General features: G+C 71.4%; 50 protein-coding genes, 2 tRNA genes and 1 other RNA gene (1 of these 53 only partly in view). 17 read left to right on the top strand and 36 right to left on the bottom strand.

Translation table 11 applies throughout. The features are described from left to right. Positions 1–1,150: DNA polymerase III subunit gamma and tau (locus ABD086_RS15735; protein WP_343908524.1), on the bottom strand; the 1,150-nt coding region annotated here is incomplete at its 3' end. Positions 1,151–1,216: 66 nt separating this feature from the next. Continuing rightward, positions 1,217–1,307: signal recognition particle sRNA small type (gene ffs, locus ABD086_RS15740), an RNA gene on the bottom strand. A 90-nt stretch (positions 1,308–1,397) separates the two neighbouring features. On the opposite strand from ffs, the gene ABD086_RS15745 reads away from it, so the two are divergent. The 3 genes from ABD086_RS15745 (at position 1,398) to ABD086_RS15755 (ending at position 3,309) form a co-directional block, all read left to right on the top strand. Then, positions 1,398–1,485 (top strand) — tRNA-Ser (locus ABD086_RS15745). A 128-nt stretch (positions 1,486–1,613) separates the two neighbouring features. Beyond that, positions 1,614–2,117: a SigE family RNA polymerase sigma factor gene (locus ABD086_RS15750; RefSeq protein WP_343908525.1), complete on the top strand. Its 504-nt coding sequence runs from the start codon at positions 1,614–1,616 to the stop codon at positions 2,115–2,117. Beyond that, positions 2,107–3,309 carry a Kelch repeat-containing protein gene (locus ABD086_RS15755; RefSeq protein WP_343908526.1) on the top strand — a complete coding sequence of 401 codons (1,203 nt, stop codon included), beginning with the start codon at positions 2,107–2,109 and terminating at the stop codon, positions 3,307–3,309. Before ABD086_RS15750 ends, ABD086_RS15755 begins: the two co-directional genes overlap by 11 nt. On the opposite strand, the gene ABD086_RS15760 is transcribed toward ABD086_RS15755, so the two are convergent. The 6 genes from ABD086_RS15760 to ABD086_RS15785 all read right to left on the bottom strand — a co-directional run bounded on the left by ABD086_RS15760 (position 3,306) and on the right by ABD086_RS15785 (position 9,699). Beyond that, positions 3,306–4,526: a S8 family serine peptidase gene (locus ABD086_RS15760; protein WP_343908527.1), complete on the bottom strand. Its 1,221-nt coding sequence runs from the start codon at positions 4,524–4,526 to the stop codon at positions 3,306–3,308. The genes ABD086_RS15755 and ABD086_RS15760 overlap by 4 nt on opposite strands. Next, on the bottom strand, positions 4,517–5,947 hold the full coding sequence (eccB, locus tag ABD086_RS15765; protein ID WP_343908528.1) for a type VII secretion protein EccB: 1,431 nt from the start codon (positions 5,945–5,947) through the stop codon (positions 4,517–4,519). Before eccB ends, ABD086_RS15760 begins: the two co-directional genes overlap by 10 nt. Before the next feature lie 165 nt (positions 5,948–6,112). Continuing rightward, positions 6,113–7,462 carry a type VII secretion integral membrane protein EccD gene (gene eccD, locus ABD086_RS15770; protein WP_343908529.1) on the bottom strand — a complete coding sequence of 450 codons (1,350 nt, stop codon included), beginning with the start codon at positions 7,460–7,462 and terminating at the stop codon, positions 6,113–6,115. An 82-nt stretch (positions 7,463–7,544) separates the two neighbouring features. Continuing rightward, complete coding sequence (locus ABD086_RS15775) at positions 7,545–7,841, bottom strand: WXG100 family type VII secretion target (RefSeq protein WP_343908530.1); 297 nt, start codon at positions 7,839–7,841, stop codon at positions 7,545–7,547. A 34-nt stretch (positions 7,842–7,875) separates the two neighbouring features. Further along, on the bottom strand, positions 7,876–8,196 hold the full coding sequence (locus ABD086_RS15780; protein ID WP_343908531.1) for a WXG100 family type VII secretion target: 321 nt from the start codon (positions 8,194–8,196) through the stop codon (positions 7,876–7,878). 129 nt (positions 8,197–8,325) lie between these two features. Further along, positions 8,326–9,699 (bottom strand): hypothetical protein, encoded by a 1,374-nt coding sequence (locus tag ABD086_RS15785; RefSeq protein ID WP_343908532.1) that lies wholly within the window; start codon positions 9,697–9,699, stop codon positions 8,326–8,328. Positions 9,700–9,760: 61 nt separating this feature from the next. Between ABD086_RS15785 and eccCa the strand changes: the two genes are divergently transcribed. Beyond that, on the top strand, positions 9,761–13,741 hold the full coding sequence (gene eccCa, locus ABD086_RS15790; protein ID WP_343908533.1) for a type VII secretion protein EccCa: 3,981 nt from the start codon (positions 9,761–9,763) through the stop codon (positions 13,739–13,741). A gap of 122 nt (positions 13,742–13,863) precedes the next feature. On the opposite strand, the gene ABD086_RS15795 is transcribed toward eccCa, so the two are convergent. Continuing rightward, on the bottom strand, positions 13,864–14,313 hold the full coding sequence (locus ABD086_RS15795) for a nuclear transport factor 2 family protein (protein ID WP_343908534.1): 450 nt from the start codon (positions 14,311–14,313) through the stop codon (positions 13,864–13,866). A gap of 132 nt (positions 14,314–14,445) precedes the next feature. Between ABD086_RS15795 and ABD086_RS15800 the strand changes: the two genes are divergently transcribed. The 3 genes from ABD086_RS15800 to ABD086_RS15810 all read left to right on the top strand — a co-directional run bounded on the left by ABD086_RS15800 (position 14,446) and on the right by ABD086_RS15810 (position 15,482). Continuing rightward, a complete protein-coding gene (locus tag ABD086_RS15800) occupies positions 14,446–14,622 on the top strand; it encodes a hypothetical protein (RefSeq protein ID WP_343908535.1) in 177 nt (58 codons plus the stop codon). Between the two features lie 63 nt (positions 14,623–14,685). Next, positions 14,686–14,982, top strand: a complete 297-nt coding sequence (locus tag ABD086_RS15805) for a type II toxin-antitoxin system VapB family antitoxin (RefSeq protein ID WP_343908536.1) — start codon at positions 14,686–14,688, stop codon at positions 14,980–14,982. Beyond that, positions 14,982–15,482 (top strand): LytR C-terminal domain-containing protein, encoded by a 501-nt coding sequence (locus tag ABD086_RS15810; protein ID WP_343908537.1) that lies wholly within the window; start codon positions 14,982–14,984, stop codon positions 15,480–15,482. The genes ABD086_RS15805 and ABD086_RS15810 overlap by 1 nt, the downstream gene beginning before the upstream one ends. Here ABD086_RS15810 and ABD086_RS15815 read toward each other — a convergent pair. Together ABD086_RS15815 and ABD086_RS15820 are read right to left on the bottom strand one after the other, a co-directional pair. After that, the gene (locus tag ABD086_RS15815) at positions 15,479–16,984 is read right to left on the bottom strand and encodes a potassium/proton antiporter (protein ID WP_343908538.1); all 1,506 of its coding nucleotides are present in this window, start codon (positions 16,982–16,984) and stop codon (positions 15,479–15,481) included. The genes ABD086_RS15810 and ABD086_RS15815 overlap by 4 nt on opposite strands. A gap of 56 nt (positions 16,985–17,040) precedes the next feature. Continuing rightward, a complete protein-coding gene (locus tag ABD086_RS15820; protein ID WP_343908539.1) occupies positions 17,041–17,976 on the bottom strand; it encodes a redoxin domain-containing protein in 936 nt (311 codons plus the stop codon). Between the two features lie 45 nt (positions 17,977–18,021). Between ABD086_RS15820 and ABD086_RS15825 the strand changes: the two genes are divergently transcribed. From ABD086_RS15825 to ABD086_RS15855, 7 genes are all read left to right on the top strand, one after another. Further along, positions 18,022–19,482: an FAD-binding protein gene (locus ABD086_RS15825; RefSeq protein ID WP_343908540.1), complete on the top strand. Its 1,461-nt coding sequence runs from the start codon at positions 18,022–18,024 to the stop codon at positions 19,480–19,482. A gap of 95 nt (positions 19,483–19,577) precedes the next feature. After that, positions 19,578–20,759, top strand: a complete 1,182-nt coding sequence (locus ABD086_RS15830; protein WP_343908541.1) for a pyridoxal phosphate-dependent aminotransferase — start codon at positions 19,578–19,580, stop codon at positions 20,757–20,759. Positions 20,760–20,797: 38 nt separating this feature from the next. Continuing rightward, on the top strand, positions 20,798–21,121 hold the full coding sequence (locus ABD086_RS15835) for a putative T7SS-secreted protein (RefSeq protein WP_343908542.1): 324 nt from the start codon (positions 20,798–20,800) through the stop codon (positions 21,119–21,121). Continuing rightward, positions 21,118–22,320: a PGAP1-like alpha/beta domain-containing protein gene (locus ABD086_RS15840; RefSeq protein ID WP_343908543.1), complete on the top strand. Its 1,203-nt coding sequence runs from the start codon at positions 21,118–21,120 to the stop codon at positions 22,318–22,320. Before ABD086_RS15835 ends, ABD086_RS15840 begins: the two co-directional genes overlap by 4 nt. 73 nt (positions 22,321–22,393) lie before the next feature. Next, positions 22,394–22,756, top strand: a complete 363-nt coding sequence (locus ABD086_RS15845; protein WP_343908544.1) for a hypothetical protein — start codon at positions 22,394–22,396, stop codon at positions 22,754–22,756. A gap of 1 nt (position 22,757) precedes the next feature. Continuing rightward, positions 22,758–23,654 (top strand): hypothetical protein, encoded by an 897-nt coding sequence (locus tag ABD086_RS15850; protein WP_343908545.1) that lies wholly within the window; start codon positions 22,758–22,760, stop codon positions 23,652–23,654. Continuing rightward, entirely contained in the window at positions 23,651–24,868 is a 1,218-nt protein-coding gene (locus ABD086_RS15855; protein WP_343908546.1) for a hypothetical protein, read from the top strand. The genes ABD086_RS15850 and ABD086_RS15855 overlap by 4 nt, the downstream gene beginning before the upstream one ends. A gap of 123 nt (positions 24,869–24,991) precedes the next feature. Here the strand turns inward: ABD086_RS15855 and ABD086_RS15860 are convergent, their stop codons facing one another. Together ABD086_RS15860 and ABD086_RS15865 are read right to left on the bottom strand one after the other, a co-directional pair. After that, positions 24,992–26,350 (bottom strand): vWA domain-containing protein, encoded by a 1,359-nt coding sequence (locus tag ABD086_RS15860; RefSeq protein ID WP_343908547.1) that lies wholly within the window; start codon positions 26,348–26,350, stop codon positions 24,992–24,994. A gap of 7 nt (positions 26,351–26,357) precedes the next feature. Beyond that, a complete protein-coding gene (locus tag ABD086_RS15865; protein ID WP_343908548.1) occupies positions 26,358–27,230 on the bottom strand; it encodes an AAA family ATPase in 873 nt (290 codons plus the stop codon). Between the two features lie 119 nt (positions 27,231–27,349). Here ABD086_RS15865 and ABD086_RS15870 point away from each other — a divergent pair, with 119 nt between their 5' ends. Further along, entirely contained in the window at positions 27,350–27,706 is a 357-nt protein-coding gene (locus tag ABD086_RS15870) for a hypothetical protein (RefSeq protein ID WP_343908549.1), read from the top strand. A 12-nt stretch (positions 27,707–27,718) separates the two neighbouring features. On the opposite strand, the gene ABD086_RS15875 is transcribed toward ABD086_RS15870, so the two are convergent. The 14 genes from ABD086_RS15875 to ABD086_RS15940 form a co-directional block, all read right to left on the bottom strand. After that, a complete protein-coding gene (locus ABD086_RS15875; RefSeq protein WP_343908550.1) occupies positions 27,719–28,486 on the bottom strand; it encodes a crotonase/enoyl-CoA hydratase family protein in 768 nt (255 codons plus the stop codon). Then, positions 28,486–29,010: a gamma carbonic anhydrase family protein gene (locus ABD086_RS15880; RefSeq protein ID WP_343908551.1), complete on the bottom strand. Its 525-nt coding sequence runs from the start codon at positions 29,008–29,010 to the stop codon at positions 28,486–28,488. The genes ABD086_RS15875 and ABD086_RS15880 overlap by 1 nt, the downstream gene beginning before the upstream one ends. A gap of 34 nt (positions 29,011–29,044) precedes the next feature. Continuing rightward, complete coding sequence (locus ABD086_RS15885) at positions 29,045–29,218, bottom strand: hypothetical protein (protein ID WP_343908552.1); 174 nt, start codon at positions 29,216–29,218, stop codon at positions 29,045–29,047. A 47-nt stretch (positions 29,219–29,265) separates the two neighbouring features. Continuing rightward, positions 29,266–29,472 carry a hypothetical protein gene (locus ABD086_RS15890; RefSeq protein WP_343908553.1) on the bottom strand — a complete coding sequence of 69 codons (207 nt, stop codon included), beginning with the start codon at positions 29,470–29,472 and terminating at the stop codon, positions 29,266–29,268. 549 nt (positions 29,473–30,021) lie between these two features. Further along, positions 30,022–30,300 (bottom strand): hypothetical protein, encoded by a 279-nt coding sequence (locus ABD086_RS15895; protein ID WP_343908554.1) that lies wholly within the window; start codon positions 30,298–30,300, stop codon positions 30,022–30,024. Between the two features lie 572 nt (positions 30,301–30,872). Next, positions 30,873–31,358, bottom strand: a complete 486-nt coding sequence (locus tag ABD086_RS15900; RefSeq protein ID WP_343908555.1) for a Mov34/MPN/PAD-1 family protein — start codon at positions 31,356–31,358, stop codon at positions 30,873–30,875. Then, a complete protein-coding gene (locus ABD086_RS15905) occupies positions 31,334–33,199 on the bottom strand; it encodes a ThiF family adenylyltransferase (protein ID WP_343908556.1) in 1,866 nt (621 codons plus the stop codon). Before ABD086_RS15905 ends, ABD086_RS15900 begins: the two co-directional genes overlap by 25 nt. Next, positions 33,196–33,348: a hypothetical protein gene (locus ABD086_RS15910; protein ID WP_343908557.1), complete on the bottom strand. Its 153-nt coding sequence runs from the start codon at positions 33,346–33,348 to the stop codon at positions 33,196–33,198. The genes ABD086_RS15905 and ABD086_RS15910 overlap by 4 nt, the downstream gene beginning before the upstream one ends. Before the next feature lie 95 nt (positions 33,349–33,443). Then, the gene (locus tag ABD086_RS15915; protein ID WP_343908558.1) at positions 33,444–33,803 is read right to left on the bottom strand and encodes a hypothetical protein; all 360 of its coding nucleotides are present in this window, start codon (positions 33,801–33,803) and stop codon (positions 33,444–33,446) included. A gap of 56 nt (positions 33,804–33,859) precedes the next feature. Then, positions 33,860–35,293 carry an argonaute/piwi family protein gene (locus ABD086_RS15920; RefSeq protein WP_343908559.1) on the bottom strand — a complete coding sequence of 478 codons (1,434 nt, stop codon included), beginning with the start codon at positions 35,291–35,293 and terminating at the stop codon, positions 33,860–33,862. Further along, positions 35,290–36,609 carry a DUF4365 domain-containing protein gene (locus tag ABD086_RS15925; protein ID WP_343908560.1) on the bottom strand — a complete coding sequence of 440 codons (1,320 nt, stop codon included), beginning with the start codon at positions 36,607–36,609 and terminating at the stop codon, positions 35,290–35,292. Before ABD086_RS15925 ends, ABD086_RS15920 begins: the two co-directional genes overlap by 4 nt. A 165-nt stretch (positions 36,610–36,774) precedes the next feature. Further along, positions 36,775–40,206 (bottom strand): SNF2-related protein, encoded by a 3,432-nt coding sequence (locus tag ABD086_RS15930; protein ID WP_343908561.1) that lies wholly within the window; start codon positions 40,204–40,206, stop codon positions 36,775–36,777. Between the two features lie 3 nt (positions 40,207–40,209). Further along, on the bottom strand, positions 40,210–44,271 hold the full coding sequence (locus ABD086_RS15935) for an Eco57I restriction-modification methylase domain-containing protein (RefSeq protein WP_343908562.1): 4,062 nt from the start codon (positions 44,269–44,271) through the stop codon (positions 40,210–40,212). Positions 44,272–44,387: 116 nt separating this feature from the next. Further along, the gene (locus tag ABD086_RS15940) at positions 44,388–44,912 is read right to left on the bottom strand and encodes a hypothetical protein (protein ID WP_343908563.1); all 525 of its coding nucleotides are present in this window, start codon (positions 44,910–44,912) and stop codon (positions 44,388–44,390) included. Between the two features lie 1,023 nt (positions 44,913–45,935). Between ABD086_RS15940 and ABD086_RS15945 the strand changes: the two genes are divergently transcribed. Then, positions 45,936–46,910 carry a hypothetical protein gene (locus ABD086_RS15945; protein ID WP_343908564.1) on the top strand — a complete coding sequence of 325 codons (975 nt, stop codon included), beginning with the start codon at positions 45,936–45,938 and terminating at the stop codon, positions 46,908–46,910. Next, positions 46,907–48,928: a hypothetical protein gene (locus ABD086_RS15950; protein ID WP_343908565.1), complete on the top strand. Its 2,022-nt coding sequence runs from the start codon at positions 46,907–46,909 to the stop codon at positions 48,926–48,928. Before ABD086_RS15945 ends, ABD086_RS15950 begins: the two co-directional genes overlap by 4 nt. Before the next feature lie 225 nt (positions 48,929–49,153). On the opposite strand, the gene ABD086_RS15955 is transcribed toward ABD086_RS15950, so the two are convergent. The 9 genes from ABD086_RS15955 to ABD086_RS15995 all read right to left on the bottom strand — a co-directional run. After that, positions 49,154–49,243: transfer RNA gene (locus ABD086_RS15955), tRNA-Ser, on the bottom strand. Between the two features lie 130 nt (positions 49,244–49,373). Further along, positions 49,374–51,236 carry a CocE/NonD family hydrolase gene (locus tag ABD086_RS15960; protein ID WP_343908566.1) on the bottom strand — a complete coding sequence of 621 codons (1,863 nt, stop codon included), beginning with the start codon at positions 51,234–51,236 and terminating at the stop codon, positions 49,374–49,376. 30 nt (positions 51,237–51,266) lie between these two features. Beyond that, positions 51,267–51,827: an AAA family ATPase gene (locus ABD086_RS15965; protein WP_343908567.1), complete on the bottom strand. Its 561-nt coding sequence runs from the start codon at positions 51,825–51,827 to the stop codon at positions 51,267–51,269. Beyond that, positions 51,752–52,687, bottom strand: a complete 936-nt coding sequence (locus tag ABD086_RS15970; RefSeq protein ID WP_343908568.1) for an ATP-binding protein — start codon at positions 52,685–52,687, stop codon at positions 51,752–51,754. The genes ABD086_RS15965 and ABD086_RS15970 overlap by 76 nt, the downstream gene beginning before the upstream one ends. 50 nt (positions 52,688–52,737) lie before the next feature. Beyond that, positions 52,738–53,325 (bottom strand): LutC/YkgG family protein, encoded by a 588-nt coding sequence (locus ABD086_RS15975; RefSeq protein ID WP_343908569.1) that lies wholly within the window; start codon positions 53,323–53,325, stop codon positions 52,738–52,740. Beyond that, positions 53,322–54,776: a lactate utilization protein B gene (locus tag ABD086_RS15980; protein ID WP_343908570.1), complete on the bottom strand. Its 1,455-nt coding sequence runs from the start codon at positions 54,774–54,776 to the stop codon at positions 53,322–53,324. Before ABD086_RS15980 ends, ABD086_RS15975 begins: the two co-directional genes overlap by 4 nt. Next, positions 54,773–55,513, bottom strand: a complete 741-nt coding sequence (locus tag ABD086_RS15985; protein ID WP_343908571.1) for a (Fe-S)-binding protein — start codon at positions 55,511–55,513, stop codon at positions 54,773–54,775. Before ABD086_RS15985 ends, ABD086_RS15980 begins: the two co-directional genes overlap by 4 nt. A gap of 10 nt (positions 55,514–55,523) precedes the next feature. Further along, entirely contained in the window at positions 55,524–56,843 is a 1,320-nt protein-coding gene (locus ABD086_RS15990) for an FUSC family protein (protein WP_343908572.1), read from the bottom strand. Positions 56,844–56,847: 4 nt separating this feature from the next. Next, positions 56,848–57,236, bottom strand: partial view of an FUSC family protein gene (locus tag ABD086_RS15995; protein ID WP_343908573.1) — the 3' end only. 559 nt of this gene lie beyond the right edge of the window; the window shows 389 of its 948 coding nt (coding positions 560–948); its start codon lies off the right edge, out of view — the gene reads right to left on this strand; it ends in the stop codon at positions 56,848–56,850.

A 57,236-nucleotide genomic window follows, 5' to 3' on the forward strand; every position in this document is an offset into this window, starting at 1 on the left:
CGAGCCGGTCGAGCCGGGCCAGCACCCCGTCGGTGGCGTGGTCGGCGCCGGGCAGCAGGATGCGCGCGCAGAGCAGCTCGAGCAGCAGCCGGGGCGCGGTGGCGCCCCGCATCTCGGTCAGACCGGCCGCCGCGATGTCGGCCGCCCGGCTGAGCTCGGCGGCACCGAACCGGGCCGCCTGCGACACCAGCCGCTCGCCCTGGTCCTCCGACACGTCGATCAGCCCGGTGGCCGGCGCATCGGGGACCGCGGAGACGATGACCAGGTCGCGGAGCCGGCGCAGCAGGTCCTCGGTGAACCGGCGCGGGTCCTGCCCGGTCTCGATGACCTTGTCGACCACCCCGAAGACCGCGGCGCCGTCGCCGGCCGCGAACGCGTCGACGACCTCGTCGAGGAGGGTGTCGGGGGTGTAGCCGAGCAGGCCGGCCGCGAGGTCGTAGGTCACGCCCTCCGGGCCGGCGCCGCCGAGCAGCTGGTCGAGCACCGACAGCGTGTCGCGCGCCGAGCCGCCGCCGGCGCGCACGACGAGCGGCAGGGCGGCCTGCTCGATCGAGACCTGCTCCTTGTCGCAGAGCTCGGCGAGGTACTGCGAGAGCAGGCGCGGCGGGATCAGCCGGAACGGGTAGTGGTGCGTGCGCGACCGGATCGTCGGGAGCACCTTGTCGGGCTCGGTGGTCGCGAAGATGAACCGCAGGTGCGGCGGCGGCTCCTCGACGAGCTTGAGCAGGGCGTTGAAGCCCTGCGTCGTCACCATGTGGGCCTCGTCGATGATGTAGACCTTGTACTTGCTGCGCACCGGGGCGAAGAACGCCTTCTCGCGCAGGTCGCGGGCGTCGTCCACGCCGCCGTGCGACGCGGCGTCGATCTCGATCACGTCGATCGAGCCGGGCCCGCCCCGGGCCAGGTCGCGGCAGCTGTCGCACTCGCCGCACGGGTCGGCGACCGGCGCCTGCTCGCAGTTCAGCGCCCGGGCCAGGATCCGGGCGCTGGTGGTCTTGCCGCAGCCGCGCGGTCCGGAGAAGAGGTAGGCGTGGTTGACCCGGTTGTTCGCGAGCGCGGCGCGCAGCGGCGACGTGACGTGATCCTGACCGATGACCTCGGCGAACGTCTCGGGCCGGTAGCGGCGGTACAGCGCGAGGGGTGACTCCACGCATGAACCCTAACCACCCGCTCCGACAGCCGGTAGCGGGGCGGAGCGAGGGACCTCTGGACATGAAAAGGCCCCCCGCGTACCCGGCAGAGCTCACTTACCCTTGCTGCCTTCCGGCCCTGGGGGAGTTGGGCGAGATGCCGCCACACGGGGGGTTGCGGACGAGTGTAGGTGAGTGGCGTCCGGCCCTCCAAAGCGGACCCGGCCGATTTCGCCGCCCCCGCCGCGGACCGGTACCCTCCTCGGCGGAGGTATCGCCTAGTGGCCTATGGCGCTCGCTTGGAAAGCGGGTTGGGTTAACGCCCTCGGGGGTTCGAATCCCCCTACCTCCGCCACACGAGATCGGGTCGTCCGCTTCTCACGGGGTCATTCGCCGCCGTGAGGCGGACGACCCGATCTGCGTCTCAACCATTGCGCCCCCGCAGCCGCTCCGATACTGGTGAGGACGGCGAAAGGGCGGGACGTGCGGGACAGCGAGCAGTTCGCGGAGTTCGTCAGCCAGCGGTCGCCCGCGCTGCTGCGGGCCGCGTGGCTGCTGACCGGCGACTGGCACCTCGCGCAAGACCTGGTGCAGGTGTCGCTGGAGAAGTCGTGGCCGCGGTGGGGCCGGGAGGTCGAGCACCCGGAGGCGTACGTGCGCCGGGTGATGCTGACGACGTACCTGTCGTGGCGCCGGCGCCGCTGGACCGGCGAGGTGCCCACGGCGGACGTGCCCGAGCAGGCGAGCGCGGCCGGGGGCACCGACCTGCGGCTCTCCTTGCTGACCGCGCTGGCGACGCTGCCGCCACGGCAGCGGGCGGTGCTGGTGCTCCGGTACTTCGAGGACCTCACCGAGCAGCAGGCGGCCGACGCGCTCGGCTGCTCCGTCGGGACGGTCAAGGCCCACGCGTCCCGCGGCCTGCAGCACCTACGACTGACGCCGGGCCTCGCCGAGGCGCTGGGAGAGGGGGCCCGTGATGGCCGTTGAGGACCAGGTCCGCGACCTGCTGCACGAGCTGACGCCGTATCCGCCGCTCGGCCTGGACGGCGCGGCCGTCGCGCGCTCCGCCCGGCGCCGGCACCGCCGCCGCATCGCGCTGGTGACGCTGCCGGCGGTCGTCGTCGTGGTCGCGCTGGTGCTCGGGGGTACGGCGTTCCTCGGCCGCTCCGACCGGCCCCGGCCGGAGCCGCCCGCCGGCCTGGGTACGGGCTGGTACCGGATCGCCGACCTGCCCCTGTCGCCGCGCAAGCTCCCGCTGGTCGTGTGGACCGGCGAGGAGGCGCTGGTCGTCGGCGGCGTTTCCGAGAAGTCCGCGTCCCTCGAGGACGGGGCAGCGTACGACCCGGCCGGCGACTCGTGGCGCACGATCGCCCCGGCGCCCGAGCACCTGAGCGCCGCCGACTTCGCGACAGCGTTCGTCGGTCACACTCTGGTCGTCGGAACACACGACGGGCTGCTGGCCTACGACGTCGACCCGGACGCCTGGCGGCGGCTCCCCGATCCGCCGCACCGGGTCACCTGGCCGACGATCGCCGCCGCGGACGGCCACGTCTACCTGCTCGACGACCACGACGTGACCGACGAGCAGACCCCCGTCCAGGTGCTCGACCTGGCCAGCGGGACCTGGTCGACCCTCCCGCTCGGCCCGGACGTCGCCGCCCACGGCATTCGGACGCTGGTGTGGACCCCCGCAGGCCTCGTGGTCATGGGTGACGGGCTCGACTCCGCGAGCGGCGCGCTCTGGGACGGAACCCGCTGGGTGAGCTTCCCGGACACCGATCTGCGCGGCTCGTTGTGGCACTGGACCGGCGAGCGGGTCGTCTCCGGCTGGGTCGCCTCCCGTCGTTCCGCGACCCGATCTGCGGCCCTCGACCCCGCCGCCGGCGCCTGGAGCGCCCTGCCGTGGCTCCCCGTCGACAGCCCGAGCACGCTCTGGAGCGGCGGGAGAATGCCGGCCGACGGCCCGCTCGTGTTCTCCGACAGCACCGTCTACGACGACGCCGACGGCTCGTTCACCCCCGTCCACCCGCCCGAGCCGTTCCTGACCGCGCCCGGCCTCCTCCTCGCGGGCCGCACCCTGTTCACCTTCGGCGGCTACCTGCCCGATCCCGGACACCAGTACGACCGGGTCGACCAGGGCACGACGACCACCCACGCCTGGGCGTACGACGTCCCCTAGGAGCGCCGCCGCGCGACGACCGGCCGCACCAGCAGCGCCACCACCAGGAGCCCGCCGCCGACGAGGCCCCACCAGACGGCGTCGTCGCGGGTGTCGGCGAGCAGGTCCTCGCGAGGCTGGGGCGCGACCGCCGGCGCGGCGTCCCCCTCGGCCACGGTGGAGCGCTCGACCCGGCCGGAGCGGGACGGGTCCAGCGGCCGGGTCAGCGCCTCGTAGGGCTGCACGACACCCGCACCGGTCAGGGGGTTCCGGTCGTCGGACGTGCCGTTCGCGGTCTCCACCAGCCGCGCCTGGATCTGCGAGGCCGTGTCGTCGGGGTACATCTGCCACAGCAGGGCGAGCACCCCGCTCACCTCGGCCGCCGCCCACGACGTGGCGGCGGGCTCAATGACGCAGGGCCGGCCGTCGAGCCCGTAGGAGATCGCGTCCCAGGTCGGTACGGCGACCGTCGTGTTGCTGTTCTTCACGACGAACTCGGTGACGTCCGCCGACCCGCTGCCGTCGGCGGTCGTGGACGCGCTGATCACCTCGTCGTACGTGGTCGGGTAGAGGATCTCGACCGCGTCCTCGTCGGGCGCCGCGGTGCCGTCGGCGAACTCGTCGTCGAACGGGTCGCCCTGCTGCGGCCGGTTGCCGGCCGCGGCGACGACCAGCACGCCGCGGCCCCGCACCTGCTGCACCCAGTGCTTCAACCGCCGGGATTCCCCCACGGCCAGCGACACGTTCGCGACCTTGATGTCGTACCGGCGCGCGTTCTCGTAGACCCACTTCAGGCCGTCGGCGAGCCGGTCCGCCGTGAGCGTCCTCCCCTCCGTGGGGTCGACGCCGTCGTACACCCGGACGTCCACGATCTCCGCGTCCGGCGCGACCCCGAGCGGGCCGGCGATCAGCCCGGCGACCGCGGTCCCGTGGTAGTAGCTCACCGGCCCGGCCCCGGCCACCGAGTGCGCCGCGGCGACGGGGACCCGGCCGGGCGCGACGCCGGAGTCGAGCACCGCGACCCGCACCGGCGGGCCCGGCGGGGCGTCGTGCCGGACCAGCAGCTGCGCCCGGTGCAGCTCCAGCTGGGAGAACGGCGCGTTCGACAGCGTGACCGGCTGCCGGGGGCTGTCCGCCTGGACCGAGTCGCACAGCGGGTTCTCGTCGGCGGCGGCCGGCGGCACCGCGATACCGGTGAGGGCGACCGCCAGCCCGGCCGCGGCGACCGTCAGTCGCACTGCGCGCGGTCCTTCTCGCTCGGCGGCTGGAGCGCGGCCTGCTGCGACAGCTGGACGCCGCACGTGAACAGCTCGACCCAGCTGTCCGGGACGACCGGGACGTCGACGTCGTCGTACCCCAGCTGGCTCGCGGCGCCCGCGCCGATCAGCGGGTTGGCGCGGCCCTTGGCGTCGACGACGTACGGCGAGGCGCCGGCGGCCGAGCCCGACCAGCCCCCGGAGAGCACGTACGCGCCCCGGCCGGGGTCGACCACGATGTCCTCGTCACCGGCGTCGGTGCCGCCCACGGCCGACGACGGCCCCGGGCTGACCAGCTGCGCCACCGGCGCCTCGCCCCGGGCCGCGGTGAGCTGGGCGCAGGGATCGGTGGTCAGCGCCTCGGGCGGGTCGGCCGGCCACCGGGTGTCGGCGAGGAAGCTGTCGTCACCGAAGCCGACGCTCGGCGCGCGACCGACCGGGATCGTCTTCGCCAGCTCGTCGTTCGGCAGCACGATGTCGAGGTAGACCTGCGCGGCGAAGTCGGACAGCTTCACCGGTCCGCTCCGCGTCACGAGGAAGTAGTCGTCGTCACCGGTCTGCAGCACGTCGCCGACCTTCGCCTTCGCGGCGTCGTCGGGAAGCGGCTGGTCCGGCGGGCCGCCGAACCCGTCGAGGTCGAAGGCCTTCCAGTCCAGCGGCGCCGCGGCCGGGAAGAGCGTGAGCCACTGCCGCGGGACCTCCACCGCGTTGCGCAGGCCCGGCATGCCCACCTGGGACAGCAGCACGTCGGTCTGGTCGATGCCCGGCGCCCGCTGCTCGGGGACCGGGTAGAGGAAGGTGCCGCCGGCACCCGGCCCCGCGGGGTCGGCCTGCGCGACCACGTAGTACTCCCCGTTGTTCACGACGGTCAGGCCCTGCCCGGTCACCGGGGTGACGTCGGGGTCGGAAGCCACCCGCACCGCGATGCCGTGGTCGTCGGCGGTGCACGCCGTCCACCCGGTGTTGATGAGCAGCGACGGGGTGGGCACGCTCGCCGGGGCCCCGAAGATGCCGATGTCGTCGCCGATCCGCTGCTGGTCGATCGTCGCCTGCGAGATCAGCGTGGGCTCGGAGCCGGCGCCGAGGATCAGCTTCGCGGAGGTGGTGTTGCTGACCGGCCGCAGCTCGTTCGGGTCCGACTCCAAGATGACGTACGCCGCGCCGGTCTCCTTGGAGATGATCAGGCCGGGCTGGTTCCAGTCCTCGGGCGTGCGGGGCGCGAAGACGCCCGCGATCGCGGCGCCGGCGGCCAGCAGCACGGCGAGCGCGATGCCGCCCACGATCGTGCGACCGGGCCGCGCGGGCTCCACCTCGCGGCCGCCCGGCGCACCGGAGACGAACGCGGTGACCAGCCGGCGCCGGCTGAACGAGTACGCCTCGACCAGGTCCTTCTTGGTGGCCATGAGGTCATGCCCCCTCGTCCTCGGCCGTCGCGAGCGTCGTCCAGCGCGTGCGCTGGCAAGGCGGAGGAAGGAGGCGGGCCGGGGTTGCCCGTCGACTGACGAGAACGCAGCCAGCGTGCGTGATGGGCGGCGCGTAGCAGGCCATGGGGCGAGGGGTCATGACCTCTAACCCCGGATGGCGGAGAAGACGCCGACCGCGATCACGAGGGTCGGCAGCAGGGCGAGCAGCGCCACCGACTCCGCGACGTCGCCGAGCCGGCCGCGACGGACCGACGGGGCGGTCGGGAGCATGGTCACGGCGAGCAGCACGGCGCCACTGGCGGCCAGCACGACCGCCACCGTCGGCCGCCAGTCCGGGTGCAGCCACAGCGTGGCGACGCCGACCGAGACCAGCCCGGCGATGCCGGAGACGAGGCCGACCAGCACCTCGGGACGGGTGCGGTACTGGCGGGTCCGCAGCATCACGACCAGGCAGCACAGCACGCCGAGGACCGCGCCGGCGAGGCCGAGCGAGACGGCCAGCGGCGCGATCAGCACCAGCAGGAGCCCGACCGTGGCGGACACCGCGACGAGGATCTCGTGCGCGACCCGGGCGTCGGCGGTCACCCGCTCCGGGTCCACCGGGCGAGGCTCCGCGGTGATGTCGGCGGTGCTGTAGAGCTGGTCGACGCGGGTGCTCGTCGCGCCGAGGGCGAGCCAGGGCAGCAGGCTGCCGGCGACCACCACGAGCACCAGGACGGTGGTGAGCACGACGGCCGGGTCGAACTCGGCGGCCTGCATGACGAGCCCGGTCGCCAGGAAGATCGCACCCACCACGACCGGGGGGATCACCAGCGCCCGCCCCTCGCCGAGGCCGAGCAGGCAGGCGAAGCCGGCGACCATGGCGCTGCCGCCGGCGGCCGCGACCGGCATGCCGAAGAACGGGTCCTCGGTCACCAGCATCAGGCCGGAGACCGCGGCGTACAGCGACGCCATCCAGGCGACCGCGACCGCGGCCTCGGCGTCCCGCTGCGCGCGGGACAGCACGACCGCCCCGGCGACCAGGGCAGCGGCGACCACCGCGGCTGCGACCCCGGCCAGCAGCGAGCCGCGCTGGATGAGCAGGGCGACGGCGCCGAGCGCCATCAGGAGGCCCGCGGCGGTCAGGGCGGTCCGCCGCCCCGAGGCCGGCTCCCACGGGGTCAGGTCCTGCTCGACGACGTCGGTCATCGCCTCGACGACGTCGTCGTACACGCGGGGCGGCCGGTCATCGACGCCGGCGGCCACGGTGATCAGCCCGCCGTCCTCGACGCCCTGGATGATCAGGCCGGCGTCGGTGGCGAGCTCGCGGCCCTCGGCGGTGACCAGGCGGTAGCCGCCGTACACGGTGGCGGGGTCCAGCAGCCCGACGCTGCGGGCCAGCTCGGGGACGAGCTCCGCGACCGGGACCGCGCCGGGGAGGACGAGGTCGACCCGGCGGGTGCCGGACGCGACCGTCACCCGCACCAGGCCGGACTGCACCGGCGCCTGGCTCATGTCCTGCACCCGTTCACATGGGACTCCGTTGGTCGAGAAAGGGGGCCGGCGCGAAGCGCGCCGACCCCCTCCGTGCTGATGCTCAGATGTCGAACGACGCGGCGCCGCGCTGGTCGGCGGCCATGTACTCCTGGTTCGACTGCGACACCGTGGTGCCGGTCTCCGCGAGGAGCGTCTTCATCTCCAGCATGGCGGCGTCCCACTTGGCCTTCGCGGTCTGGTACGCCTGCTGGGCGTTACCGGTCCAGTCGCTGCGCAGCGGCGCGAGCTCGGACTCCAGCCGGTTGAGGCGGTCGTCGATCTGCTTGACGGTCCGGCCGAGGTCCTCGGCCGCGGTGTCGAGGCCGGCGTGGTTGACGCGCAGTCCGTCGAGGCTCATCTCTGTCACTCCCTGTTCCGAGTCGTGTCCGCGGTCAGCCGAGCCGGCCGGAGAAGCGGTTGTAGGAGGCGGACTGCGCCTCGTCGGTGCTCATGTTGTCGCGCTCGGTCGACGTCAACGACGCCTCGAACTCGTTGAGCGCGTTCGTGATGACCTGCTGCTTCTGGGTCCAGGCCTGGTGCAGCGCGAAGAACGCGCTACCGCCGGCGCCGGCCCACTTGCCCTGGAGCCCTGCGATCTGGCCGTCCAGCGTGCGACTCATCGAGTCGAAGTCGGCCTTGGCATCTGCGACGAGCCCAGCGGCACGGGTGAGTGTGCGCTCACCCTGTCCCATCTCCGGTGCGCCTTGCGACATGTCGCCATCTCCTTCCCCCGTGGCGGCGCTCGCCGCTTCGAGAATCTCGTGACTTGTGTGGCGATCCGGCGAGGCGTCCTGTCCCGAGCCGGACAGTCTGCGATTACCCGGGCCCTTGTGGCCTAAACCTCAAGAACTGAGTTCCCACAGGCTTGCCAGCTCCCACAGCTGGCGGAACCATCCGGAGGCCACGACGAGCGACGCGAGGGCGAACGCGCCGGCCAGTCCCTCGGCCACCTCCGCCCTCCTCGACCACCACGCGGACCGCCAGCCGCGGCCCACCGCGACGGCGACGACGACCATCAGCACGGCGCCGCCGATCGCCGCGATCGCCAACCAGGCAAGGGATTCCGCGTCCAGGATCCTCAGCAGCGCCGCGGCCAGCGCGACCCAGCAGCCGAGCCCGGCGGCCCGCAGCTGGAACCGGGCGGCGCGGTGCCGGAAGCTCCGGCCCGCGAGGAGCAGCGCCGCCCCGGCGAAGAAGACCAGCAGCCGCGCGCCGATCCGGTCGATCGGCAGGGTCGCGGTCGCCAGCAGCATCGGCGCGGCGACGAGGGCCACGACGAGGACGGCCGTCGCCGCGGCGGTCACGAGCCGCGTCCCCCGGCCGGCGACCACTGCGACCGCGCCGAGCGGGACGACCGAGCGGCCCCGCTTGCCCGGCGGCTGCGAACGCGCCGACCAGGCCGTGACCGCGAGCCGCTCGAGGTCGATGAGGTACTGGTCCGGGACGTCGACGGCCAGCCCCGGCACGAACCGCGCGGCGAGCACGGCCGCCATCAACAGCACCGCCCAGGCCACGCGGGGCGGGGCTCCGGCCAGCGTGCACAGGCCGGTGGCGAGGAAGAGCCCGGCGCCGGCGACGATCCAGACGCGCAGCGGCTCCTCGGACCGCTCGTCGAGCGCGCGGCCCACCGCGGCCACCAGGGCTGCCGCGAGGCCCGCGGCGCCGACGAGCATCGGCAGCCGCTCCGGGTGCGGGTCCCAGAGCAGCGCGAAGGCCGCGGCCGCGCCGAACGCCGGCGCCGCGACCACCCGGTACGGCTCCAGCCGGCCGGCCGGCACCACCCCGAGGGCCGCTCCCAGAACCAGCGTGAGCAGGGCCGCCGTCCGCGCCCCGCCGTCGGCGACGGTCGCGCACCAGCCCGCCAGCCCCGCGGCGGCCGCGGCGACGAGGAACCAGAGGCCGGCCAGCCCGCGCGCCGGGTCGGCGCCGCGCGCGAGCCGCTCGGTCGTCGTACGCCGGACGGCGGGCGCCGGCCCGCCCGTCGTCGCCACCAGCAGGTCGCCCGTGACGACCCCGGCGCGGGACAGCGGGACGTCCGACCGCAGCGGCGCACCGACCCGGGTGTGCAGGTCCGGGATCGGCGTGCGCGTCTGGCGTGCGTACTCCGCCGCGACGTCGGAGGCCACGGCCGCGGCCGGGACCACCAGGTCGAGGACGCCGGCCGGGCCGTGCACGGACACCGCGAGCAGGTGCGGGTTCGCGAGCGTGTCGGCCACGCCGTCACCGTCCCCACATTTCGCAGGCGTCAACCCCGGCCCCCGGGGGTAGACGACGCACGTGAGTACGACGCTCCGCGGCACCCGCCTGGACGCACCCGAGGTGCCGACCGGCCAGATCGTGCTGCAGCCGCCGCCGCAGCTCGAGCCCAACGAGGGCGCCAGCGGCGTGCTCATGAACGCGATCCCGATGCTCGGCAGCCTCGGCTCGATCGTGCTGGTCGCGACCATGGGTCGCTCGACCGGCGGTCGCGGCTTCATCGCGGCGGGCATGTTCCTGTTCGCGACCCTCGGCTTCATCGTCGTGCAGCTGGACCGGCAGCGGAAGCAGCGCGCCCAGCAGGTGACCGGGTCCCGCACCGAGTACCTGCGCTACCTGGCCAACGTCCGCAAGGTGGCCCGGGAGGCGGCCGACCAGCAGCGGCGCGCGCTCACCTGGCACCACCCCGACCCGTCCGCGCTCCCCGCGCTGGCCGACGACCGCTCGCGGGTGTGGGAGCACGGCCCGTCGGACCCGAACTTCCTGCACGTGCGGTACGGCCTGTGCGCCCAGCCGCTGTCGCTCGAGCTGGTGCCGCCGGAGGGGACGCCGATCGACCAGGTCGACCCCGCCGCCGCCTCCGCGCTGCACCGGCTCCTGGTCGTGCACCGGCTCCAACCCGACCTGCCGGCCTCGATCGACCTGCGCGCCTTCGACCGGGTGGAGGTGTGCGGGCCCGAGGATCCGGCCCGGGCGCTGGCGCGGGCGCTCATCTGCTCGGCGACCACCTTCCACTCCCCCGACCACCTCCAGGTCGCCGTCCTGACCTCGGAGCGGCACCTCGCGCACTGGGACTGGGTGAAGTGGCTGCCGCACGCCCAGTCGACGCGCCAGTCCGACGCCGTCGGACCGATGCGGATGGTGTCGACGTCGCTCAACGACCTGGCCAACCTGCTGCCGCCCGACCTCGGCGAGCGGCCCCGCTTCGGCGCCGACGAGCGCCCGGCGAGCCCGCACCTGCTGATCGTCCTGGACGGCGGCGAGCTGCCGCCGGGCAACCACGTCATCCCGCCGGACGGCCTGCACGGCGTGACCCTCCTCGACCTGCCGGCCCGCTGGGGCGAGCTGGAGGACCCGACCCGGCTGCGGATCCAGGTCGACGGTGAGCAGGGCGACGACGGGCGCTGGCCGATGACGGCGCTCCGGCTCCGCGAGGAGCCGGTCCGGGCCAAGGCCGACCAGTGCTCGCTCGCGACCGCCGAGGCGTTCGCGCGCCGGCTGACGCCGCTGCACACGACGTCGACGGGCGTGGCGGAGCCGACGTCGGGCGAGATCGCCGGGCCCAGCGACTTCATGGAGCTGCTCGCGCTCGGCGACGTGCGGACGTTCGACCCGGGTACGGCGTGGCGGCCGCGGCCGGCCCGCGACCGGCTGCGGGTGCCGATCGGCCTCGGCGAGGGCGGCTCGGTCGTCCACCTCGACATCAAGGAGAGCGCCCAGCAGGGCATGGGCCCGCACGGACTGGTCATCGGCGCCACCGGCTCCGGCAAGTCCGAGTTCCTGCGCACGCTGGTGCTCGGCCTCGCGCTGACCCACTCGCCCGAGCAGCTCAACATGGTGCTCGTCGACTTCAAGGGCGGCGCGACGTTCGCCGGCATGACCGACCTGCCGCACGTGTCCGCCGTGATCACGAACCTGGCCCAGGAGCTCACGCTCGTCGACCGCATGCAGGACGCGCTGTCCGGCGAGATGGTGCGCCGGCAGGAGCTGCTCCGCGACGCCGGCAACTTCGCCTCGGTGCGCGACTACGAGAAGGCCCGCGCCGCCGGCGAGGACCTCGCGCCGCTGCCGTCGCTGTTCATCGTCGTCGACGAGTTCTCCGAGATGCTCTCGGCCAAGCCGGAGTTCATCGACCTGTTCGTGGCCATCGGCCGGCTCGGCCGCTCGCTCGGGCTGCACCTGCTGCTGGCCTCGCAGCGGCTCGAGGAGGGCCGGCTGCGCGGGCTCGAGTCGCACCTGTCGTACCGGGTCGGCCTCCGCACCTTCAGTGCCGGCGAGTCCCGCACCGTGCTCGGCGTCCCGGACGCCTACGAGCTGCCCGCCGACCCCGGTCTGGGCTACCTCAAGCCCGACCCGACGACGATGCTGCGCTTCAAGGCGGCGTACGTCTCGGGCCCGCCGTCCGGACGGGTGCGGGTACGCCGCGACGAGGGCGGCCACGTGCAGGGCATCTTGCCGTTCACGATCTCCGAGGTGCTCAAGCTGGACGCGGTCGACGCCGAGCCCGAGCCGGAGCCGGAGGTGCTGGACGAGCCCGGCGACCAGGAGTCGCTGCTGGACATCGCGGTGCGGCACATGATCGGCCACGGCCCGGAGGCGCACCAGGTCTGGCTGCCGCCGCTCGACGTGCCCGACACCCTCGACGCGCTGATGTCCGACCTCAACGAGCACCCGGACCTCGGCCTGGTCTCCCCGCGGTGGCGCGGGACCGGCGGGCTCGTGGTGCCGCTGGGCACCGTCGACCGGCCGCGCGAGCAGCGCCGCGACATCCTCACGATCGACCTGTCCGGCTCGGGCGGCCACGTCGCCGTCGTCGGCGGCCCGCGCAGCGGGAAGAGCACCCTGCTGCGCACGGTCGTCACCAGCATGTCGCTGACGACCACCCCGCAGGAGTCGCAGTTCTACGTGCTCGACTTCGGTGGCGGCACGTTCGCGCCGTTCACGGAGCTGCCCCACGTCGCCGGCGTCGGCACCCGCTCCGAGCCCGACGTCGTGCGCCGGATCGTGGCCGAGGTGCAGAACGTCGTCGACCGCCGCGAGGCGTACTTCCGCGCCAACGGGATCGACTCCATCGAGACGTACCGGTCCCGGCGCCGCGAGGGTCGCGCCGACGACGGGTACGGCGACGTGTTCCTCGTCGTCGACGGCTGGTCGACCGTGCGCGCCGACTTCGACGACCTCGAGGCCGAGCTGCAGCAGCTGGCCACCCGCGGCCTGACGTTCGGCCTGCACCTCGTGGTCGGCGCCGCCCGGTGGGCGGACTTCCGCGCCGCGATGCGCGACCTGTTCGGCACCCGCCTCGAGCTGCGCCTGGGCGACCCGATGGACTCCGAGATCGACCGCAAGATCGCGGCACTGGTGCCGGCCGGCCGGCCGGGCCGGGGTCTCGTGCAGGGCAAGCTGCACTTCCTCGCGGCGCTGCCGCGGATCGACGGCACCCCCGACGTCGAGAGCCTCGGCGACGGCGTCGAGGGCGTCATCAAGCGGGTCGCGGCCGCCTGGGGCGGCCCGTCCGGCCCCAAGCTGCGGCTGCTGCCGGAGCGGATCTCGCTGGACGAGGTGCGGGCGATGGCGCCGGCCGACGACCGGCGCCTCCTGCTCGGGGTCAACGAGCGCGAGCTCGCCGCGGTCGGCCTGGACGTGGAGGCGGAGCCGCACCTGCTGATGTTCGGCGACGGGCAGTCGGGCAAGAGCGCGATCCTCCGCGCCTACGCCCACGAGGTGATGCGGACCCGGACGCCGAAGGAGGCGCAGCTGGTGGTCGTCGACTACCGCCGCTCGCTGCTCGGCGAGGTGCCCGACGAGTACCTGCTGAACTACCTGACCTCCGCCACCCAGGCGCAGCCGGCGCTGCGCGACCTCGCGTCGTACCTCGAGGGCCGGATCCCGGGCCCGGACGTGACGCCCGACCAGCTGCGCAACCGGTCCTGGTGGACGGGCGCGGAGGTGTTCGTGCTCGTCGACGACTACGACCTGGTCGCCACCCAGCAGAGCTCGCCGGTGGCCGCGCTGCAGCCGCTGCTCCCCCAGGCGCGGGACGTGGGTCTCCACCTGGTCGTCGCGCGCCGGTCCGGTGGTGCGTCGCGGGCGCTGTACGAGCCGGTCATCCAGTCGCTGCGCGACCTGGCGATGCCCGGCCTGCTGCTCTCCGGCAGCCCCGACGAGGGCCCGCTGCTCGGCACCCAGAAGCCGCAGCCCGCGCCGCCCGGCCGGGGCCGCCTGATTACCCGGGACCGCGGGATCGAGGTCGTGCAGATGGCGTGGTCCGAGCCGTCGTTGTAGGTCGCGCGACACGTCGGGTTTCACCGGCTGACCGGAGAAACCCGACCGACACGCCGACGCCGCACGGCGTGTCGGTCGGGTTTCCCCCGACGAGTCCGGCGCTCGAGCGGCCCGGTGCCCGCCTACACGTGCGTGTGCTCCCCCGGCCCGTTGACCTTGGTGCCCGGCAGGTCGGCGAGGTCGTAGGTGATCTCGAAGGTACGGCGGTAGCCGGTGTGGGCGACCCGCCAGCCGTCAGGGGTGCGCACGTAGCGGTCGTCGTAGAACGCCGCGCCCTCGAGCATGAACCGGAGCGCCGGGACGATCACCTTGTCCTGGAGGTACCAGCGGCCGGTCGCGGCGTCGCCGGCCACGGCGATCTCCGGGTGGTGGACCTGGTGCATGGTGAGGAAGCCCTCGGGGAGGTTCTCCTTCATGTAGGACACCAGCGCGGCCCGGTCGTCGAACACCAGCCCGTTGTAGTCGCCGGTCGCGTCCGGCACGAAGCAGTCCGCGAACTCCTCCCAGGCCTTGGTGTCGAGCGAGCGCAGGTAGCGGTACTTGAGCTGGCTGATCGCGGTGATGTCGTCCACGAAAGTAGAACGTATTCCAGTTCTGCTCCGGCGTCATCGGCAACCCAGTTGTAACGCGGGGTCAACCTCCCGGCGATGTGAACGATCCAAGGTGGTGCCACCGACCGTTCCACCACCACTGAGGAGGCCGAGATGGAGAACCCCACCACGACCGAGACGAGCCTGGCGCAGGTCCGCGAGCAGCGGGCCGCCGCCCTCCGGCTCCGGCACGCGCAGGCGCTGGCCGCGCTGATGGAGGAGCGCGCGGACCTACGGGGGGTCCACGCGCTCGCGGACCACTTCGACGAGGCGGTCCGCTGGTCGGCGTGACCGCCCGGTCCGCTGGCCGCCGAGGGTGAACCGGGTCGGGGAGGGCGTCGTTACACTCGCCGCGTGATCTTCAAGCGCGTCGGGGACGGCAGGCCCTACCCCGACCACGGCCTGACGTCGCGGGCGTGGGCCGCCGTGCCGCCGCGACAGGTCCGCCTGGACCAGCTGGTCACGACCAAGGACACGCTGCAGCTCGCGGCCCTGCTCGACGAGGACTCGACGTTCTACGGCGACCTGTTCGCGCACGTCGTCGAGTGGCAGGGCGAGCTCTACCTCGAGGACGGCCTGCACCGCGCTCTCCGGGCCGCCCTCCAGCAGCGCAACGTGCTGCACGCCCGCGTCCACACGATGGCGGGCTGATGGCTCAGGGCGCGCGGTCGGCGATCACCCTCGCGATCCTCGGCGTACTCCTCGTCACCGCGGCCGCCTGGGGCTGGAACGCCGCCACCGAGCCGCTCCCTGCGAAGGTCGACACGCCGATCTGCACCACGCAGCGGATCGCCGCCGGCCAGAAGGTCTTCCCGCAGGACGTCACCGTCAGCGTCTACAACGCCGGCACCCGCGAGGGCCTCGCCGGCCGCGTGATGAAGGACCTGCGCGACGACGGGTTCGCGGAGGGCAACGTCGGCGACGCCTCGTCCGGGAAGGTGGGCGCCGTCGAGATCTGGACGACCGAGCCGGACAACCCGGCGGTGCTGCTCGTCGCCTCCCACCTCGGCAGGCAGGTCGACATCCAGCGCCGCGACGGCCTGGGCGCGGGCGTGACCGTCGTCGTCGGCGACGACTTCGCGAAGGTCGTCAAGGGCAAGCGGAGCATGGTCGCCGCGGACGACGCCGACGTCTGCAGCCCGCCGCTCTAGCGGAGCTTCCGGCCGCCCAGCCACTGGGCGAGCCGGCCCCGCTCGCTGACCTGGCGCAGCCGCTCCTCGGTCTGCTCGCGCAGCTTGCGCGGCGTGACGACCAACAGGTCGTCGCCGTGCCGGAGGACGGTACGACGCTCCGGGACGAGCGTCTCCCCGTCCCGGATCACCATGGCGACCGAGGCGCCACCCGGCAGCCGCAGCTCACCGACCTCGACGCCGTGCATCTTCGAGACCGGGCTGATCGTCACCTGCAGCAGGTCGGCCGCGATCCGCTCCAGGGGTGCGGCCTCGACCTCGAGCCCACGTGGCTCGGACCGGCGCGCGACCTTCAGCGCCCGGGCGACAGCGGGCAGCGTCGGGCCGGTGAGCAGCGTGTAGATCACCACCATGACGAACACCAGGTCGAACAGTTCGGTGGAGTCGGGGACCCGCTCGGCCAGCGGGATCGTCGTCAGCACGATCGGGACGGCGCCGCGCAGCCCGGCCCAGGAGATGAAGCCCAGCTCCCGCCACGGCATCGGCTGCACGATGGAGCTGACGAGCACCGAGATCGGCCGGGCGACGAAGGTCAGGATCAGGCCGGCCCCGATCGCGTAGCCGACGATCTCGAGGGTGATCCGGCCCGGGGACAGCAGCAGGCCGAGCATCACGAAGAGCCCGATCTGGGCCAGCCAGGCGAGGCCCTCCGCGAACGACCGGGTGGCGGTCCGGTGCGGCAGGTCGGCGTTGCCAAGCACGAGCGCGGCGACGTACACCGCCGCGAACCCGGAGCCGTGCACGGCTGCCGCGACGCCGTACCCAAGGAAGGCCAGGGTCAGCACCGCGAGCGGGTAGAGGCCGGACGACGGCAGCGCCGCCCGGCGCATGATCCACGCCCCGCCGAAGCCCGCGGCGAGGCCGATGGCGGCGCCGACCACGAGCTCGTAGACGATGATCCCGAACACCGCCAGGGCGCCGTGCTCGCTCGTGGCGCCGCTCGAGATGAGCGTGACCAGGACGACCGTCGGCGCGTCGTTGAGGCCGGACTCGGCCTCGAGGGCGCCGGTCAGCTTCTTCGGCAGCGGCACCACGCGGAGCACGGAGAACACCGCGGCCGCGTCGGTCGGCGACGTGACCGCCCCGAGCAGCACCGCGAGCTCCCAGGGGAGCCCGAGCAGGTAGTGCGACCCGACGGCGACCACCGCCACCGAGATCGCGACGCCGATGGTGGCCAGGGAGACGCCGAGCCGGACCGACGACCGCATCTGCCGCCAGCTGGTCGTCAGACCACCCTCGGCCAGGATCACCGCCAGGGCCGCGAAGCCGAGCGAGTGCGCCAGCTCGGCGTCGCTGAAGTGGATGCCCACCCCGGACTCGCCGAGCGCGACGCCCATCAGCAGGTAGATCAGCAGGCTGGGCAGGCCGGCGCGGCTCGAGACCCGGACGGCGAGGATCGCCAGCAGCGTGACCGCGGAGCCCACGAGCACGAACGTGTCGAGCTGGTGGACGTCGAACGACACGGTCAACCTCGGCCATCGTCGGGGCGGCGGGACCTGAGTCTATCGGTGGTGCACCGTCACCCGGTCGGGGTGTACCCCGGGCGGCCCGAGGCGTCCCACTCCTGCCAGAACGACGTGAACTCCTCGCCCAGGAACGGGTCGCCGCCGGTCATCGCGATGCCGCCCCGGCGCACGGTCCAGTCCCAGGGCGCCAGCTCCTGCGCGATCGCGAGCTGCCGCCTCGCGGCGGCGGTCCGGCCGGCCCGCTGGTGGTGCGCCGCGATCCGCCGGTGCGCGAGCGCGCGCTGCTCCTCGTCGGTGCGCTCGGGTGCGTCCGCGCGCTCGGGCAGCACGCCGTCACGCACCCACGCGCGCAGCGCGTCGTGGTGCCGGGCGGCGTCGATCCGCGTGAACTCCACGAACTGGTCGTCGCCCGGCGCGATCGTGGGCGGCTTCACGATCCGGTCCTGCTCGTCGACCCAGACGACCGACGGGACATTGGTGATGCCGTACCGCTCCGCGGTGACGTGCGCGGTGTCCACCGCGACGGGGTACGACGGCGCGGCGGCCTCGATCCACGGCCGGCTGTCCTCGGGGTCGGCGTCGAGCGCGACCGAGAACAGCCGCAGCCCGGCGTCCCCGAGCTCGTCCTGCAGCCGCTGCCAGCCGCCGAGCTCGTGTCGGCAGCCACACCAGGACGCCCAGGTGACGAGCACCCGCTTGTGGCCGGACAGGTCGTCGAAGGAGAGCGGGTGTCCGTCGACGTCGGCCAGCGTCAGCGCCGGTGCGCGCCGGTCGGCGAGCTCACGACGACGCGTCTCCGCGGAGGGGGCGATCGCGACGACGTCCTGCTTCGCGCCGGTGTCCCGGACCAGGAGGTGCCCGGACCGCTCCGCCCAGTCCTCGAGGTCGTCCGGGCCCGCGCCCGGGATGCAGACGTCCCCCCAGCACAGCCCGACGTCCTTGGCCACCACCTCGTGATCGCGGCCGTCCACGTCGATGAGGATCACCACGCGGCCAGCATCGCACGGAACTGGAACATGTTCTAGATTGGGCGCATGAGCGGTACTGCCCTTCCCGAGGTCCTCGACCCGTCCGTCCTCGGCGCGGACGCCGAGCGGTACGACGTCGTGGTGGTCGGCTTCGGCATCGCCGGCGGGTGCGCGGCGCTGGAGGCCGCCCGCGCGGGCGCGCGGGTCCTGCTGCTCGAGCGCGCCGCCGTCCACGGGGGCACCTCGTCGATGTCCGGCGGGCACTTCTACCTCGGCGGCGGCACCGCGGTGCAGCAGGCGACCGGCTGGGCGGACTCGCCGGACGAGATGTACGAGTACCTGGTCGCGGTGTCCAAGGAGCCCGAGCACGACAAGATCCGCGCGTACTGCGACGGGTCGGTCGAGCACTTCGACTGGCTGGAGTCGCTCGGCTTCGAGTTCGAGCGCTCCTACTACCCCGAGAAGGCGGTGATCCAGCCCGGCACCGAGGGGCTGATGTTCACCGGCAACGAGAAGGTCTGGCCGTTCAAGGAGCGCGCGGTGCCGGCGCCGCGCGGCCACAAGGTCCCCGTGCCCGGCGACACCGAGGGCACGAAGATGGTGATGGACCTGCTGCGCGCGCGGGTCGAGGAGGCGGGCGTCGAGGTCCGCTACGAGACCGGCGCGACCAACCTCGTGGTGTCGGCCGAGGGCGCCGTGGCCGGCCTGGCCTGGCGATCCTTCGACGACACCGGCGTCGTCGCGGCGGCCGCGGTGGTGCTCGCCGCCGGCGGATTCGTGATGAACCCGGACATGGTCGCGGCGTACACACCCGCCCTGACGGAGAAGCCGTTCACGCTCGGCTCGACGTACGACGACGGGCTCGGGATCCGGCTCGGCGCGTCGGCCGGCGCCGAGCTGCGGCACATGGAGGAGCCCTTCATCACCGCGCCGTTCTACCCGCCGTCGTCGCTGATGACCGGCTTCATCGTGAACAGCCGCGGCGAGCGCTTCGTCGCCGAGGACAGCTACCACTCGCGCACCTCGCAGTTCGTGATGGAGCAGCCCGACCACGCGGCGTACCTCATCGTCGACAGCGAGCACGTGGAGTACCCGAAGTTCCCGCTGGTGCCGCTGATCGACGGCTTCGAGACGATCGCCGAGCTCGAGACCGCGCTCGACCTGCCCGCGGGCTCGGTCGCCGCCACCCTCGAGCGCTACAACAAGATGGCCGCCGCCGGCGAGGACCTCGACTTCCACAAGGGCGCGGAGTGGCTGGCGCCGCAGGACACCGGCCCGTGGGCGGTCTTCGACCTGCGGCTCGGCCACGCGATGTACGCCGGCTTCACCCTCGGCGGCATCCGCGTCTCGGCCGACGGCGCCGCGCTCCGCGCCGACGGCTCGGTGGTCCCCGGCCTGTACGCCGCCGGCGCCTGCGCCTCCAACATCGCCCAGGACGGCAAGGGCTACTGCTCCGGCACCCAGCTCGGCGAGGGATCGTTCTTCGGGCGGAGAGCCGGGAAACGCGCGGCGGGTTTCACCGGCTGACCGGAGAAACCCGCGCGACACGCCGGTCCGCATCGGCGTGTCCGTCGGGTTTCACCGGCTGACCGGGGAAACCCGACGCCCCGTACGCTCGCCCCATGACCGACCGGTTCGAGGTGGCCAGCCGGGCCAACGTCCCGCCGTTCCACGTGATGGACCTGCTGGCGGCGGCGAGCACCCGGCAGCGCACGCACGGCGACCTGGTGAACCTGCTCGCCGGGCAGCCGAGCACGGGCGCGCCGGCGCCGGTGCGCGAGGCGGCCAAGCGGCTGCTCGACTCCGGCGACCCGCTGGGCTACACGCCGGCGGCCGGGATCCTCGAGCTGCGCGAGGCGATCGCCGGGCACCACCGGCGCATGCACGGCATCGACGTGCACCCCGACGAGGTCGTGGTGACGACCGGGAGCAGCGGCGGGTTCCTGCTCGCGTTCCTCGCGGCCTTCGAGGTCGGTGACCGGGTGGCGATGGCGCGCCCCGGCTACCCCTGCTACCGCAACGTGCTCGCGGCGCTCGGCTGCGAGGTGGTCGAGATCCCGACCGGCCCGGAGACGCGGTTCCAGCCGACCGTCGAGCAGGTGGCGCAGCTCCATGAATCCGGGGGCGACATCAAGGGCCTGGTCGTCGCCAGCCCCGCGAACCCCACCGGCACGATGCTGCTCCCGAGCGAGCTGGCCGCGCTGGCGGCGTACTGCGAGGCGGAGAAGATCCAGCTGATCTCCGACGAGATCTACCACGGCATCGAGTACGCCGAACCTCACTTGTCGCGCAGCGCCTGGGAGACCAGCCGCGAGGCGGTCGTCTTCTCGAGCTTCTCCAAGTACTTCTCGATGACCGGCTGGCGGATCGGCTGGATGCTGGTGCCCGACCGGCTGCGCCGCGCGACCGACATCCTCACCGGCAACTTCACGATCTGCCCGCCGGTGCTCGGGCAGTGGGCGAGCATCGCGGCGTTCACCGACGCGTCGTACGACGAGCTCGACGGCCACGTCCGGCGCTACGCGCACAACCGCGCGCTGCTGCTCGACGGGCTGCCGCGGCTCGGCATCACCGAGCTCGCCCCGGCCGACGGCGCCTTCTACGTGTACGCCGATGTCGGACACCTGACCGACGACACGATGGCGTTCTGCCACGACCTGCTGGCGCGCACCGGCGTCGCCATGGCGCCCGGGATCGACTTCGACACCGTCGACGGCGGCCGCTTCGTGCGGCTCAGCTTCGCCGGCCCCGGCGAGGAGATCGAGGAGGCCCTCGCGCGGCTCTCCACAGCGCTCGACCGCTGACGTTTCTCCACAGCGCCGCCCCGGCGACGCTGACGTCCATGTACGGAGACACGACCACGATCCGGGCCCTGGCCCGGCGGCTGCGCGAGCGGGGCGACGAGATCCGCGACCTGGCCGCCGGGCTGGGCGCCAGTGCCCGCGACGTCGCGTGGGACGGCCTGGCGGCCGACGCGATGCGCACCCACGTCGAGGCGCGGGTGCGGGCCCTGTACCGCGCCGCGTGCCTCCACGACGACGCCGCCGATGCCCTCGACCGGCACGCCCGCGAGGTCGACCACGTCAAGGACCTGCTGCACGACCTCGAGGAGGCGGCCCAGGGCGCCGCCGACGGGGTCGTCGACAAGCTGAAGGAGCTGCTGTGAGCGACACCCGGATCACCGGCGTGACCGGAGGTGCCCACGGGCTCGCCGCCACGTACGCCGCCGTCCGCCACCTCGCCGACCGCTTCGACGACGCCGGCTCCGAGCTGCGCGACTGGTCCGGCCTCGGCGTCCGGACCCTGGGCGACCCCGACCTCGCGGCGTCCGCACCGCTCTCCCCGCTGACGTTCGCGCTCGCCGAGCGTGCCGTGCTCGCGGCCACCACCGGCCCGGACGGCGTGCTCGTCGAGTCGCTGGGCTGGGAGTCCGACGCGGTCGTCGTCTGCGAGGTGGTGGCGATGATCGACACCTGCGACGACCTGGTCGCCTTCGCCTTCCAGCCGATGACGGAGCGGCTGTTCGCGATCACCGGTCCGGAGCGCTACTCCGGCCTGCTGGCGCTGACGTACGGCGGCGACGGGCAGCCCGGTGTGCGGCACCCGGCCGTCGAGGTGCCGGGCTCCGGCGAGCAGCCGTCCGACCTGGCCGGGCTGGTCGGCCAGCTCCAGCACGTCGCGGCGCTGTCGCAGGGATCGGGCTCGCCGCTCAACGGCACCGTCGAGGTGCAGACGATTCACGGACCGGACGGCGTCCGCCACATCGTCTACCTGCCGGGCACCGACGACATGACCACGCTGCCCTGGACCCAGGACGGCGACGTCCGTGACCTGCCGACCGACCTGCTGCTGATGGCCGGCCAGGACAACAGCTACCAGCAGGGCATCCTCCAGGCGATGGCGCAGGCGGGCATCGGCCCGCACGACCCGGTCCTGCTGGTCGGCCACTCGATGGGCGGCATGGAGGCCGCGGCGATCCTCGGCCAGGGCGGCGGCGGGTTCCACGTCACGCACATCGTCACCGCCGGGTCGCCGACCGCGCAGGTCCCGTCGTTCCCCGCCGGCACGCATGTGCTCTCGCTCGAGCACCAGGGCGACGTCGTACCCCACACCGACGGCGCGCCGAACCCCGACACCGTGCAGCAGGCCACCGTGACGTTCGCCGACCACGGCGGCGCCGGCGGCGTCGTGGGCGACCACGACTACTGGCACTACGTGAACGGCGCCGCGGCGGCCGACGCGTCCGCCGACCCGTCGGTGCAGGAGCAGCTCGCGAGCCTGCACGAGAGCGGGTTCCTGGCGTCCGGCGACGGGCCCGGCGCGACCGTCACCAGCCAGGTGTTCCAGATCGTCCGCGCGCCGTGACCCGCGTTTGCGGCCCGGGCATCCGGGGAATGCGCCGACCGTTGCACCCGTCGATCTCGGAGGTAGGTGCTGCATGTACGGCGACACCGACGTGATGCGCAGGCGCGCCGCGGAGCTCCGCGAGCAGGGCGTCGACATCCGGGGGCTCGCCGACCAGCTGGTCGCCCGGACCGAGAGCGTCGGCTGGACCGGCCGCGCCGCCGACACCCTCGCGGTGCGGATCCGCGACCGCGCGGCGCACCTGCGCGACGTCGCCGCCCGCCACGACACCGCCGCCGACTCCCTCGAGGCGCAGCTGCTCGAGGTGGACCGCCTCAAGGAGGCGATCGCCCAGGCCGAGCACCGCGCCGCGCGCCTGTCCGAGGACGGCGTCGAGTTCACGCCGCCACCGCCGGGCCACCAGGACTGGCTGGCCGTCGACCTCCCGGGCTCGTGACATGGCGACGGTCGATCTCGGCGCTGGCCGCCCCGCCCCCGCGGGCGTGCTCGACGACCTGCCGCGCCGGCTGTCGCTGACGCTCCCGGAGCTGCTGCTCGCCGCGGAGCACGCCGGCGGCGCACCGCTCCCCTTCGTGCCCGACGACCCACCCGACGGCGTGCCCCACGACGCCGCCCTCGGCGGCCGGCTCGGACCCACTCCCGGCGCCACCGATGCCGCGGCCCTGGCCGGGGTGCTCGGCGCGCTCCACGCCCCGGAGGCCTCGCTGGCGCGCCGCGGCCTGCTCGTCGACACCGCGCTCGACGAGGGGCTGCTCGGCGCGATCGGCCTGCTCGCCGCTCCGTCGGTCGCCCTCGACCTGGACGTCACCGCCGGCCCGGCACGGGTCCGCGCCTGGCACCGGCAGCGCGGCGACGCCGTGGCCTCGCTCGCCACCGCGGACGGCGTCGTGTTCGAGCTGGCGTGGTTCCCCGCCGACCGCTGGGCCGACGAGCTCGCCCGGGTCGCCGTGGTCCCGGACGACCTGCCGGCCGGCCGCTCCGGCGTACCGGACCGGCTGGACCTGCCGTACGAGCTCCTCGACGGTGCCGCCGAGGCGGTGCGCGGCAACCGCGCCGACCTGCTGCCCGTGCTCGTCGCCCAGCACGGCGCCGACCTCGAGGTGGTGCCGGCCCTGACGGCGCTCGCCACCGAGGCGCGAGGCCGGCTGCGGGCGCTGGTCGCCGACGTGTCCGGCGAGCGCACCACGGTGGTGGGCGTGCTGTCCTGGCTGCTGCTGGCCGACGGCTGGCGCGCGCTCCGCCCGCACGACGGCGACCGCGTGGAGATCCACCGAGTCGGCTCGGGCGACCTCGCCGCCGAGCTGGCGCCGGTGCTGGCGGAGGTCTGCGGATGACCGCCGACCGGTACGCCGAGCTGATGCGCCTCGCCGACCTCTTCGACGGCGCCGGCGCCGAGATGCGGACCCGCGCGGCGCTCGGCGAGCAGGTACTGCGCGACCCCGCGGTCGAGGAGTCGGCCGACCTCGCGCCCACCACCTTCGCCCAGCTCGACGACGACGTGCGCGCCGCGACGACCGGCCGGCACGGGCTGCTCGCCCGGTCCGTCGAGCTGGACGCCGACGCGCTCGTCGTCCGGGCCACGGTGCTGACCTACCGCTGGATCGACGACCTCCAGGAGGCCGCCACCCGCACCCTGGGGTCGATCGCGGGCCGCGCGATCGGCTACCTCGCGCCCGAGGTCGCGCTCGGCGGCGCGATCGTCACCGCGGGCCTGATCGAGACCGACGCGCTCGACCGGGACGACGTCGCGGCGTACCTCGACGAGCTGGTCGCCGACAACCCCGAGCTGCTCGAGCACGCCGCCGGCGGGGGCGGGCTCCTCGACGGGCTGCAGCTGCGGTCGCTGCTCACGGTCGGCGAGATCGCACCGGCCGCCGCCCGCGCGGGGCTGCGCGCCGTGGGCGCGGCGCCGTTCGGCGCCGACCTCGGGGCGGCGCTGCGCGACGTCGCGGCGCCCGTCGTCGAGGAGCCCGCGCCGGCACGCACGGCCACCGGCGGCGGCGGTCCGCTGGCCGGGTTCGAGGAGCTGATGACGGCCCTGACCACGGCGCCCGCCGCGGTCTCGGTCCGCGAGGTCGCGCCGCAGCGGTACGTCGCGTTCCTGCCCGGGACGTTCGCCGGTGACGGCCGGCTGCGCCTGGTGGCCGGCGACCACACGACGTACGCCGACCGGGCGTCCTCCGCCGTCGCCGAGGCCGTGCCCGCCGACGCCCGGGTCCTGCTCGTGGGCTGCGGGCCCGGCGGTGCGGCGGCCGTCGAGCTGGCCTCCCGGCCGAGCGCGTACGTGGTCGACCAGGTGGTCACGGCGGGGGCGCCCGCCGCCCTGGTGCCACGGCTGCCGGACCGGGTCCGCGCGCTGGCGCTCGAGGACCGCGGCGACCCCGTCGCGCAACTCGGCTCGCTCGTGAACGCCGACGCGCCGAACCGGCTCACCGTCGTCTTCGACGGCGACGACTACGTTGCGGGCGGCCGCGCCGTCGATGCCACCACCCACCCGGCGGTGCGCGCGGAGCTGGACCGCCTGCGGGGGCTGGGCTACCTCGCCTAGACGTTGAGTCGGGACTTCTGACGGTTGAGTCGGGACTTCTGACGGTCGAGTCCGGAGTTTCCGACACCTCGTTGTCGAGAACTCCCGACTCGAGTGTCGAAAGTCCCGATTCGACGTGGCGGCTCAGAGGATGTCGTGCACGAACTCGCCGAGCTGGGCGAGGTTGCGGCACTCGACCATCGGCACCACCTCGCCGTACCGGGTCGCGGCGGAGTCGCCGGTGTCCCAGTGCCGCCGGTGCTCGGGGTTGAGCCACCACGCGTGCCGGGCGGCGCCGGCGAGCCGCTTCAGGGCGTCGAGGTGGAGGTCGGAGTAGTTCGAGCGCGCGTCGCCCAGGATGAGCAGCGACGACTTGGGACCGAGCGCGTCGGCGTACGACTCCTCGAACTTCGTGAGCGCCCGGCCGTAGTTGGTGCGGCCCCACAGCGCCGCGTGCGCGGTGCTCGCGGCCAGCTCGGCGAGCACGTCGGCCGGGTCGGCGCCCGGCCGGAAGTGCGGGGTCACCTCGTGCACGTGGTCGATGAACGTGAAGGCCCGGACCTTCTCGAACTGGTCGCGCAGCGCGTAGACGAGCAGCAGCGTGAACTGCGCGAAGTTCGCCACCGACCCGCTCACGTCGCAGAGCACGACCAGCTCGGTGCGGTGCGGGCGCTTGGGCCGGTGGTGGGTGACGAGCGGGACGCCGCCGGTGGAGACCGACGCCCGGACGGTACGCCGGAAGTCCAGCGGGCCGCGCCGCTTCGCGTGGTGCTCCTGGGTGAGCCGGGTCGCGAGGCGCCGCGCGAGCGGGTAGATCTCGCGCCGCATCTGCTCGAGGTCGGCCTTCCGGGCGGCGGTGAAGTCGAGCCGGTCGATGCTCGGCTTGATCGCGACGTTGGCGACGTGCTCCGGGCCCTTCTCCTCGGCGATCCGCCGGCGGGCGTCGGCCTCGACCAGGCCGGTGAAGCCGCCGATCCGGCGCCCGGCCTCGCGTCGCGCCTCGTCGTCCTGGCGCCCGTCGGCCAGCAGTGCCTGGACGATCCGGTCCACGAGCTCGCCGGGCGCGACCCGCTGGAGCGCGGTGTAGGCCGACCACGACGACAGGCCCGGACCGCGCCCGGGCATCGCGCCGAACCGGGCCACCATCTCGGCCGCGAGGTCCAGCAGCGCCTGCTCGTCACCGGCGGCGAGGGCCGCCTCGAGCTCGGCCCGGAAGTCGCTCAGCGCCTGGGCGTTGTCCATCTCGGGCTCGCGCTCGGCCCCGGTCGCGCCGTCGCCGACCATCCGCGGGAAGTAGACGTCGAACAGCGCGTCGAACGTCGGCCGCTGGGACTGCTTCTTGACCAGGGTGGCGGCGTACCCGGCCCGGACCACCTCGCGGCGGTCCCAGTCCAGCGCGCGCAGCGCGGCGACCGCGTCGAGGTCCTCGGCGAGCGACACCGGCAGCCCGGCGGCGCGCAGCGCCTCCAGGAAGCTGATGTGGCGATCGACGAGTCCGCTCATGGCCGCCTCATGACCGCAGCTTGAGCTCTCGGACGGCCTTGTCCTGGTCGGAGGCGTGCTTGAGCACGACGCCGAGGGTGTCGGCGATCGCCTTCTCGTCGAGCTCGCCGATCTCCAGCGCGACCAGCGTGCGCGCCCAGTCGACGGACTCCGCGATCGACGGCGACTTCTTCAGGTCCAGGTCGCGCAGCCGGCCGACGGCGGCGACCAGCTGCTCGGCGACGCGGGTGTCGAGGTCCGGCACCTGGCCGGTGACGATCTCCCGCTCGCGCTCGGCGTCGGGGTACTCCAGGTGGAGGTACAGGCAGCGCCGCTTGACCGCCTCGGACAGCTCCCGGGTCGCGTTGGAGGTGAGGACGACGTAGGGGCGGCGTACCGCCTCGACCGTGCCGAGCTCGGGGATCGTGACCTGGAAGTCGGACAGCACCTCGAGCAGCAGGCCCTCGACCTCGACGTCGGTCTTGTCGACCTCGTCGACGAGCAGCACCGTCGGCTGCTCGCGCCGGATGGCCGTCAGCAGCGGCCGGGTCAGCAGGAACTCCTCGGTGAAGATGTCGTCGTGGGTCTGCTCCCACGACTGCTCACCGGTGGCTTGAATGCGGAGCAGCTGCTTCTTGTAGTTCCACTCGTAGAGCGCCCGGGCCTCGTCGAGGCCCTCGTAGCACTGGAGCCGCACCAGCTCCGCGCCGGTGACCCGCGCGACCGCCTTGGCGAGCTCGGTCTTGCCGACCCCGGCCGGACCCTCGACGAGCAGCGGCTTCTCCAGGGCCCCGGCGAGGTACGCCGTGGTCGCGGTGGCCGGGTCGGCCAGGTAGCCGTGCTCGGCGAGTCGGCGCGCGGCGTCGTCCGGCGATTCAAACCAGGGGCTCGGGTGCGACATGTCACCCATCCTCGCGCACGTCGGCCGTCACCTCCGCGGCCGTCTCCTCGTTGAGCCAGCGAACAGGGCAGGCGCGCCGCCACGGGTGAGTGCGCACCGACCGGCACAGGAGGAGACCCATGCGGCACCGGCTCCCTCGCTCGGCCCGGTTCGCCCTGTTGGCGGTGAAGGCGTCGCTGATCGGCGCCATCGCGGTCACCGGGTGGGCGACCCAGACCGCGGCGACCGGCCCGTCGGGCGAGTACACCGGCTACCCGGTCGGCGACCCGCCCTCGCAGGTCGAGCGGCTGCTGGAGAAGCACGACTGCTCGGTCACCGGCTTCGAGTCCGAGCAGCCGCGCTCCGCGATCGTGCAGACGGCCGCGGGCCACCTGCGGTTCACCTCGTTCGACGACGGCTGGCGGGTGTACACCGCGCACGGCGCGGCCCGGCTCGTCGCGCTGTGCCTCGACGAGCCGCCGGCCCGTCAGGGCTGAGTACGGGCTGAGTCAGGACCGGCCGTGCCGGCCCTCGCCGGCCGCGAACCGCTGAGCCCCTTCCACCGCGCCGTCCGCGAGCGAGACCAGGCCGTGCCGCAGCTCGTTGGCCATCGCCTCGTCCTCGCCGAGGCCCTCCTGCTCGAGCAGGGAGAGCCGGTCCTGGCGCAGGCAGGTCTGCGGCAGCGCCGCGAGCTGGTGGGCGAGCGCCTCGGCCTCGGCGCGGGCCATGCCGACCGGGACGACCCGGTTGACCAGCCCCATCCGCTCCGCGTCGTAGGCGTCGACCGGGCGGCCGGTCAGCACCAGGTCCATCGCCCGGCTGGCGCCGATCAGCCGCGGCAGGCGGACCGTGCCGCCGTCGATCAGGGGCACGCCCCAGCGGCGGCAGAACACGCCCAGCACCGCATCGCCGGCCGCCACCCGCAGGTCGCACCAGAGCGCGAGCTCGAGCCCGCCGGCGACGGCGTACCCCTCGATCGCGGCGATCACCGGCTTCGACAGCCGCATCCGGGTGGGGCCCATCGGGCCGTCCGCGCCCTCGGCGGGCTCGGTCACCTGGTTGCCGCGCTCGGTGCCGATCGCCTTGAGGTCCGCCCCGGCGCAGAACGTCCCGCCCTCGCCGTACAGGACCGCGACGCTCTGCGTCTCGTCCGCGTCGAACGCGCGGAACGCGTCGGCCAGCGCGGCGGCGGTCGGGCCGTCGACGGCGTTGCGGGCATCGGGCCGGTGGAGGACCACGGTCGTGACCGGGCCGTCGACCTCGACGTGGACGCTCATCAGATCTCCTTGGCGCCGTCGCGGTGCCGCTGCGCGAGGTCCTGGTAGTACGACGGGTTGTGCTCGACCCAGAACTCCGACGACGTCCCCTCGATCGGCTTGATCGGCCGGCAGGGGATGCCCGCCGCGACCATCCCGCCGGGCAGCTCGGTGCCGGGCGTGACGACCGACCCGGCGGCGACCAGGGTGCGCGGGCCGACGACCGCCTGGTCGAGGAGCGTGGAGCCGTTGCCGACCAGCGCCCGCTCGCCGACCTCCCGGCAGTGCACCACGCAGCCGTGCCCGACCGTCGCGTCCTTGCCGATCACCAGCGTCTCGCCGGGAGCCACGTGCAGCACCGAGTTGTCCTGCACGTTCGCGCCCTCGCGGACCACGATTGTGCAGATGTCGGCGCGGAGCACCGCGCCGTACCAGACGCTCGCACCCCGCTCGACGGTCACGTCGCCGATCAGGGTCGCGGTCGGCGCGACGAAGGCCTCGGGATGGACGGTCGGGCGCTTGCCCTCGAACTCGATGCAGACCATGGGCTCATTGTGCTGAGCCGGCCCGCCGGCCCGATCAGGGGTTCTGCTTCTCGCTGCCGGGGTCCGGCACGTGCGGGCCGCTGTCCGGCGACCCCTGCTTCGGGTCGTACTCGCCCTCGGCCGCAGGGCCGTCGGTGGTGTCGGACGGCACCTGCTCCTCGGTCTCGTCGTCGATGCGGCCGGTGGGCTCCGGGTTCTCGCTCGTCATGGAGGCCCCGTACCCGGCGGCCGGGCCCGGAAACAGGTGAGTCAAGCCTAGGAAACGGTGACCGTGGCGAGGGGGCAGTCGGGCTTGGTGCAGAACGATCCGGTCAGCACGAGGGTCGCCGCTCCGCGACGCACGGCCACGAACCTGCCGGCCTCCGTCTTCTTCAGGATGCCGGGGTCTGCCGACTCGAGCTCCGACTCCAGCTCCGGACCGCCCGCAGGGACCTCGACGACCATCGTCGACCCGACCGACATCGATATCGCCACCGGCGCCTTCGGCACCGAAGCGGAGCACTGACCGATCGGGATCGACCTCCCGTCCACGACGAGATCAAGGAGCTCGGAGCAGCTCGAGTCGACGCCCGCCTCGGAGCCGCTTCCCCGCAGGAGCTGAGGAAGACCGCCACGACGAGAATCATCGAAGCGACCGACGACCCCCGGGCAGGACCGTTCACCGGGCTCGTCTCGAGGTCGTTGCGAGCAACGTAGGCGTAGACGAACCACCGGATCGTTCGCCGCAAGGACGCGACCACAAGCTCTGTCGCCATTCCCACTCACCCACCGTAGAGGCAGGTGAAGACACCAGAGCCGCGCGGCCGGCAACGAGAGAACCCCCGGCGAAGGTTGTCTCACCGAGGGTTCTCACGTGACTCACATAGCTGGCGGGCTGGAGACCAAAGTACGTCGCTGCAGGTCAGACAGGGGTTCCGACGGACCTGGGTTTGTGTTTCCCCGCGCCTCCCGATGTCTTTCCCCGCACCCGACGGAGGGACGTTCCGATGGCGCGCGCTCTCCGTGCCGCACCTATCCACACACCGCCTCGGTGTAGTCCTTCTTGTTCCCGGCGGTCGGGCCGTTGTACTGGAGGGTGGTTCGCGTATCGGCGTAACTGCGTTCCGCCCGCTCCACACAAGCAGGGTCGTAGTTCGAGCCGTCGAGGCTGTCGATCCCGACGACGAGAAGGAGCGCTGCCATGAGGATCCCAAACGCTCCGACGAAGATGGTGTAGCACCCGACCCCCTCATCGGTCGTGTTCGACAGCCCTGTCGGCACCGAGTCGGCACCGCTGGGCACGTGGTCCACCCAGAACGCCCACCACGACGGTGGCTCAGGCCACGAGGGATCCACCGCTGTACGGGCAGGATCGAATGCCGGGTCAACCGGCCAGCCTGGCGGCGGGTTGAACCAGATCGGCTCGGGAGGACGAGGCGGAACATGCGGCATACAGCCTGTATCGGCGGTACGTACACGTTGCTGGACGCTCTTCCGGCTGGACCGCGACGTGCGAGAGTGGGCACATGGAAGCCTCACCCGGAGCACCTGCCAGCGTGGTCATCGACCCGGTGACCGGTCTGCCTGCTGTGACGTTGGGGCGGCCGGTCTCGGCGACTGAGGTGGCCGAGGCGCTCGACGAGGACTAACGCCGGTCCCTCTTTCGCTTGGCTGGCTCGGCGATCAATACTGTCGACGTGCCGGGTGGCACGGTGCGCGGTGATCAGGCGGACCGGGCTGACCGGCAGGGCTGGACGCGAGGGGTATTGACAGGCTTCTCGAACCAGCCCGAGGTCTGGGTCGCGGTAGGCGCGCGAACCAGGCGGTTGACGATGTGGCCCGAGCCGTACTGACAGGCGGCTCGGGCCACAGTCACGCTCGGGTCAATGAGGGTGCACGACGACTCTGCGAAGCCGATCGTTGATGAGACGCGCGGCCCCGACCCGCACGGTCTGGTCGCGTCCCAGTGCAAGCACGAGCATGAACGGGTTCGGTTGGCGCGCTTCCTCGTAGGCGGCGATGTCGCGCGCCGTGGAGCGGTCCAGGCGGCTGAGCCGCGTGCTTCCACCTGGGTGGGTGTGCCAGTCACCGAGGTAGTGGAGGTTTGAATCCGTGGCCCACCGGGCGGCCACCTGCTCTGCCTGCCAGTCGCTGTCGGGGGTGAACCCGTAGCGCTCGTGTCGACCCTCCGGTCCTGGCCCGATGAGGTCCGTGACGACGTGCCCGTCCGGTCCGGGCTTGCCGAGAAGGATGCCTCCGGTCTCCAACGGCCACTTCGACCATCCCTCGGCAACGGCCTCTTGGAGCAAGTGGGCCGGGATGCGCAGCAGTTCCCGACGGCGACTCAGGCGTGTGAACAAAGCGGGCACTCGGGGTCCGGGGGCAGTTGGAAGGAGGTCCAGCGAGGCGGGATGGGCTGCCCATCTGGCTCACGCATCTGCACGGCGAAGACGTTGTCGACGAACTTGGGGTAACCGCCCGCGTCGCCGCACAGATGCCCGAAGGCCACACGAGCGGCCTGGATGCTCAGGGGCAGGAGATCGGCGTGGTTCGCGGTAAACGTCTTGTCGGCACACCCTCGACCCTGGATGGTTCCTGCGGGCTGTCCGTCGACGTCGTCGGGGACCTGGACGACGTGGTTGCCCTCGTCGCTGCGCCTGCTGAGGTAGAGCGACAGGCAGTGGAAGCAGCCGGTCTTGCCGGGTTCGAGGAGCGCGACAACGCCGCCGTATCCGGATTGACTCCACAGGTACAGCCGAGACAGGCCCATGGCGGTGGCAGCGCCATCGAGTTGGCGGTTCACATCCGGCTCGGCGGTCGCGCTCACGAGCAGGTCTACCCCGTCGAGGATTCCGTGCAGGATTTCGCGTTCGGTGCGGCCTGACTGCTCGGGCGAGGCGGCACCGATCATCAGACCCATAGGCTGCACGTCGACCTCGGGGTTGTGGCGCTGTGCCCAGCGGAGCAGTGCCAGTCCCTTGTCGAGCCCGGCGTCGCTGAGTCCCAGCGGGTGTCGAACGGATGTGCCCGGCTCCACGTGGTCGAAGTCGGTGATCCTGACCTGCCCCACCCGGGCCTTCACGAGTTCCTGGACCAGCGGAGCGCCCAGGCTTCCCAGTCCCACGACGGCGATGGTCGTGGAGCGCAGAGGTGCGAGTTCGGGGATCCGGATCGCCAGGTCTGCGGGAGTCCATCGGAGGGCTCGGATGATGGTGGGTGAGGTGGCAAGGCGTGCTGCGGCCCGTTTGGAGGGGTTTCCGCTCCGCGCGTTCCGGCCCTTCGCACGATCCTTGGTCACAACTCGGCTGAGGAACACCCAGGCGTTCTCGTAGACGTCCTGCTGGACTTCCTCGCGCGTGCAAAGTCCGATGAGTTGCGGCCCGTTGGTGTTCTGTGCCCATCGGGCGAGGTTGTCGTCGGCCTCGATCGCGGCCCCCCACAGCAGTTCCGCCGACTCGACGCGCGGCGGCTCAGGAAGGTACGTCCAGCGGCCCTCGATGGTGGGACCGAACGCGGCACGGAGGCGCTCGTGAGGGTCACCAAGCAGGTCGTTCCCGTGGTTGTCCTTGAGGCGCAGCAGCAGGCCCTGCCCCATGTCGACCCGCCAATCCTCCGGGATGGGGTCGGGTACGCCTCGAAGCCAGTCGACCTGCTGACTGTCGAACGCGATGTGCATGAAGCCACCCATGCCGTCGGTGAGGTTCACGGCGTCAGCGCGTTCGTCGACGATCACGCCGCCGAGGTTGATGGCTTGGTAGTACGTGGTGAATGGCTCGCCTTGCGGATCCTCGGCGTCGCGGAGTTCGTTACCGCCCACTTCGACGAGGCGGATGAGGCGCGGCACGTCGTCTGCCACGGTGTCGGCGGCCATGCAGTCGGGATGCCAGTAGCGCGCGTCGCGCGGGAAGACACAAAGGTTGCCGCCGGGTGCCTGGTGGCGCGCCAACTCGATGTCGGGGGCGTAGACCGCGAACTTGCGGTGCGGGAACCCGTCTGGGTAGACGACGAGAACACGCGTGTCGCCGTTCCCGGCGGGGAGGGGCGCTCTGGATTCGAGGACCAGTCGGGTAGCACCGTGTCTGGGGTCCTCGACGACGGTGACGGGGAGGTCTCGCTCGGCGAATCGCGCGAGTTCAGCCTCCAGCCGTCCCTCCCACTGCTGCCACCACGGCAACAGCGGGAGGGACGACGCGGATGCGGCGTCGCTCATCCGACGGGGCGGCCCGGCGGCGGCTTCGGCGGTCCGGGCGGACCCGGAGGCGTGGGCGGCTTCTCCGGGTGCTCGGGGTGCTCGGGGTGCTCGGGCTTGTCCGGGTGGTCCGGGTGATCCGGCTTGCCGGGCGAGTCAGGCTTCGGCATACGGCTCCTCTCGTCGTGAGCCCACGTCGGCTCGTGGGTGTCAGGTACATGGTGGCTTGTGCCACCGACAACTGGTGGCTCCCGGCCTTCTCGCCCTACCGCGAAGCGTCGCCGTCAGGGCGTTGCCGGTCACTCAAGACGAGGCTGGTCACGGTCCCCGCAGGGGCCATGACGGAGACGAAGGGGCCGGTCTCCCAGTCACGGTGGTGGTTGGTGTCGACCTCGGGGTCCACCAGGTCGACCTCGTAGACGAAGAGAGTGTCGCCGGACAGCGGGTAGCGGAGGCGTGCCCATTCCAGCGCCGCTTTCGGGTCCGTGGTTGCCCAGACCATCCTCCGGTCGTCACCGTCGCTGGGGTTGACCGTGTCGGGGCGGAGCGCGGTGCCGACGGCGAGTGACCGACGGGTCCCGTGGAAGTACGGGCCGGGAGGCACGTCGTCTGAGGTGAAGGGCATGTGTCTAGGGTCCTGTTGATGTCCAGCCAGCCTCGGCTGGCGGCGCGGGTAGCGGGTCACATGTAGAACGCGTACCGGGAGGCGGGCAGGTCGCTGGGTCCGAGGTGGCGGAGGATGTCGCCGACCTTGTCTGCGGTGCGGAGGGTGATGGGGTCTCGTCCGTCGAGTTGGGTGGCGTTCCAGTTCATCTTGGTGAGCGCGAGGAGTTCGTTGGCGAGGTCTTCGGGGCTGGATTCGGTGTCGTGGAGGCGCAGGCCCACGGGCTGCGGCACGTACATGCCGGGGTAGGTCTTGTAGAAAGGGACGCTGCCTCGGGTGTAGAGGACGTGGCGGTCGTCGGCGAGGGACATGAGGGTGCCTCGCAGCGGTGCCTGTTGACCTCGACGGAACAGGCGGACGTGTTCGGAGCGGGTGAGCCAGATCAGTTCCAGGATGTCGATGTACTGCTCGTTGGCGGCGGCACGGAACCCGGCGGCTTCTTGCGGGGTGAACGACGAGGTCTTGTGGAGCACGATGCGAGCAGGGCTCTGCCGGTGCTCTCGCCGGTACTTGTCGAGGGCGTCGTGGAGGAGTTGGTGGGCGTCTTCCTCGGTGAGGTGTGGCTGGCGGTCGTCCTTGGAGAGGCGGGCTTGACCGCCTCGCACGATGACGCCGTCGCCGCGCTGGTTGAAGACCTGGGCGACGCTGGTTTCGAGGGTCTCTTGGTCTGGGCTGCGGTAGAAGGCGACGCCGACGTAGCAACTGGCGAGGTCTTTCGCGTCGCGCGGGAGCCGCCAGGGGACGCCACCAGCCTTGTAGTACAGGGCGGTGTGCAGGTTCCACGCGCGGGTGGCTTCGTCTTGCTTGACGCGAACCTCGGCGTCCTTGGGGTCCTTGAAGGTGGGGTCCCAGGTGGAGCGTCGGATGATCTGGATGGGCTGGCTGTAGCGCAGAGACCGTGCCTTAAGGAGGGAGTGGAAGTCGCCGCTCCCTGGGGGAAGGGGTTTCTGGTCGTCTGTCGTTGCGCCGCGTCGGGGTCGGCTGCCGGTGTCGATCAGGTTGTCGGGGCGGCACACGATGACCACATCGCAGTTGGGTTCTTCGTTGAGGGCTTCGAGTTCGCGGTCGTACATGTCGACGGCTGACTGTGCGGCGGTGAGCGGGTTCGCTCCTTCGAGGGCGTCGAGGTCACGCTTGGGGATGGGCCGTTCGAGTCGCCCGTTCCAGATGATGGTGGAGCGGAACGCCCTGTCGGTGTCGAAGCCGGGGAAGGGCATGTAGAGGTGTCCCAAGTGGCTGTCGCGGGGCTCGATGGTGCTGCGGCAGGAGTCCAGCCAACGCTTGACGCCGTCGATGGATGCCTGCGGTCCGACAATGCCGACGCGGATGACGCGAACTGATGTCTCTTCGAGGTCGGCGGGGCCGTAGAAGTCGATGCCGTGCCGTGGGTCGATGTGACGCCCGCCGTGCGCGAACTCAAGCATGGGCTCGTCGAGGATCGTGATGTTCATTCCAGGTCCTCGAAGTCGAAGTCCAGCGCCATCTGGTCGGGGTTCTCGTCGTCTTCGCTGGGGGCCTGCCACTCCTTGTCGTCGATGCCCTTGTCGACGTCGAAAGTAAGCAGGGGGCCGAAGTCGAGGAGTCGTTGGGTTTCGTCGCTGTCCATGAGGGACGGCTCGGTGTCCCCGCGCAGGACTCCGGCCCATAGTTGGGTCTCCCCGAGCACGGCGAGGTTCCGTTCGCGGACCTTGATCTTGCGCAGGTACTCGTCGGCGAAGGGTGACTCCTTGTAGCCGTCGCTCGTGAAGTAGTAGTCCGGGGTGAGTTGGCAGTACCAGTCACCAGCGAGGTCGATGAAGTTCCACCGCAGGGCAGCATGCCGATAGAACTGTTTGCGGCTGGGGTCGTCCTTGCGCTGGTAGAAGCCCTTGAACGCCAGCCGCTTGCGGCCGGAGGCGCTGAGGACCCGGAGTTCGGTCAGGTCCGCCGATGCCGCGTAGTAGATGAAGCGACGTTGGTTGTTCCAGCGGCACGAGTCGCGCAGGTCGTGCTGGAGCGCCGCGCCGAGCAGACGCACGAACAGATGCCGTTCGTCCTCACTCCCGCCGAGCAACTCTCCAACCGGCATTTCGCGGGCTGCCGTCGTGGTTGACCGCACGAGACCGGTCCCGGCGAGCGGTGCCCATGCGTACAGACGTCCGTGGCTGAGCACGAAGTCGCTGCGCACCGGGTACGGAGACTCGCGTTGGGCGGCGTACACCGCGCCGACGGCGGAGGTGCTGGCCTGAGCCGAGTAGATGACGTCCGGGAAGTCCACCGGCAGCAGGTTGCTGACCAGTTTCTCGGGGCGTTGGTCGGCTACTGGGGTGTGCGCGGCCCCGTGCGGGTCGGTTAGCGCGAAGAGTTTGGCGGACAGGTCGCCGGTGAACTTCTGGGTGGCCTTGTCGAAGTCGATGCGGCGAGTCGCTCGACGCGTCGGGTCAGCGAATGCCGACTGCACGTGAGCCCACCATGCATCGCCGGTGTCTGGACGGGAGCAGATGAGGATGACCGGGTTGTGCCCGGCCTTCATCCAGTAGTCGACGTCGCGGTCGTTGCAGATGAAGTGGAACTTGGTGTCGGTCTCGCCGGGGAACCTGTCGCCGGTCTTGCTCTGGACGAAGATGTGCTGGTTGCTCATCTCGCCTGTGCTCGGGTCCCGCAACTCAATCGATCCGTCGATTCCAGCGTCGAGCGTGCGGTCATGCCAAACGTGTTTCATCTGGCTGACGCGTCGGTGGATCAGCGCAATCCCCGCGTCACCCTTGTGGGTGTTGTCGTCGATCATCTTGCCCAAGGTCACCGGTGCGCCCTCCACTCCCCCGTCATCGGCGTATCTGAGGGAGATGATGACCTGCCCCACCGACAGTTGCTCCCTGTACTCCTCCTAGCCGCATGCTCTGCTTCCCGCCGCCGAGGCAGAGCAGGTCAGAGCACTAATCGCGAAATTGGCTCACACCAGTTCTGTGTCGGTCTTCAAGTGGGTGCCAGGCATGAGGTCGGGATCCGGGATGATGGCGGTCCAACAGACGAGGTAGATGTCGTCGGCCTGAGCAGGGGGCAGCGGCGTCGGAGGCTCGGGAACGCTGAGCCCGTAGTCGTCAGCGACTGCGAGGATCCGCTCCACGGTCTCTCGCGGGGTGCCGTGTTCTGCATGCTGCAGGGCTGCGCGTACCGCTCGCTGGACACGGTTGGTGTACGGAGCCTTGAGCCGGTTGGCGAGGTCATCCTGCCGCTCACCGAGGAAGGTGCCGTGCTGCTCCACGTACTCGATCGTGTCGCGCATGACCTTCGGTAGCGGCGGTGCAAGCCGCCCAGGGTCGGTACGCAGCGACCAGTCGAGGTGAATGTCGTCGCGAGCGACGGCCCACGCGTCGAACGCAGCCGTGTACATGTCGCCGGTGAGGTCCGCCGCCGCGGTGGTTTCGTCGACAGGGTCGGCATGCGAGAGACAGGAAAGGGTCTCTCGGATCACCTCGGGGGTCGGCTCGCCGTCGTGTGTGGTGACAGTCCGGGTGGTGAGGTCTTCGTTGAGCGGCACGTATCGGTAGAACGGCTTGTCGTGGTCGCCGACCCGGGCGCAGAACACGAATCCGGGGTCGGCATGGGGCCGGACCAGCGCAGTGCCCGCGCCCCAGGGCAGCGATTCGACACGGCTCTTGGTGGCCGGGTTCTTGAAGGCGTTGGTGAGTCTGCGGCGGTACTCCTCGCCTGAGAGCGCTGCCGACCCGCCCTCTTCGAATATCGCGGCTTCCTCACGCTTGATCTGTTCGATCATGTCGCGGGTTTCGGTGATAGACCGTTCGACCGGGTCGATACCGGGGAGAACGGTGCCGACTCCCACTGCGGCGGCGGCCTGCTTGAGTTTGCGCTGGAGCCGCTCTTCGAGGCCGAGCAGGCGGTCGAGGTCCTCGTCGGGGAAGAAGCACCGCATGAAGACACGCTTGTGCAGCGAGCCGATGCGATCGATGCGTCCGTGCCGCTGGACCAACTTCATCGGGTTCCACGGCAGGTCGTAGTTGATGATGTGGCGTCCCTGCTGGAGGTTGACACCCTCGGCGAGAACATCGGTAGTGACGATCAGGTCGTAGAGGTCGTCTTCGCTACCTGTGCCTGCCGTAAGGGGTGCGAACCCAGCGATGAGATCGGTGCGGTTTGCCTTGTCGGGACCAGAGACCTTCGCGTGTCGGTCTCGATAGGCGCTAAGTCGGGGGTCTGTGATGACCGCGTCCTTGATGGCGGCCTCGATGTAGTCGGCGGTGTCGGCGAAGTAGGTGAAGACGAGGGTCTTGCGCTTGTTGCGTGTGTCCTCTTCGCCGATGCCTTCCGCTTCGGCTTCTGCAGCGATGGCCGCGAGTTCGTCGATGAGTCGGTCGATCTTGGGATCGGTGGCGTGGTCAACGTGTCGGACTCGGTCGTGGAACTTCTCCAGTAGGGCACGGTCGGCTTGGACGGCCTTGCGGAGTTCCTCGATGTCATAGTTGGCGGCGTCCATCGTGCCGTCGTCGTCTTCGAGTTCGGCCAGGAACTCGTCAGCGTCGTCGATGCCGACGGCGACGTAGTCGCGGAGGTTCTCCCCGGTGAGCACGTAGCCCGCATCGAGGGCATGCAGGAATCGGTCGTGTGACTCGATCATCTTCTCGACGGTTCGACAGAACGCGTATGCGGAGGACTCGAATCGCTTGAGAAGGGCCGAGCGAAGGAGTCCTGCGTTCTGGGCCTCGTACTGCTCTGTTTCACCGTCGAGGCGGAACTGGGATGGGACGTACCGAGCCATCGTGAGGACTTGACCGAGATCGGCCAGGATGACTCCGGCCCCGACGGCGGTTGCCATGATGGCGTCGTCGACGTCCGCGCCGAGCGCGGTGGCGAGGGCGTCGAACACGCCCGGCAGGACGCCGGTGAGGTCGTAGTCGACTCGGCGCACCTCGCAGGTCGGGAAGGCGATTTCTTGCTCGATCCCGTTGATGCGGACCTTGTCGCCCCGGTAGTGGTTCTTCACGAAGCGGCGTGTCCGGCGCACGGCGGTCGCGTCGAGGACATCGAACAACTGCTGTGCGGTGAGGTCATCGGGGTCGGTGGCGATGGCCTGGTTGAAGTATTGCCGCAGCGACGGGATGCCCACGTCAGCGAAGGCATAGTCGTTGCGCGCGAAGAACATGATCAGGTTGTAGAGGTCTTCGAGACTGTTGTTCACCGGTGTGGCTGTCAACAGCACGAGGTCCTTCGGGACACGGGAGTCCACGATGCGGTGCAATGCTTCCGCACGTTGAGTGAGGTTGTTGCGGAAGGCGTGGGCCTCGTCGATGACGACCATCGCGTATTCGTCGAGGTCCTGCAGCGCGGATGTCTTCCTGCCTGCGGAGTCGATGTTGTAGACGAGTTCTTCGTACGACACCACGGTGGCCTTGAGGTTGGTGTCATCGAGGAAGCCGGACCAGGTGGAGTCGCGAAGGGTCGCGGGACAGATGATGAGGACTTTTTGGCGACGTTCGACTGTGGCCTCGTAGATCAACTCACCTGCGAGGAACGTCTTGCCAAGGCCGACCTCGTCTGCGATGAGGACGCCGTTACGGCGGTCCAGGATGCGCTTGGCTCGCCAAACACCGTCTGCCTGGAAGGCCGTGAGGCCCAGTCGAGAGCCAGCGGTGGCCTCTTCGAGGTCTGCCCCATAGTTCTCGAACAGCATGCGCAGGAAGATGTCCCACGGCTGGTGCGGCTCCCAGCGCGCCTTGTAGAGACCGGCCAGGTCGTAGGGAGTGGACTTCGCCCATTGTTCGTCGAACCAGTCGATGACCTGCCCGACCGGGGTTGGCTGGTAGAGCCCGAGGTTCAGTTCGTTGTTGCGGGCGAGTCCGGCGTAGGTGAAGTTCGAAGACCCAGCAATGACGCCCGTCTTGTCGGTCTCGACGATGAACGCCTTGCCGTGCAGGAAGCCCTGCTCGTAGCGGCGTACTTCGACGTTGGGATGCTCGTCTAGCCACTTCACGAGCCGACGGGCGGTGGCATCCGCCTCGCGAGTGAAGCCGAGCAGGTTCCGGTCCTCTTCTAGTGAGCGCGTGTGGTCCTCCAGCGCTCGCTGCACGTTCGGGCCAGGTCCTCGACGCCGCGATCGTTGTTTGAGGGGCCGCACGCGGGAGCGCTCGTCCACGTCTGTGGGTTCTGCGCCGAGAAGGAGCCGGACGGCACCGGCCTGCTCCAACTCGGCGGCAAGGAGGCTGAACCCGCCGGGGTTGAAGTAGGCGGTGGCAATGGCAAGGGCGGGTGGTTCGACCCACTTGCCTCGCAGATATGCGAGGAGAGAGTTGATTGCTGACGAGACCTGCTCGCCCTTCGCCTCATCGTTGGTTGCGAACTCCGGGCGAATGTTGTCAGGCACCGTCACCAGTCAGTCCCCCTTCGCCTTCCAGTTGTCGTAGTGCGTCAGCACCGCATCGAGCCGTGCTGCGTAGTCCCAGCCTCGATGAAAAGTCTCGAAGATGTGTTCCACATCGGCACGATCGAGCCGGTACAGAAGTGCAACGACGGCGTCGAGTTCTGCGATCAGGTCGTTCTTGTCCGACTGGTCACGAACGGAGCCGACCGGGACACCGACCGCACTGGCCCATTCCGCGTATCGAGAGTCAGCGGCGGCTAGACGCCCTGCGATCTCAACCACCCGGGACTTGAGTTGGCTGTCCTCATCGGGTTGCGGGACGGGTAGTGCGTTGAAAATCTCAAGCGACATTCCGATCTCGACGTACCGGCGTGCGTACCAGTCGAGCGGGACCGAGGAGAGAACGCCGAGGAGAAATGCTTCGTCACGGGGTGTCGCGTCCTTGGACCAAAGGTAAGGGGCCTTGTTCGTCAGCACGACTTGACCGGGCACGAGTGCAGCGATGCAGGTCCGGCTGTCCGTAGAGCGAGCCACATCTCGGAAGACGATGCGGGGCCGCATGCACGGCAGGGTGGCGCGATCAGACGCGACCTCTCCGGGAAGTCCATAGAACGCCGAGGACCGCAACTTCCGCTGGCGGACCCGCTTGGCGTACAGCGCTTCGATGACGGTGGAGGGGTCGGCCCACGCGTACGGGTCCCCGGCGTCAGCGTCCCAGAGGTTGAAGGTTGCTCCTGTGTACACGGGCCAGCGGGTCGCCGAACTTGTGCCAGCGTCGAAGGTTTCACGGTCATTGGTGGCGTGGAACTCCGCGATCGGGCGGAACGCGGGGATGGCCTTGTCGATCCGGGTGTGCTCGCGGAACTTGGCGAAGGTTGCGGTCGCCAGCGTGTCAGGCAGTGCGGGGAATGCTGCGCCGTTTCCCCATCCGAAGAGTGAGGTCGCGGGAATCTGCCCGAGCGTTGCGACTCCGCGCTCGAACTCCTGCTGCGAGTGGAACGGGCCAGCGATGTTGGCCACGCGGCTCTGTTCGTCACCGGTGCTGTCTCGTTGCGCAGCGAGCAGCACGATGGTGTAGCGGCCGTCCACTTCATCGAAGACCCACTTGCCGGTGTTGGTGAGTGAGACCGCCGAGTCAATCTGCCCGGAGCGCAGGATGGCGTCGCGCCATTCGGCGGAACCCGAGGCCGTCAGGATGCTGCGCGGAAAGACGACGCCCATGCGCCCGCCCTCGCGGAGGGAGTGCCAGTCGCGCCATGCGAATGCCTTGTAGTAGTCGATGTCGCCCTTCGTCAGGCCGGGATACGGGCCAGCCATGAGGACCGAGCGGACGGCTGCCATGCGCTCTTGTTCGGCTTCGAGTTCGAGGACCAAGTCCGGCCTCTCGGCGCGAAGTTCCTTGATGCGACGCTTGAGGGCAGCAGGTTCTAGGCCCATGACGCCCGGAGCGTGCCGCTGCCAGAACTTTGGCTCCTCGATCATCACCTCATCCCACGGCGGGTTTCCGAGGATCACGTCAAACCCACCCTGGTCCCGCATGAACACCTCGGGGAACAGATACGGCAGGTGCGCGGCGCGCAGGTCGTTCATGATGGCCCGGGTCTCGGGTTCTGAGCCGATGCGAATGGCCTCGTCGATTCCCGACGGCAGGGCTGCGTGTCCGAGGCGGATCGCGACCGCAGCGTCGAATAGGGCGCGGGCGTCTTGCGCGTCACGCATGGCCGTCGCGTAGGCACGTGCGGCTTCGCGGACCTCCGCCTTGGTCGCCTCAGCAGTGCGACCAACCCGGATCAGTTTCTCGCGTGCGCTCAGCAGCGCAGCCTCGATCTGCTCCGAGTAGAAACTCATCTGGTTGGTTTCTCGGAGACCTGGTTCGAGAACATCGAGTGCTTCGTCCACGGTGCCGATGCCGGTCAGGCTGTCGCCAACTCGCAGGCCGTGCTCCAACGAGGACATGGGGAGTCCGGGAACGAAGGTGTGGATCCAGATGGAGAGTCGTGCCAGTTCGACCGCCATGAGATTGAGGTCGAGTCCGTAGATGCACCTGCGAGCGATCTGTCGGCGGAGCAGGACCGATGGCTCAATCTCAATGCCGCTCGCGGCGTCGCCCAGTGCCTCCTCGGCGGCCTGTGAAAGCCGGGCGAGTTCGTCGTTCACGGACGGGATCGGGTGGTCAGCCAGGAACTTGGCGAATCGGTTCTCGATGCGGTCGATGGCCGCCACCAGGAAGTGGCCGGACCCCATTGCGAGGTCGGCGACCCGGAAGTCGAAGAACGTCTCAGCCGCGCCTGCCTCGTCACCGGCGTCGATGAGGGCGTTCACCTTGTCGAGGTGGTCGGTGAGGGCCGGTTCGAGGGCTGCGTCGAGCAGATGCTCGACGGCGAATGCCTTGGTGAAGTACGACCCCGTTGCCTTGCGGGCTCCCGATGCGTTGTGGAAGTACACCTGGCCGGACTCGACCACGACTTCGCTGCCGCCGGTGGCAGGGATGTATGCCTTGGTCTTCGGGTCGAGTGTCAGGTCCGATGGTGCGATCGACAGGCTCGATTCGAGCAGGCCCTCATAGATGGTCCCGAACTCGCGCACCGACAGCGAGCGGAAGTCGACTGGGCCTAGGTCTCCTTCGGCGGAGGCGTCGATGAGGAGCGCCTTGAGCGCGGGTCCGATCTCCGCGTTGCTGAGCCGCATCTGGTTGATGGCGTAGCCGGAGGGGTGCAGTGCCTCATCTGCTGCGAAGAGTCCGCCGTTGTAGGCGGGGACGTCCCATTCGCGGTTGCCGTCATCGACCGCACGCCACACGGAGCGAAGGTCGTCCCACCGGTCGTGCGACGCTGGGTCGAACTCGCTGTCGGGGTCGTCGGCAAACTCCCGCGCGAGCGTCTTGAGGGCCTTCTTCGTGTAGCGGGGGTTGCGCTGATAGGGCAGCAGGCCCCGGTCCTCGGCGTAGGCGACGAAGAGGAGTCGGAAGAGGATGGTCAGAGTGCGGTGGTACGCCTCGTGGAGGTCTTCTTCGTCGAGGTCCTGTCCCTTGTCGGTGCGCATGGACTTCGCGACGGCGACGGCGAGGGCGGGCACCACGTCGATGTAAACGCGGTCGCGGAGGCGAGCGCCGAGTGCGGTGGCGTGGTCTACGGAGGCCGCCAGAATCTCGGCAACGGTGCCGTTCTCGCTGAGCGCGGTGGGGCCGAACAGCAGGGGGAGGTACCCCGCGTCGTCGGCAGTCAGCAGAGCGAGATCGAGTTCAACAAAGGTTTCGGACTGACCTTTGCGTCCGACTCCCACGTCGGGCTTCGCTGGATAGAGCCGCAGTTGGGTGCCTCGAATGACGATGAGCCATGGCAGGTTCTGTTCCTGCGCGATGGATAGGCCGTGCGTGACCGGGGAGACCGAGCCGAATCGGTGACCGGGGCGGTCGAATAGTTCGCCCTCGTTGAGCAGGACGGCAACGGCGTGCCGGGTCCCGTCCGTGGAGAGGACTTGTGCGATCGAGCCGTGGGCGGTCGCTTGGTATCCCAGACCGGCAACCAGGTCGGCACCAGTCTTCCCGAGGAGAGGCTCGCCCGTGGCACGGGCAGCGGACCAGTCGTTTCGGGCCGGGACTCCATGCCGCAGTTCGTGAGATGCGAACAGGCCCTGGTTGACGAGCCCGGCGATCAACTGGTCCTTGGGTCCGGTCAAGAGCCGTAGGAGGGTGCGCTTGGCGGCTGAAGCGTTCGGCTCGGAAAGGGCCGCCGCGCAGATGCGCTCAACCTGGCCGAGGTCCAGTCCGGTGATGGCCGCCGGGTCATCGCTGGGACCGCAGACCGTTGCTTCCCAGCCGTTGTCGCCCTCGTGACCTACAACGAGAAGGACGGGCGCAGCGCGACGGTTCCAACGCAGCGACCAGAGCCTGCGGACGTCGTCCATCTTGGGTGACTGCGGTGAGGTCGCGAGGGCGATTTCGAGGGCGTCGGGGCCGAACCCGATGTCGACTCGAAGGGGCGTGAGGGACGCGGGGGCTCCGCTGGGGCGCACCCAGTCGATCTCCTGAACCTCGGCCTCGGCCAGGAAGTCGTCGATGGTGAACGAACTCACGCCCCGGTCCTCTCTTTCGCAGTCTTGATGCCTCCGCATCCTGCCTCATCGGCAGGACAGGTGCGCTCTGAACCGCCGTCCAGCGATCAAGCGGATGAGCGCTTGTCGGCCGCCACCTACAAGCGGCAGCCGCAGTGTGGTTCAGGGGCAACCCCGCCGAGAGCGATCTGGGTTTGGAACGCGGCAGCGAGTTCATCGACAGCCTGCTGTCCGGCGTCGCCTGAGTCGAGGGCGTTCTCGTACTGGTCGAGGAAGGACCCGGCTTCGTCCGGCGTGTGAGCGATGCGGAGGACGTTGACGACTACCTGTCGCGGAATGGACTGGCGGCCAAGGAACCCGGCGTCATCCGAGGCGGCAGGAGAGGTCAGGATCCGCTGGCAGTTCGGGTCACGGAGCAGGACGTGCACCTGGTGGGCAGTGAACCCGTGAGCGAGGTAGTTGATCACGTCGCCGAACGTGAGGCCGTGCTGAACAGCGTCGAACGCGGCGGCAACAGTCCCACCCCAGTCGCGCACCTCGGCGGCGACGGGATCGAGGACGCGGCGGATCGCGTCGTTCCGCCAGACGTGTTCCAAGGCTTGGATCTCGGCGTCATCGAATCCGGCCTGACGTAGGGGCGCGTGAGGGTCGGTGGCGGTCATGCACGCGTCCCGGTCGTGTTGGCGAGTGGGAGCCCAGAGTGCATGGCAAGCAGTTGCATGTGGGCGAGGGTCATGTGGGTTTCGCCTCGTAGGAGTCGACGGAGTTGGTCGATCGTGAGGCCCGAGTGTCGGGCGAGCGTGAGCGTGGTCATCGGTGGCCGACGCGACCGGAGTTGAGCGCGGAGTGCCTTGGCGAACTCGTGCTGGGTGATGGCAGCGGCAACGAGCGCCCGGTCGGTCTTGGTCCGGGCGCTCTTCCACCGCACGGGCTTGCTGCGCCCGAACAAGTTGTGGTCGGGGTCATCGCGGAGCCAGTCGCGGGGTTGCGGCAACGGCGTCCCCTTGGGCACGCGCTGAACGCTAGGTCGACTGAACGGCAGCGACCTGCCTTTGAGCCCGCGTCGAGGCGATGATGCGCATAACAAGCGCTCTTGGACTTGTTCCGTGAAAGTCGCCCTACAACGATTCGGACGGGCCGTCGAAAGCCCAGCCCATGAACGCTCTCCCCCTCGTCGCAGCCGTTGCGCTGGCCCGTCTCGGACTCTGCCTCCGTGGACTTGTTCGAACGAATGTTCGACCTGCACCCGTTGGGAGTGGTAGGACGGTGTCATGCGCAGCGACGCCTCGTGGTGGCTCAGACGGTGCGCCGGGTCTTCCGGCGTACTGCTCCACCACGACCCGTTGGTGTCTGTGCCCTAACACGAGGCGCTTCTGGGTCGCCGATGTCACCCAGGAGTACCGGTGTCCGACCGCCCAGACGGGCGGCCGAGTTCCGAACGCAGCACGCGGCTGCGTCTCGTGGACTCTGCTGAGCCTGCCGTCCCACGTCCGTTCGACCAGCCCACGTTCCAGCCACGCCCGCTCGGTCCAGCGACCGGCCCGGTCCAGCGTCCGCTGCCCGCACCGCCTCCTGACGAGAAGGTCGTGTGGCCGTCAGTCGGCTGGCTCGCTCACTACGCCGACTGCCCTGAGGGTCGGCGCTGCCGTCACCACGTCGCGTTCCCTGACTGGTGGCTCGACATGGTGACCCGTGGCATCCCGTACGCCGCAGACACCGACGTTGCGCTGCAGCACGCCGTGGGTCGGGTGAACCGGTTCAAGGGTCACCCGCCGATGCAGCCCGACGCCCTGTTGTTCACCCGGCAGGCCGTCCTCGACTCCCTCGTCGTGGCCCCGGCTCCCATCACCGAGTCCTGGGTGATGGGGTCGCTCGCCGCCGTCAGCGGCCTCGTCCGGTGGGTGCACAACACCGGTCAACCGCTGGCCCGCGAGCACGTGTTTTCCGAGGAGGTCCGGTACCGGTGGGTGGACGGGGCCGGTCACCTGACCAAGGAGTCGGCTCGCATCTACGCGGTCCGTCTCGAACTCATCGCCGACCACCTCAATGGTGCGGTCGTGAAGCGTCTGCCGCGCGCCACGAAGGTTCAGGAGGCACCGGTCGAGCCGCTCACGCCGTTCGAGGAGGCCGACCTGTGGGTCTGGTCGCGTGGGCTGCGTCCGCTCACCCGCCGCCAACGGGTGCAGGCCAGCATCGTCACAGGGCTCGGACTGGGGCTGACGCGCGGCGAGAAGTACCTGCTAGTCAAGGAGGACGTGACCGTCACCGGTGACGGCGTGTTCGCCACGATCGCCCACCCGGTCACCGGGGAAGTCCGGACGGTGGCATGCCGCCGCGACTGGGAGGACCGGTTGGCGGCGCTCGTGTTCGAGATGAAGCCGCACCACTACCTGACCGCGCCCTGGCGTGACACTCGACCGTCACCGCAGAGCGCAGACGAGTCGATGCGACGCGCCCACAAGGCCCGCCCGCCGGTGGACTTCAACAACGTCCGCCTGCGCAACACCTGGCTCTGCCATCACCTCGCCAACGGGACCCCGCTCAAGGTCCTCATGCAGGCAGCGGACATGGCGGAGGCCAACCACCTGCACAACCTCCTCACCCTGCTTCCGGACGTGTCCGAGGCCGACGCGCTGGCCGCGTTGCGGGGGCGGGCATGAGCGAGGCATCGCCGGGCCACCGGTCTAAGAAGAAGAGCCGGGGCGGCAAGAAGACCAAGCCGGACGTGGACCCGACCAAGACCGGACGGGCGCTGCGCCAGGAGTTCACCACCGGCACTGTCACGGAACTGACCCAACGGATCCGTGCCACCCGGACCGCCGTGCAGCCGATGAACGGCCCCGACGCCATTGGAGCCGACGTTCCGCACCCAGTGTTCCAGGAGTTCGTTACCAAGTTCGCCGACCGGGACGTGGACGCGGTCTTCGACGCGATCCGGCACTCCGGGGCCGTCGAACTCGTCACCGCTCGCATCGACGCCGGGAAGGTCAAGAAGGGTCGCCCCACAGCCATGTCGTACCGGGCGCTCATCGTCGCGATGCTGCTCACCGCCATCGACGGCAAGGGCTGCCTCGCCAGCGAGATTGCCAAGACGCTGTACTGGCGGCTTCACCCCAGCGCGATGCGTCTGCTGGACATCACCCCGTTCCCGGAACCCGCCAACGCTGCCGATCAGCGCAGGCAGCAGTGGAAGGCCCAACGGCGGGTTCGCCTTGCCCTGCATCGCCTGCTGTCCGTACTGGACCCCTCCATCCACCCCAAGGGTCGGTCCATGCCGTGGGTCGACCTGCGCACGCTCGACCGGCCCCTGACCGAGGAGGAGATCGAGGACCGGCAGGTCGCGCTGTCGGTGTTCTGCAACTCCGTCCTGCAGACCCCCTACGACCTGCTCCCGGCGAGCGTGAAGCGGAAGTACCGGGGCTCGGCCTGCATCGACGCCACCCCGGCCCGGATCCTCGCTCGTGGCCGTGGCGTGGACTCCGAGACCGCCTCCACCGATCCCGACGCCTCCTATTACGCGCGCCACGGCAGCCACGCCGAGGACGAGGACCCGAAGATCAAGAAGGCGTTCTTCGCCTACGACATCAACCTCATGGTCGCCGTGTGTGACCACCTCGGCGACAACCAGTACCTGCCCGCCCTGCCCTATGCGATGCACCTGGACCGGCCAGGCGTCGACCCCGCCGGGGCGTCACGCCGGATGATGGCGTTCCTCCATGAGAAGGGACACCAGCCCCGCTACCTCGCCGGAGACGGCCTCTACGCCCTTGCCGACCCCGACACCTTCCACACCCCGGCCCGAGACATCGGCTGGCAACTCGTCCTGCCGGTGCTCGACGACCACCTCGGCATCCAGACCAGCCTCGAAGGTCTCCTCATGATCGAAGGCTCCTGGTACTGCCCCAGCATCCCCGAACTCCTCATCGACGCCACCAAGCACTTCCGCGCCGGGCTCATCACCCTGGCCGAGTACCGCCAGCGCATCGAGGCCCGCGAGGCGTACCGGGCGCGGTTCAAGGGCACCAACAAGTCCGGCAGCCAGCGGTGGGGCTGCGCCGCATCCGGCTCCCACCCCGCCGTCATGTGCGCCCTCAAGCCGAAGTCCGAGGAGAAGCCGATGATCGGCGGACCCGTCCTCGGCGTCCGCCTCAAGGACCGGGTGACGCCCGACCCGGCGACCCAGACCGCAGGTGTGTGGCCCAAGCCTTGCCGCCAAGAGTCGGTCACCATCGACATGGGTGGGTTCACCTCGACCGACCCGGACGCCATCACCACCGAGGACCAGTCCCGCCACGCCGCCGCCAAGTACGCGCAAGACCTCGTGTTCGGCACCACCGAGCACACCGACACCTACAACGCGCTGCGCCAGTCCCAGGAGGGCCTGCACGGCTTCGCCAAGGACGACGCCTACGAGGCGCTCGGCACCCCCGGCAAGCGCCGCATCAAGGGCCGCGCCGCCCAGTCCGTTTTCGCTGCGTTCCTGCTCGCCGCCGCCGGAATCCGCAAGGTCCGCGTGTTCCTCCGCAACGCCATCCCCGACAGCAACGGCGACCTCTACGTGCCCCGCCGCGAACGCAAGGGCGAGCACGCCACCAGCCACCTCCCGCCCGGCACCAAGGGGACGCGCGGAGACCCCGACTACGACGCGTCAGACTCCGACAGCGAAGAAGCCGCCTGACCAGCCCCGGTCACCACACCCGCAAGACCCGCTCGAACCGGCGTACCCGGATTCGGGCGGGTTTTCGCCATTTCCGGTCGTGCATGACAAGCCCTCGAAGCGTCGACCCGGCGAGCCGGGTGCCCCGGAACGCAACGACGCCGCCCCGTGAACCCGTTTCCGGGCCACGAGACGGCGTCGCTGGGACTTTCGTCTCTCGGGTTACAGATTTTGGTCTGTAGCCCCTGGCGGTGGCGGTGGGATTTGAACCCACGGTGGGTTTGACCCCACACATCATTTCGAGTGATGCACCTTCGGCCGCTCGGACACGCCACCGCGGGAGAATGTACCGGAGGGGCCGGGGCCGGGCGAAATCGGACGCCCGCGGGTGGGTCGTGTGCCTGAGCACGCGCCATGGCGCGTTCTGGGGCACACGACCCGGCTGCCGGCGGACTCGGTCGGGCGGTCAGAGCGCCGGGATCGTCACCACCGACGGCCACCGGGACCCGGTGTGCACGGTGAGCGGCACCAGCGTCGACGGCGCGTCCGGGAGCGACGGCGCGAGGTGCGGGACATCGAAGGCCTGGATCGCGATGCGCAGCCGGTGGCCGGGGGCGATCGCGGCGGCGGTCGGGAAGATCTCGACGTCGACCGGCGCGACCTGGCCGGCGGTGAGCGGCTTCTCGGACGCCTTCGTGAACGGGTGGTACGGCAGGACCAGCTTCCCGTCGAGGTACCGGCTGCGGGAGCGGTCCAGCTCGCGCAGCGAGAGCACCTGCCAGCCGGCGGTGAGCCGGGTGACGGTGCCGTCCGGGGCCACGTCGGAGACCGAGACCGCGAGCATCCCGTCGCCGCTGGGCGACGACGCGTAGAGCCGGGCGTTGATCGGCCCCCGCAGGCGCAGCGGGGTGGTCAGCGGGTCGGTCTGGAAGACGACGCCGGACAGGTCGTTCGGCCCGTTGTCGCTCCAGCACGGGAGGTCGGCGAGCACCGCGTTCGGCACCCCCGCGGTCCACTGGTTCGACGAGCGGGTGCACAGCCCGGAGACCGGGACCGGCGGCACGACCGCCTGGCCGGCGGCGGCCTGCCCCTGGGTGAGCGCGCCGGCGCCGCCGCCGGCGGTGGCCGACCCGGAGAGCCGGAAGGTCTCGGCGTGCTGGTCGCCCATCCACTGCCTCGCGTGCGTCCAGCGGCCGCTGCCCTGCTCGTAGTAGGTGAGCGGCGCGATGTCCCGGCCCAGGCGCGGGTCGCGGACGCCGCGCACGTAGCGGTCGAACCACCGCAGCTGCAGCTCCGCGAGGCTGCCGTAGCCGGCGTCCGCGAGGCCCTCGCCGGCCGAGGCCTGGAGGTGGTCCCACGGCCCGGTGATCAGCCGGGTCGGCACGCCGCGCTGCCGGAGGTTCTCGAACAGCAGCGGCGTACCGCGCTGGAAGAGGTCGAACTCGCCGGACACCAGGAACGTCGGCACGTCGACCCGGTCGATCACCTCGATCGGCGAGCGCTCGCGGTAGAACGGCCCGTCGTACGACGCGTCGCCGCCCAGCATCGAGTCGAGCAGCAGCGGCGCGGTGAACGTCGCGGCGGCGAACAGGTGGTCGACCAGCGCGCCGAAGCCGGACTGCGGGTCGGTCGCCGTGACCGCCGGCGGGACCACGCCGGCGCCGGTGACCAGGCCCAGCCACAGCGGGATGAAGCCGACGTCCAGCTGGCCGCCGGACGCCACGACATCGCGGTAGACGTCGCCGGCCGGGACCTGCGGGAAGATCGCCTTCAGCCCGGCGGGGTGCTGCGCCGCGGCGAAGATCTGGTTGATGCCCATGTACGACGGCCCGGCCATGCCGACCCGGCCGTCGCTCCACGGCTGCCGGTGCGCCCACTCGACGACCTCGGCCGAGTCCTCGTTCTCCCGCTCGCCGAACGCCGACCAGGTGCCCTCGGAGCTGCCGGTGCCGCGGGCGTCGACGGTGATCTGTGCGTAGCCGCGCGTGACGAGGTACGACGGCGGCGGGCCGGCCAGCCCACCGCCGGACGCCTGGGCGGACTTGTTGTAGGCCGTGATCGTGACGATGACCGGGAACCTGCCGTCCACGGCGTTCCCGTCGGCGTCCGCCGGCAGCACCAGGTCGCCGCGCAGGACCGTGCCGTCGGACATCGGGATCGGCACGTCGGTCCGGGTGACCGTGCCGGGGTACTCCGCCGGCCGCGGCGTCCACGCCGGCGCCCGGCTCGCGGCCGGCGCGGCCGCGGTCGCGGGTGCCGGGGCGACGAGCGCGCCGAGGGCGACGAGGGCGACGAGGGCGGCGACCAGGCCGGCGAGCAATCGAGGCATACCTGCCCAACGACGAGGTGTAACGCGGAGTTACACCTCGTCGCGGTAGCCCAGCACCGCGCGGGTCATCTGGTTGCGGGTGTCCAGCAGGTCGTCGAGCGCCGCGTCCAGGTCGTCGGCGGTCACCCGAAGCCCGGCGCCGTCCTCGCGGTCGGCGGCGATCACCGCGGCGCGGCGGAGCAGCTCCTTGAGGAACGACGCGGTCACGCCGTCGGTCCGGTCCAGCACGACGTCCAGCCGGCTCAGGTCGACGTCGAGGGCGCCGCGGTAGAGCTCGACGAGCCGGCGCCGCGACTCGCGGTCGGGCAGCTCGACGTGCACCGCCTGGTCGACCCGGCCCGGCCGGGAGGCGAGCGCCGGCTCGAGCAGGTCGGCGCGGTTGGTCGTGAGCAGGAAGACGACGTCGGCGTCCTCGTCGAGCCCGTCCATCTCGTTGAGCAGCGTGAAGAGCAGCGGGGTCTCGCCGCCGTAGTGGCTGCGCTCCTCGGCGATCAGGTCGACGTCCTCGACCACGATCATGGCCGGCTGCAGCGCGCGGGCGACCGAGCACGCCTCGCGGATCCCGTGCAGGGTCTCGCCGGTGAGCTCCACGACGGTGGTGCGACCAGCGCGCTGATCAGGTACCGCACCGAGTGCGTCTTGCCGACGCCGGGCGGCCCGTAGAGGAGCAGCCCGCGCTTGAGGTGCTGCCCGGCGGCGCGCAGCCGCTCGCTGTTGCGGGCCACGCCGACGACCTGGCGGCGCAGGTCGTCGAAGGTCGAGGCCGGGAGGATCAGCTCGTCGGCCGACATGGCCGGCCGCTCGTGGATGCGCAGCAGCGAGCCGCGCTCGCCGAACATGCTGCGGCCGAACGAGACGACCTGCCCGCGGTAGACGTTGTGCTCGAGCGCCAGGTCGCGCAGCCGCCGGCCCAGCTCCTCGGCGCGCTGCGGGCGCGTCGAGACGATCTCGACGCTCACGTCCTGCGAGTGGCCCTCGGGGTCCGGACCGCGGAGCAGGAGCGCGGTCCGGTCCGCGCCGTCCGCCAGCAGGATCACGGCGATCCGCAGGCACTCGCGGGTCTGCCCGCCCGGGCCGCTGGGCAGGCTGACCCGCGTGACGTTGCCCGGGCGCGGGCCGTGCATCGCGTACGCCGGGTCCTGGCCGAGCAGGTCGGCGATGCCGAACGGCCCCTGGTGCCGGTGGCCGGCGACGCCGATCACCCGGGCGTCGTCGCCGTGCTCCTCGAGCACCACGTCGAGGGCGCCCTGGACGTTCACGTGCTCGTACGCCGGCCACTGCTCGAGCGTCACCGGCAGGTCGTGCACGGCGGGCCCGACGTGGTCGCCGATCAGCGACCGGAACGTCTGCTGGTCGACCGTGCGCGCCTTCGCGACGAACCGGTGCAGCAGGTAGCGGCCGTAGCGGCCGACGTCGGAGATCTGCGGCGGAGCCTGGTCGTCCATGGACACCCGACGAGCGTAGGCACGACCGCCCCCGCCGGCGACGGGTTAACCGGCGGTCAACCGACGACCAGCACGTGCAGCGTCCGCGGGCCGTGGACGCCCTCCACCCGGTCGAGCTCGATGTCGCTGGTGGCGGACGGGCCGCTGATCCAGGTCAGCGGCCGGGCCGGGTCGAGCAGCGCGATCGCGTCGGGGACGTCGGCGACCACCTGGTCCGCGCGCACGATGCAGACGTGCACGTCGGGGACCAGCGAGATCGCGCGCCGGCCCTGGCCGGGGCCGTGGTCGAGGACGATGGTGCCGGTCTCGGCGACACCGACGCGGGCCTCGGTGACGACCGCGTCGAAGCGATCCAGCTCGGCCGCGGAGAAGCCCGCGTCCACCACGCCGCCCGGGACGTCCACGGACAGACCTTCGGGTACGACGACGCGCGCGCCGTCCGGGAGCGCCGCCGCGACGCGGCCGGCGAGGTCGGCCGCGGCGCACCGCTCGACCACGGCGCGGTAGTCGGCGACCCGCTCGGCGAAGTGCTCGACCAGGTCGGCGGCCGGCGTGATCCGCGGCGCGACCGGCACGCCCGCGCCCGGGTCGACGCCGGCGAGCGCCCGGCGTACCCGGCCCAGGACGTCGTCGCGGGCGGTCATGGGCGGCCTCCCGGAGAACGACCGCCGTCGGTGCGCTTCCACCAGGCGCGGAACGACTCGGGCGGCGCGGCGGGGAGGTCGCGCGCCGAGGTCCACGGCGACGCGCCGAACCGGCGGGCGACGCCGAGGCCGAGGCGCGTGAACCGCTCGCCGAGGCCGAGCTTTCGCGAGTCCGACAGCGCGACCGCTGCGCCCTTCATCGCCAGCGCCTCCCAGAAGTGATCGGCGGACGGGCGTCCGCCCCGGTGCGCGTCCACGACCGCCGCGCGCTGCTCCACGAGCACGGTGGGGATGTCGATGCGCACCGGGCACACCTCGAAGCAGGCGCCGCACAAGGACGACGCGTAGGGCAGGGAGTCGGTCTGCGGGTCCGAGCCGGCGCCCTTGAGCAGCGGGTTGAGGATCGCGCCGATCGGGCCCGGGTAGACCGAGCCGTAGGCGTGCCCACCGACCCGCTCGTAGACCGGGCACACGTTCAGGCACGCCGAGCAGCGGATGCAGCGCAGCGCCTGCCGGCCCACCTCGTCCGCGAGGGCGTTGGTGCGGCCGTTGTCGAGCAGCACCACGTGCACCTCCTGCGGCCCGTCACCCGGAACGACACCGGACCAGGTCGAGGTGTAGGGGTTCATCCGCTCGCCCGTCGAGGAGCGGGGCAGCAGGCGCAGCAGGGGATCCAGGCCCTCCCACGTCGGCACGACCTTCTCGATGCCGACCACCGAGACCAGCACCTCGGGCAGCGTCAGGCACATCCGGCCGTTGCCCTCGGACTCCACGACGACGAGCGTGCCCGTCTCCGCGACCGCGAAGTTCGCACCCGAGATGCCGACCTTCGCGCGCAGGAACTTCTCACGCAGGTGGGTGCGCGCGGCCGCCGCCAGCACGGCGGGCTCGTCGGTCAGGTCCGCCGGCGCAGGCCGGCCCGCGGCGGCCATCCTCGCCAGGAAGATCTCGCGGATCTCCGCGCGGTTGCGATGAATCGCCGGCACCAGGATGTGCGAGGGCAGGTCGTCGCCGAGCTGCACGATCAGCTCGGCGAGGTCGGTCTCCCACGCGGCGATCCCCTCGGCGGCGAGCGCCTCGTTGAGGCCGATCTCCTGGGTCACCATCGACTTGACCTTCACGACCTCCTCCGCGCCGTGCCGCTTCACGATCGAGGCGACGATCGCGTTGGCCTCGGCGGCGTCGTTGGCCCAGTGCACGGTCGCGCCGTTCGCGGTCAGCGTCTCCTCGAGCCGCTCCAGGTGGGTGGCGAGGTCGACCAGCGCCGACTCCTTCACGCCGGCGCCCGCCAGGCGCAGCTGCTCCCACTCCTCGACCTCACCGACCACTCGGGCCCGCTTCGCCCGGATCGTGCCGGTCGCGTGCGCGAGGTTGTGCCGCAGCTGGGAGTTCGCCAGCGCCGCGCGCGCCGCCACCGGGAACGTCGGCATCCCGACGAACGTGCCCGTCATCCCCGACCACCTTCGGTGGCCGCCAGGATCTCGGCGAGGTGCACCGAGCGGACGCCGGAGCGCTCCCGGGTCAGCAGCCCTCCGATGTGGGTGAGGCACGAGTTGTCCCCCGCGACCAGGACCTCGGCGCCGGTGTCCCGCACGTGCCGGACCTTGTCGGCGCCCATGGCGATCGAGGTGTCGGCGTTCTTGACGGCGAAGGTGCCGCCGAAGCCGCAGCACTGGTCGGCCGCCGGCAGCTCCAGCAGGGTCAGCCCGCGCACGTTCTCGAGCAGCCGCCGCGGCCGGTCGCCGACGCCGAGCATCCGCAGCGAGTGGCAGGTCGGGTGGTAGGTCACCGTGTGCGGGTAGTACGCGCCGACGTCGGTCACGCCGAGCACGTCGACGAGGAACTCCGACAGCTCGTACACCGTCGGGGACGTCTTCTCGACCGCGGCGGCCAGCGCGGCGTCGCCCGAGCGCCGGGCGACGATCGCGTGCTGGTGCCGGGCGCTTCCCGCGCACGACCCGGAGGGCGTCACCACCGCGTCGTACCCGGCGAAGGTCTCGACGAAGTTCCGCACCACCGGCACGGCCTCGTCGAGGTAGCCGGTGTTCACCATCGGCTGCGCGCAGCAGGTCTGCGACTCTGGGAACTCCACGTCCACCCCCAGCCGGCGCAGCAGCCTGACGACGGCCTGCCCGGTGCGCGGGTACAGGGCGTCGTTGATGCAGGTGACCATGAGCGCGACGCGCATGTCCCCATCCTCACTCATCGTCGTCGGCCGGCCGCTCGACGACCGGCATCCGTACGGTCTCGGCCTCCGGGCCGCTCTCGGGGAAGATGTCCGGCCGCTGGCGGGCGGCGTGCGGGCGCAGCGGCAGCGGCCGGTGCCGTTGCGGCCGCCGCAGCTGCAGCTGGCGGCGGGCCCGCTGCGCGAGGTCGAGCTCGCGCTCCACGCGCTTGACCGTCGACAGCACGCTCACCAGGAGCTCGCGCAGCTCCGGGTCCGTCGCCACCGTGCTGAGCTCCTCGAGGCGGGCCCGGGCCTCGGGCAGTCCCGCGATCGCCTCGCGCAGCGCCGCGAAGTCGGCGGACTGGCTCTGCCCGGGCGGTGCGGCCTCGAGCCGGACCAGCTCGCCGAAGGCGTCGACGGCCGCGGCGAGCTCGCGGAAGGTCTGGACGAGCCCGAGCAGCACGTCGCCGGCGGTCTCGTCCTCGAGCCAGGCCGGCCGGCCCGCCGTCGCGTCGGCGAGCGCCCGGTACATCGAGCGGACCGCCAGCGCGGTGTGCTCGAGCGACTCCAGGCCATGGCGCAGGCCGGGCCCGAGGTCCGGGGTCCCGACCGCGCGCACGTTGAGCCGGCGGCCCTGCTCGGCCTGCAGCAGCGCCGCACCCACCCGGGGTACGTCGTGGTGGGTGATCCGGCGCGCGTCGTCGAGCCAGGCCGCGGCCGCGGCGTCGACCGGCTCGTGCTCCGCGACCAGCCGCTCGAGCGCGTCGGCCGAGCGCCGGAGCAGGTCGCTGACCGCGTCGGCCAGGCCCTCGATCTCACGGCCCGCGTCGGCGGTCGGGACGCGCGGCGGGAAGAGCAGGTTCGCCGCGATCCCGATCGCGGCGCCGACCAGGGTCTCCGCGATCCGCTGGCTCGCCGCGGCCCCGGCGCCGAGCGCACCGACGCCGAGCACCAGCATGCCGCTGATCGCGACCTCGATCAGGTTGTCGCGCAGCCGCAGCGCCTGCCCGATCGTGATCGACACGAAGATCAGGACGCCCAGGCTCCACCACTCCAGCGGGACGACCGCCGCGAAGGCCACGGCGAGCGAGACCCCCACCACGACCGCCACCACCCGGTCGAGCCCGCTGGCCAGCAGCGACACCGGCGTCACCTGGACGACGAGCATCGCCGTGAGGGGCGCGAGCAGCGGCTCGGTGCCCGGGAAGAGCAGGAGCGCGGCCACGTAGCTGAACACGGCCGCGACCGTGATCCGCAGCGACCAGAGCACCGCCCCGCGCCAGCCCACGCGCAGCCGCCGCACCTCGCGGCCGATCCGGCCGCGCCAGTCGACGCCCACGGTGGCCATCATGGCCTCACCGCCAGGCGTCCACGGCGCGCTGGAGGTTGGCGGTCACGGCCGCGGCGGCCAGGTGGTCGGTGGCGACCGCCGCGCGCAGGCGGCGTACGGCGGACTCCGCCCGGGCCTCGGCGTCCTCCCCGTCGCGCAGCAGCTCGGCGACCGCGACCATCGCGGCGGCGAGGTCGTCACGCAGCCGGTCGTCGATGGTGCCGACGTTGACCAGCTCGGCCACCTCCTGCACGCAGTCGCTGAGCCGGATCACGGCGTCGGCCAGGCGGAACTGCCGGTCGGCGGTCTCGGCCCAGCGGCGCGAGCGCCAGTTCGCGCGCTGGCCCTCGTGGACGGCGCTGATCAGCTCGTCCACCCGGCGGGTCTGGTGGCGCAGCGCCCGGGCGGCCGGGA

It is taken from the genome of Nocardioides aquiterrae (assembly GCF_039526625.1).
Taxonomy (GTDB): Bacteria; Actinomycetota; Actinomycetes; order Propionibacteriales; family Nocardioidaceae; genus Nocardioides; species Nocardioides aquiterrae.

What these genes read in the sequence shown, in the direction of transcription:
- ABD086_RS15755 (WP_343908526.1), top strand. Translation starts at nt 2,107, where the DNA reads ATGGCCGTTGAGGACCAGGTCCGCGACCTGCTGCACGAGCTGACGCCG.
- eccB (WP_343908528.1), bottom strand. Translation starts at nt 5,947, where the DNA reads ATGGCCACCAAGAAGGACCTGGTCGAGGCGTACTCGTTCAGCCGGCGC.
- eccD (WP_343908529.1), bottom strand. Translation starts at nt 7,462, where the DNA reads ATGAGCCAGGCGCCGGTGCAGTCCGGCCTGGTGCGGGTGACGGTCGCG.
- ABD086_RS15775 (WP_343908530.1), bottom strand. Translation starts at nt 7,841, where the DNA reads ATGAGCCTCGACGGACTGCGCGTCAACCACGCCGGCCTCGACACCGCG.
- ABD086_RS15780 (WP_343908531.1), bottom strand. Translation starts at nt 8,196, where the DNA reads ATGTCGCAAGGCGCACCGGAGATGGGACAGGGTGAGCGCACACTCACC.
- ABD086_RS15800 (WP_343908535.1), top strand. Translation starts at nt 14,446, where the DNA reads ATGGAGAACCCCACCACGACCGAGACGAGCCTGGCGCAGGTCCGCGAG.
- ABD086_RS15810 (WP_343908537.1), top strand. Translation starts at nt 14,982, where the DNA reads ATGGCTCAGGGCGCGCGGTCGGCGATCACCCTCGCGATCCTCGGCGTA.
- ABD086_RS15825 (WP_343908540.1), top strand. Translation starts at nt 18,022, where the DNA reads ATGAGCGGTACTGCCCTTCCCGAGGTCCTCGACCCGTCCGTCCTCGGC.
- ABD086_RS15830 (WP_343908541.1), top strand. Translation starts at nt 19,578, where the DNA reads ATGACCGACCGGTTCGAGGTGGCCAGCCGGGCCAACGTCCCGCCGTTC.
- ABD086_RS15835 (WP_343908542.1), top strand. Translation starts at nt 20,798, where the DNA reads ATGTACGGAGACACGACCACGATCCGGGCCCTGGCCCGGCGGCTGCGC.
- ABD086_RS15845 (WP_343908544.1), top strand. Translation starts at nt 22,394, where the DNA reads ATGTACGGCGACACCGACGTGATGCGCAGGCGCGCCGCGGAGCTCCGC.
- ABD086_RS15850 (WP_343908545.1), top strand. Translation starts at nt 22,758, where the DNA reads ATGGCGACGGTCGATCTCGGCGCTGGCCGCCCCGCCCCCGCGGGCGTG.
- ABD086_RS15855 (WP_343908546.1), top strand. Translation starts at nt 23,651, where the DNA reads ATGACCGCCGACCGGTACGCCGAGCTGATGCGCCTCGCCGACCTCTTC.
- ABD086_RS15860 (WP_343908547.1), bottom strand. Translation starts at nt 26,350, where the DNA reads ATGAGCGGACTCGTCGATCGCCACATCAGCTTCCTGGAGGCGCTGCGC.
- ABD086_RS15865 (WP_343908548.1), bottom strand. Translation starts at nt 27,230, where the DNA reads ATGTCGCACCCGAGCCCCTGGTTTGAATCGCCGGACGACGCCGCGCGC.
- ABD086_RS15870 (WP_343908549.1), top strand. Translation starts at nt 27,350, where the DNA reads ATGCGGCACCGGCTCCCTCGCTCGGCCCGGTTCGCCCTGTTGGCGGTG.
- ABD086_RS15875 (WP_343908550.1), bottom strand. Translation starts at nt 28,486, where the DNA reads ATGAGCGTCCACGTCGAGGTCGACGGCCCGGTCACGACCGTGGTCCTC.
- ABD086_RS15880 (WP_343908551.1), bottom strand. Translation starts at nt 29,010, where the DNA reads ATGGTCTGCATCGAGTTCGAGGGCAAGCGCCCGACCGTCCATCCCGAG.
- ABD086_RS15885 (WP_343908552.1), bottom strand. Translation starts at nt 29,218, where the DNA reads ATGACGAGCGAGAACCCGGAGCCCACCGGCCGCATCGACGACGAGACC.
- ABD086_RS15890 (WP_343908553.1), bottom strand. Translation starts at nt 29,472, where the DNA reads ATGTCGGTCGGGTCGACGATGGTCGTCGAGGTCCCTGCGGGCGGTCCG.
- ABD086_RS15905 (WP_343908556.1), bottom strand. Translation starts at nt 33,199, where the DNA reads ATGAGCGACGCCGCATCCGCGTCGTCCCTCCCGCTGTTGCCGTGGTGG.
- ABD086_RS15910 (WP_343908557.1), bottom strand. Translation starts at nt 33,348, where the DNA reads ATGCCGAAGCCTGACTCGCCCGGCAAGCCGGATCACCCGGACCACCCG.
- ABD086_RS15915 (WP_343908558.1), bottom strand. Translation starts at nt 33,803, where the DNA reads ATGCCCTTCACCTCAGACGACGTGCCTCCCGGCCCGTACTTCCACGGG.
- ABD086_RS15920 (WP_343908559.1), bottom strand. Translation starts at nt 35,293, where the DNA reads ATGAACATCACGATCCTCGACGAGCCCATGCTTGAGTTCGCGCACGGC.
- ABD086_RS15925 (WP_343908560.1), bottom strand. Translation starts at nt 36,609, where the DNA reads ATGATCGACGACAACACCCACAAGGGTGACGCGGGGATTGCGCTGATC.
- ABD086_RS15940 (WP_343908563.1), bottom strand. Translation starts at nt 44,912, where the DNA reads ATGACCGCCACCGACCCTCACGCGCCCCTACGTCAGGCCGGATTCGAT.
- ABD086_RS15950 (WP_343908565.1), top strand. Translation starts at nt 46,907, where the DNA reads ATGAGCGAGGCATCGCCGGGCCACCGGTCTAAGAAGAAGAGCCGGGGC.
- ABD086_RS15960 (WP_343908566.1), bottom strand. Translation starts at nt 51,236, where the DNA reads ATGCCTCGATTGCTCGCCGGCCTGGTCGCCGCCCTCGTCGCCCTCGTC.
- ABD086_RS15975 (WP_343908569.1), bottom strand. Translation starts at nt 53,325, where the DNA reads ATGACCGCCCGCGACGACGTCCTGGGCCGGGTACGCCGGGCGCTCGCC.
- ABD086_RS15980 (WP_343908570.1), bottom strand. Translation starts at nt 54,776, where the DNA reads ATGACGGGCACGTTCGTCGGGATGCCGACGTTCCCGGTGGCGGCGCGC.
- ABD086_RS15985 (WP_343908571.1), bottom strand. Translation starts at nt 55,513, where the DNA reads ATGCGCGTCGCGCTCATGGTCACCTGCATCAACGACGCCCTGTACCCG.
- ABD086_RS15990 (WP_343908572.1), bottom strand. Translation starts at nt 56,843, where the DNA reads ATGATGGCCACCGTGGGCGTCGACTGGCGCGGCCGGATCGGCCGCGAG.